Raw genomic sequence first — 57,671 nt, 5'->3', positions numbered from 1 at the left:
AATATCCGTCAACACCGTATTTTTTTGCATTGCTCTCCTGTTATAACTCTGCTGATCGGCATCAATGATATCGGTCTGATAATGAACACAGACCGGACGGATTCTCAGAAAGAACAGATGATGAGAGAGTTTGCCACTCATTACAATGAATTATTGAATCTGCTCACTGCAGATGCCAGGCAGGTAATCCTTATGGAACCCTTTATCTTTCCACATCCGGAAGAATATGAGACATGGATTCCCTATGTCCATACCATGTCTGATATTATCCGACAGCTCTCTGTCAGATTCAGACTTCCATTTCTGCCTCTGCATAACTATTTTAATAAGGAAGCAACTCAATCGGGATTTGATGCCATAACAACAGACGGGATTCATCTTACTTTGTATGGGCATAAGCTTCTGGCCGAGAAACTGTTCCCTCTCCTTCAAAGCATTGATAACAATCCCTGAACAGATAAACTATTGCGCATTTTCCCGGAACTTTGTATAATAAATCACTGTCCTCGCTCATATCTGCGGACTTATTATGGAAAGGAGTCTTCCTTATATTATGGAAACTACAATTAAACAGATTGAAGATATGTCTCTGAATGCCTGGCCATCTCACAAGATGGAATTATACGACGGCTGGATCCTGAGATTTTCTTATTTTTATACACACAGAACCAACAGCGTAGAACAGTTCGGCAATTCCACCCTCACCTGGCGGGAAAAAATCCCATACTGTGAAAGCGTATATAAGCGTCTGGGAACCCCCGCTGTATTTAAGATCAGTCCTCTTGTCTCTCCTGACTTTGATTATGTTCTGGAGAATCGGGGATATGCCATCCAGCATACCACCAATGTCATGGCAATGAGCATGAACGCCGCACGGCTGGATACTCCATATCCTGATGTAACATTCTACAATAACATTCCGTCTGAATGGATTGAAAGTCTGTTCAATCTAAAAAATACTATAAATCCGATTCACAGAAAAGTTGTACCATCCATGTATCAGGCAATCCTCAAAGAAACCATTTGCGCCTGCATCCGCATAGACGGGCAGATCATTGCAACAGGGCTTGGTATCCTGGACAGAGACTACATCGGTATTTACGCCATCCATGTCAAAGAAGAATACCGCAAACATGGCTATGCCCGTCAGATCTGCACAGGACTTCTGAAAGAAGGAATGAAAAAAGGTGCACAGAATGCATATCTTCAGGTTGTAGAGGGAAATGACAATGCCCGAGCATTATACAGATCACTTGGATTCCAGCAGCTTTATACTTACTGGTTCCGCGTACAGCCGGATGAAAATGGAAATTTCCCACCTGAGAAATAAAAAGAACTATCTGTAAAGCGTTTTCATTTTCTGCTTTTACAGATAGTTCTTAATTTTTATAGATTTTAACTTTTCTTTTTCGGGGAATCAGTTGATTCATTTAACATAGTTCGCGCCAACTATGTTGTATATCATTTTAATTTTAATATTCAAGTCTTATTCTGTATTTTATCTCTGACTCAATTATGTTACTGTTCACTCCGTTCACAGTAACGTAGCCAAAATTCATTCCAGATTGCCTGCGGCAATGGAATTTTGGCTTGTATGTCTCGGGATTTTGGAATATTCATGCCAAAACACCTCGCGGAATAGTGGTGTGTGAACAGTAACTCAATTATACTGTTTTGTTTTTCAGCACTGCAGGTGATGTATTTCCTACAACCATCGCTGTCAGAGGGCTGAAATACAGCAGACATGTTAATACACAGTAAATCGGGATCATGATTGCAAACTGTACCAGTCTTCCGGGCATGATCGCATAGAAATTATATCCAAGCATGATCACAAGTCCTGCTGTTGTAAGCACCAGAGAGCTGAGAACTGCAGTTACCACGATAGATACGCAAATACCAACTGTCTTTCCTGTTTTCTTTCTGTTTGCAAAGAATGGTTTTGCAAGAGCAGGAAGCACACCCCAGAGGATTGCTGCAACTGTGATAAACGGATTTACAGCATAGCCTTTCATAAAGCACCCGATAATATCTGCACATAATCCACAGACACCGCCTGCCACCGGTCCCAGCCACAGACCTGCAAGGATTGTACATACACTTCCCACAGAAATACGGTACGCACCAAGATCAATGACCAGAACTCGTGTGAGTACCAGATGCATGGCGATCAGAAGAGCCATGAACACCAATGTTTTTACGTTCCAATATTGTTTTTTCTGCATAATAAAAACACCTCCATAATGTGTTTAAAAAATAGAGTAGTTACATAAATAATAATCCCTCCACATTATGAGATGCTCTCATATGTAGCAACGGGTGCGGAAATTATATCGTAAGCAGCACGCTTTCTGCTTTTCGTTTCACGGCGACTCCCCAGCCTGTGAACACTTGACGCATAAAATCCTACTTCGCTATTATTTATTTATCGAAATTATAACACAATCCATAGAAATTGCAATATATTTTCCGTTATTATTTTCACAAATTTGAATGCTGTTTTTTGTTCATTCTATACGAATGGTCTGCTTTTTTTACTTAAGAATATTGCTGCAAACACTCGTAAGTCTATGAATAAAACAGCCGCATATACTAATACTATAACATTATGCAGCAGTCCGGCATCTTCAGCAATGAGAAATTACATGAATACAGATATTCCGTCCCGGTCTGCTATAATCATGGAGGTAAAAAAATGTCAGAAATATGCAAAAATAACTGCCAAAATCCTTATAATATATGTTATGATAATTACCTGAATACCAACGCCTGTACGGAATGTACCGGTCTGATATGCACTCCTGCCAAAGACAATGACGAATGGGAAAGCTACCGGAAAATTTTTGATTTTATCCCCGAACCGCCGGAAAGCAATATCCCTCCCTGTAAATAATTATTGCATACGGCAGGAATCATGTTCAAACGAATGATTTATCGGAGGTCCTGTCTGTATTATGAAAAAACTGCTTGCTGCATGTGTCTGTGCCGGCCTTAGCTTTTCTTTTGCCGGATGCAGCCCTGAAACCATACTGGAACAATTCACATCCACCGGAGACACATCCGTCCGGGAACTTACTTCTTCATCTGACACCACAACTGAAATCGAAACAAAAGACCGTATCTATATGGATGAACTTTCCGGTACCCTGCAGGATTTTTCAGGAAGCCAGCTTATTCTGAACACGGACAGTGCCTCCTATGTATTTAATGTTTCCAATGCCACTCTGGAATGTAAAGGCGGCATGATCACCGGCGATGAGATCAGTATCATTTACGAAGGTCAGCTTTCCGGTACTGACACAGGCAGTGTACATGTTCTGAAGGTTGTAGATGAATTTCATAAAAAAAACAAACTGAAAAAGCGCACTGCACATGGGCAGGTCATTTCCCTGACTTCCAATACCATCACAATAAAATCAAAGAAGGGAAAAACAGCCACCTATCCGATCACAGGAACAAAACAGTATTATCAGAATGGAATCAAAGCCGGTGACTGGGTTTACCTTACATTCAAGGGGAAATTCCCGGATACCTCCAATGATTCTTCCGCATCCTTAAATGCCAGTCACCTGAAAGTGCTGAGTATTTCAGATCTGAAAGATCTGGAAATACCGGATCCCACCCCAACTCCGGATCCAAAACTCACACAGACACCGGAGCAAATAGAAAATAAAGAAAAACAGCTGCTGGCAACTGTACAGGGAGTAAATCTGAATATCCTCCGGATTCTTCCTGCCGGAAGTGACACCTCCTTTAATCTGGATATGTCAGCAATCCCCGCTTACTTCAAGGGAGGAATTGCCCCGGGATCTCATGTTAATGTTACTTATATCGGAGATCTGGAAACAACATCCCTGGAAGAAGTCCGTATTATTGCTGTGACAGGTGAGGATCCTGATACCATTAATGACAAACATATTTCCTTTACAGTAACCGGCACGATCATTGGAAGTACTGCCAACACCATCACTGTACAGACAGATGACGGTGCCATAGATACCTTCCGTACAGAAAACGCGCAGGATCTCACTGCAGGCGGTATGGAATACGGCGACTATGTGTGTGTTACCTTCCATCCATCCAAATCAAAATCTTCTAATATTTATACAGCAATTAAGGTACAGGATGCGTAAATTGTTACTGTTCACTCCGTTCTCAGCAACACGCTTCGCGATGCAGGAAATATGAACCTCCTTGTGCAATGCCCAAGGAGTATCGTTTGCTTCACAAACTTAATTTATGCTAATCGCATAAATCCGCGCGGTATGTCTCGGGTTTTCTGTGACCTTCGCTCACACAAAACACCTCGCGGGATATCACCAGTGAACAGTAACCGTAAATTTCTTCTTGATTTCCGCTTCACCTTCCGCAAGCCAGCGGTATGCAGCATCCTGATCTCCCAGAATTTCTGCAAAGGACTGAACTTCATCCCGGATTCCTTTTCCATGAAGAACTCTGTAAGCCCCCGCATCACTTCCGGGGGCTGTTTTTATTCCCAGCCGGAATGCTTTTCTGATATTCTCTTCTGCAGATTCTATGATTGGTTTCAGAGTCTCATCATCATAACGTCCGTCTCCCAGAAGATTTCTCACTGTAACCAGAGTCGGAACCCAGACTGTGTCGCTCTCTGCCAGCATGGCAAGGCTTTCTTCATTCATATAGTTTCCATGTTCCAGACTGTCCACTCCGGCAGCCACTGCTGCCTGCACTCCGTAATCTCCGTTGGTATGGGACATGACAGCCATACCTTCTTCATGTGCAATATGTACCATTTCCTTTACCTCTGACCCATCCAGAGGTGTTCCGGTAATCGCTCCATGTTCATTAAAATCCAGAATCCCGGTAGTCATAATCTTAATAAAATCTGCCCCTGCCTGTTTCGCCTCCAAAACACGCTTATGAAATTCCACCATTGTGGCAAAACCATTTCCCACAATAGAACCATAATGCCCTTCTTTGTGAATGGCAAATATCGGAGTTCTGTAATCTATTCCATACTCTGGTGCAAGCTCTTTCGCTCTCGCAGAAACACCTAACGCATCACCACCATCACGTACAAAAGCAATTCCCCGTTTCTGGTATGCTTTCAGATGCTCTCTTATTATCTTGTCGTCCGGTCCATTTTTATGCATATCAACTGCATGGCGGTAATTTACGCCATCCATAATGATATGCGCATGACATTCTCCAAACATTTCCCGTTTCTCTTCCTTTTCTCTGCTGCTTTCCTAACTCAAAACACACAGTCAGACGGATAAACCCATCCGCTCCGCTATGTAGCTCTATACTCAATAACTGCTCCGCAAGTTTACTTAATCTTTTATCTACCGTTTTTTATTTCTCGAAAAAATTTCGGATTTCGTCTTCTGTTGCCTGCACAGAGCCCTGGACAAAGAATGGCTTTCCGCCGCCTCTTCCGTTTAATGCAGCATTCATTTCCTTTGTATACTGCCGTAAATCCCCGTCAATCTCGCCCATGGCATACTTATAGCTTCCATCCTCATTTCTGGAAAATACTGCACAGCAGCCCTCACAGGTATTCATCACTGCATCCGCAAGTTTACGTACAGAATCTGCTTCCAGACCTTCTTTGAAGATCAGGACACTTCCTGCACCTTCCCATTTCTTAGCCTCTGCCCTAAACATCTCTTCTTCCATGCGGGCAACCTGACCTTTCATACGGAAATTCTCATCCTGCAGACGCTGTACTGCATCTGCTGTTCTGTCCATCTTTGCAGAAAGCTTCATGGAAATCTGATGATTCTGCTCATTCACCATATTCAGATAATCCAGAACACGTTTACCGCAGATCATCTCCATACGGATGCCATCATGGAATTTCACTACAGAAAGAAGCTTCACCATTCCAATCTCACCTGTATGTGTCACATGAGTTCCACAACATGCACACACATCAACACCAGGGAAAGTCACGATACGAACCTGTCCTGTCAGTTCCTTCTTACTTCTGTAATCAATAGTCTTCAGTTCCTCAGCATCAGGATAAGTAATCTTAACTTCCTTATCCTCCCACACTCTCTCATTTACTTCCCGCTCAATTTCTGCAAGCTGCGCATCATCCAGCATACCATTCAAATCTACAGTGATCACATCGCTCCCCATATGGAAACCCACATTGTCATAACCATACTTCTCATGGATAATACCGCTGACCATATGCTCACCGGAATGCTGCTGCATCAGGTCAAAACGACGCGCCCAGTCAATCTTTCCTTCAACCTTCGCCCCCACTTCCAGAGCCTTATCAGTATAATGAAGTAATTCTCCATCTTTCTCATGAACCTCTGTCACCTTTGCATCACCCAGCGTTCCCACATCACTCGGCTGACCACCGCCCTCCGGATAAAAAGCACTCTCATCCACAATGACCGCATAACCTTTCTTTTGCTCTCTGCACTCTACTACGGTTGCGGTGAATTCTTTTTTATATACATCTTCATAGTATAAACGTCTTGTTTCTGTCATGATCTGTCTCTCCTTGTTAATCTGTCATATTGCCCCGCATTATCTTCCATATAAACATAAATGCTGTATTTCATTTCATTTCATTTCATTTCAATCAAGTATAGACCAAATCAGACAGGTTCGCAAGACCATCACTTAGAGATATTTTTATAAAAAATCCGCTAACCAACAGCCAACAACCAGCACAGAAAAATAGTTTGTTTTGTGTGCATTTGCAGGATACTTAGATATTCTTAGCCGGCAAAAATCTGCGTTATGAGAAAAATGACACACTGTCTGAGCCCCATGCGGCGAGTTTGTGGCATTTTTCTCATGCCTTTAGCAGATTTTTGGCAGCTTAGAATATCTTAGTGTCCGAAACCGCACACAAAACAAACTATTTTTCTGCGCGTCCCTTTTTTCTCAAAATTTCCAATATCTGAATCCATTCCCCCACCTCCTGCGTTATAATTAAATGAACAGGGAAAAGGAGACAGTAATGATCACAGAAAAGCAATATCTGGAATATCTGATTAAGCAATACCAGAACTTAATATATTCGATTTGCCTGAAATCTGTCGGTAATCCATTTGATGCCGAAGATCTCACTCAGGAAGTCTTTCTGTCTGCCTATAAGAACCTTTCCCGCTTTGATGGTAATTATGAGAAAGCCTGGTTAAGTAAGATCGCTGTCCGAAAGTGTCTGGATTATCTGAAAGCAGCCGGGCGGCGAAGTATTCCAACAGAAGACACCTACTTTTCCCAGATTCCGGACAGGCAATCCTCTCCCGAAGATGAATATATGAAAACTGCAGCCAACACTCACGTAGAAGCATTGTGTATGCAGTTGAAAAGTCCTTACAAAGAAGTCGCTTACGCGCATTTCTGCAAAGAATTATCAGTACCTGAGATTGCACAGCAGACAGGGAAAAATCCGAAAACAATTCAGACACAGCTCTATCGCGCAAGGGCAATGCTGAAAAAAATGCTTGAAAGGGGTGATTAGATGCATATTAATAAGAAGGATTTAATAGAATTTGACAACGGAAATATGAACACACAGGAAGTCATTGAGTTTCTGTCACATCTTGATCACTGCGATTTCTGTCTGGATCAGATGATGGAACAGGAAAACAACAGTACGGATACTGCTCCCTCCTATCTGATGGAACAGATTTTGGACAAAGCAGGCTCCGGTGAAGTGCAGCTTGCCCGGGCAGCAAATAAAGCATCCCGCAAAATCCAGCTGCTCCATTACAGTCTTCAGACTGCTGCCGGTGTGATGGTTGCCCTGTTGCTTTTATTCAGTATCCCAAATCTGGATTTCACTTCCTTATATCAGGATACTTCCTCTCAGACAGACAGAATATTACCCGAACATGAAAACGGCAGACTCTACCAGTTCACCAGAGAACTCGGACAGAACATTGGTGATGGCACCAGCTCTTTTATAAAATATGTCAGTGATTTTTCCAGCAAATTAATGAATGGAGGCAAATAAAAGTATGCAAAAACAAAAACGTGGATTCTGGCTTTTTATCTTCTCCCTGATCCCAGGCGCAGGAGAAATGTACATGGGATTCAAAAAACAGGGAATCAGTATTATGTTCTTATTCTGGGGTGTCTTTGCCATCGGAGCATGTACCGGAATGGACTGGCTTGTGTTCCTGATTCCGATCATATGGTTCTACAGTTTCTTTAATGTGCACAATCTGAAGTCTCTTTCTGAGGAAGAATTTTACTCCATAGAAGATTCCTATGTCCTTCATATGGATGAACTGGCAGGAGACATCAGTTCTCTGCTCAAACATCACGGAAAGATAACTGCGATTCTGCTGATTTTCCTTGGTGCTTCTATTCTATGGAACACTCTGGTAGATTTCCTCTATATGATCTTACCCGGATATCTGGCTGATGTTATCAGCAGATTCACATATCATCTGCCGCAGCTTGTGATTGCAGCTGCTATCATTTTTACAGGGATTTATATTCTCACCCGCAAGAAGGATGCACTGGATGAAGAACAGCCTGACAGCTTTACTGAGGAAGAACATTACTGGACACCTTATCGTCCGTATCAGCAGAATGTTCCGAATATGGAAACTGACGCGGTTAAAAATACCACAGACACAGTAAATCCTGATTGCTGTACAGATATCGATGTCACGGACACCGCAAACAACAAAAGCCCGGTATCTCTGAAAAAAGAGTCTGCCGCCGAAGTGTCTCAGGAGGATGCTTCATCACAAACAACAAATTCTGAATCATGACACAAAATGGGATTGTCACATCAAGGAATCTACCTTCATGTAACAATCCCATTCTCATTATCCTCACATGGATACCGAAACTTCTCCAAAGGACAATATTGTCTCCTGTCCATCTTCTTCCCGTACTTTCAGCCGTCCGTCCCTACATATCTCCAATGCAAATGCCTGTCTGGAAGAGTTTCCGTCTGTAATTGTGATCTGATGTCCCGGGATCATGTTATGTGTCACATAATCCGGAGATAATTTCAGATCTGCTGTTTCTTTTCTCAACTCGTTCACGATCATTGCAGTCAGTTTATTACGGTCAGTCTGTTCCGCATCTTCTTTTGTCTCATAAAGGGCTCCTGCTATACTTCTTAATTTCTGCGGCAGGTTCTCCTGGTCCAGATAGAGGTTCAATCCCATGCCAACTACCACAAACTCAATATTTCCACTCTCAAAATCTGTGACAGCCTCTGTGAGTATTCCACAGACTTTCTTTCCTTTATGAAACAGATCATTAACCCATTTAATATCAAGCTGGATTCCACAGAGCTGAGCAACTGCTCTGTAGACTGCCACTGCTGCCGCAGTTGTGATCAGCAGACTGTCATGTATGGTTCCCTGTGGCTTCAGGATCACACTCATGTAAAGACCTGTATCTGCAGGAGAATAGAATTCCCGGCCTCTGCGCCCCCTGCCTGCAGTCTGGCTCCTGGCAATGACAAATGCCCCATGTCCGGCCTCTCCCATCATAGCTTCTTTCTTGGCAGTCTGGTTCGTAGATTCCAGTTCATCATAAATATCTATCTTAACCTTCGGATCATCCAGAAACAGGCGGATTCCCTCCTGCGACAGACGGTTCGTATCCTTCGCAAGCATATATCCTTTATTCGGTCCTGCTTCTATATGATACCCTTCTTCCCGGAGCGACTTTACTGCCTTCCACACTGCTGCCCTGGTACATCCCAACTCACCGGCAATGCTCTCACCTGAAAGTATCTCCCCTTTATTCTTCTCCAGCATTTCCAAAAGACTTGATTTTACAGTCATAATTTCCCTTTCTTACTTTCTGTCCCATTATTTTCACGTTATCTCTTCTCTGATCATCTACTGCTAATCATATCATCTGGTATGCTTTTTGTCTAATGTTCTACCGGAAATATCTTATCACATAATTTTCCGGTGTTACTGTTCACTCCGTTCTCAGTAACATTTTCCGTACAGTAATCAATTGTCTGTCAGGATTGCCACAATCCCCGCATATAACACCATAAATCCCATAATTACTGCAACCATGTCAGCAGAATGAAAATCAATATTAAATATCATACCACCTGCAACCATCACTTCCAAGGTGACGATCAGCCCCAGGATTACTGCCATTGTCCTTGAAAATTTATGTCTTTCCTTTCTTCTCATTCTCTGTGTGGTATTTACTGCATTCATCATTTTACTCCTCCTTCATGTCAGACAGATAAAAATCGCCCTTATCCTCTGATCGATTATGTCCGAACATATTTTCCGAACATATATTCTCTTTCTTTTGATATATAATAACATACCCATTTCAAAAATGGAAGAGTTTTTAGAACATTTGTTTGCCGTTTTTTTCATTATAAATTTTTCCGGATTCTGAAACTTAAAATTAAGAAAGAATCCTGCTTGCAGGATTCTCCGCCTGCGACGGGTCGCTTCAGCGACATAATTCCTCCCCGTCGCAGTGCGATCCTGCCCGGAGGGCTTTTTTATGTTATAGGAACATTACGGAGTAATTTCCTATAACATAAAAAAAGACTGCCGTGCCACTCATCACCTGCCACGACAATCCTCTTATCTGATTTTAATGTTATATTTTTTACATAAACTGAGCAAACACAGATGCACCTACAACTGTCAGCAGACCTGCAACCGCAATCGCAAGGCTGCTCATGGCACCTTCTATTTCTCCCAGCTCCATTGCCTTTGCAGTACCGATAGCATGGGCAGAGGTTCCAAGTGCCAGGCCCTTAGCGATTGGTTCTTCAATACGCGCAAGTTTGATCACAGTCTCTGCGATCATATTTCCAAGAACACCGGTAATAATAATAACTGCAACTGTAATAGTCACAATACCTCCAAGTTCTTCAGAAACGCCCATTCCGATGGCAGTTGTAATAGACTTCGGAAGAAGTGTTACATACTGTTCATGACTCAGGCTGAACAGCTTTGCAAGGATCAGCACACTGACCAGACTGGCAAGCACACCGGAAACAATTCCAATGATTACAGCTTTCAGATTCTTTTTCAGAAGTTCCATCTGCTGATACAGCGGAACTGCCAGGCAGACCGTTGCAGGTGTGAGCAGGTAGCTGATATACTGACCGCTCTGATTATAGGTGTCATAATCAATATGCAGTAAACAAAGCACCGCTATTACTGCAATGATCGCAATCAGAAGTGGATTAAAAATTGCCATCTTAAATTTTCTTTTCAAAAGAAGTCCTGCCTCATATGCGATCAGACTGATCGCTGCACCAAAAAACAGGGAATTACTCATAAATTGTGTCATGATCTTTTCTGTCCTTTCTTTCTGTCCATACGAATAACTGCCTGTGTGACACGACCTGTCACAATCATTACCACAACTGTGGTAATCACTGTGATCAGAATGATCGGCACACATACCGGTTTCAGTATGCCCCAGGCTGTCAGCAATCCGACACCTGCCGGAATAAACATAACCGGCATGATCTCTATGAGAAATTCAGCTGCTTCTTTGACCTGTTCCAGCCTGATAATGTGTGTTCCCAGTGCGATCAGCATGATCACCAGTCCGTACACACTTGCAGGTACAGGAAGCGGGATCAGAACATGTAATGCCTCTCCCATTGCGGATATCAGTAAAATAATCCAGAATTGTCTTACGTATTTCATTTTCAGTCTCCTCTAATCCTTACTGAACGGCTACAGGCTTCATCATTCCAGTTACCTGATCTTCGTACTCCTGAGTTTCCTCGAGAGATGCTCGACCGGTTCTCTGGATCTTTGTCACGCCCGGATACTGTCCCGGGAAAGATTCCAGCATGATCCCATCGCCGTATATCTTTACTTTATCCCCATTTTCCAATACATCATCGGAAATTAATTTTCCTTTTTTATTGTAAATGCCCTCTGCCGGTATGTCTGCGCTGAAAATAGTTCCATTGTTCAGATCCACAAAAACTCCGGTCTTCAAAAATTCTCCTGTCTCGATATAGATTGCAGAAATAGCATTTGCTTCCTCTTTCTGCTCTTCCTCCCTGACCATCTGTGCCTGCTTTCCTACCATATTCCAGAAAGCACCTCCCATTACAGCAAAAATGGCGAGCAGAACAATCATACCGATGATAAACTTCCAGTCTCGTTCTTTTTTATTTTTCAAATATTCAACTCCTTTATATTGGTCTAACCAATCTCGGTTCATTACGTTTTTTAATTATAGCGTATTCATCACAAATTGCAAGGTTGTTTCTGCGTAAAAAAAAAGTTTTTACAGAATCCTGATTCTTTTCTGCAAAAACTTTTTCTTCTATATATTATACTGATATTATACTGTGGTAAGCAGTGCTTCCATCCAGACTTCTTTACGAAAAAGAATAAATACGATATACTTTACATAAATTATAAAGGCTTTATCCAAAGGATTATTGAAGTAGAGACTGTGCTGTTACACACCCCTTGGGTCAAAAAAAATGTGGGAAAGGGCACACCTACCAATAATTCTTCTCTCCCATATATCCGAAAATCGAACGCCATCGAAGTTTAGATGCACATACCAAAGTTCCTGTGTCTCCATCTTCCAGCTCTGTTTTATCTTCGCAGTCGCTCCAAATGATACAATCCTCTTTCAGAATTATATTGGAATCGAGTATTTCGCATGAATAGCGTTCGTCTGCCGGAAATAACTTTAAGTATTTTAATCCCTGAAATTCCATTTCAATCATTGAATCTTCTTCATACTGCCGTTGTATTATTACTCTCAGAATCCTGCGATCGTTTACAGGATACATATCCAGGTTTTCATTAACATATGCTCCGCTCAGATAATGCATCTCTTTGATACAGCTATCATGGAAAAACGACACTCTTTCCATAAATTCCTTCAGCGAATTCTCATCTGTAATCTCATTCCACTTGTGCATATTATCACCACTTTCATTACTGTGTATTTCTTCTTCCCTCCTGACCAATCTACTTTGTCTTCTGTTTACTTTTCAGGAATCATGGCAACCTTTTCCCACTGATAGGTTCCATTGTCAACTGTCATTACTGCCATGGTAATCTCCTGGTCGAAGCGTCTGGGGCCGCAGCTTCCCGGGTTTAGCCATAGGCGGCTGTCTATTATTTTTTCGAAATATTTATGGGTGTGTCCGAAGATGACTATCTGTGTATCTTTTAAGTCCCAGTCTACATCTTTTTTATTGTGAGTCATGAAAAATTTTACCCCTTCTATGGTAAAGTGTAAGGTTTTCGCCATTCCCTCTGCCCAATCTTTGTCGTTATTTCCTCGGACTACATAAATAGAACCCATCATACGCAGTGTATCCAGAATTTCCGGTTTGTTTACGTCACCTGCGTGGATAATACAGTCGCAACCCTTTAAAATTTCCAGTATTTCCGGCCTGAGCAGGCCATGGGTATCTGAAATAATCCCTATTTTCTTCATACACTATTTCCTCGCTAATCATTCTCTTATAGGCCGTTTTATAATTTCATCATTCTATGTTTAATTTTCATCAAACAATTCAATCTTTCCATATTCCCCATCATACCCCGGAATTCTCTTCACATTTCCGGTTCTTACATTTTCAATTCCTTCCGCAATCCGTTCTCCTGCACAGGATTTAATATCTTCTGACGGTACATTTCGCAGAATGTCGAATTCTGTCCCCAGTGTCTGAATCATCTGTTCAAAACACCCCTGCACTTTCTTACTTGCAGTGGAATAGCCCATACATGTAGAAATCACTTCCGGCAGAGGTACAAGGCTTTCATATTTCTTACCATCTTTTTTCACAAAACCTTCCGCTCTGTCTGCAAGCTGTTCTACTCTGTGATCTACGCCCATGGTCAGCTTCTTTCCGCAGACAGGGCAGATTCCTCCAAGCCGTTCTGCTTCCACCGGGCTTAATGATACACCGCATTTTCTGTGACCATCGAAATGATATTTCCCCTCTTCAGGAAAAAATTCTACTGTTCCTTCCAGCCCTTCGCCAGTCTGGATTGCCCGATAAAGTCCTTCATAGGAACAGTCAATATCCAACAGATTCGCCTCGCGCCCCAGCTTAGACGGGGAATGTGCATCTGAATTGGATACAAGCTGATAGCGGTCCAGTTTGGAAATTCTCCAGTTCATAGCCGGGTCAGAGGAAAGCCCTGTTTCCAGTGCATGTATATACGGTGCCAGTTCCTCGAAACATTCCTCTACAGAATCAAATCCTGATTTCGCACCTAATACAGAGAAATGCGGTGTCCAGATATGAGCCGGAATCAGAATTCCTTCCGGGCATACATCCAGCATCATTTCCAGAAGATCATGACTGTCCAGACCAAGAATCGGACGACCATCTGAGTGAATATTTCCGATTTTTTCCAGACGCTGTGCCATGGCATCTGCTGCCTCCAAACTGGGAAGCAGGATTACATTGTGTACTTTTCTGGTCTTTCCATTTTTCTTATAAATAGAACTGATTTCCCCGGAGACAACAAAACGTGTTCCTTCTCCCGGGAACTTCCGGCTTTCTTCTTTTACAAATGCATCTCTGAGGCGATACAGGCCGTTTCCCTCTGAAACAAATCTCTCCTTCAGTTCTTCTCTCCATACCGGATGCGTGAAATCACCTGTTCCAATCAGTGAAATTCCTTTCTTTCTCGCCCAGGAATCCAGATTTTCAGGCGTGCCCTCTTTGCTTGTCGCCATGGAAAATCTGGAATGAATGTGCAGATCAGCTATCATTTTCATTAACATTTATCCCCTTAAATTCACATCAAAGTATTTCTTTTCAAGAGTTATAAAATATCAACACCCAAAGATATATTTATAACTTCCATCCATTTTCTTTCAGCCACAACTTGTACGTCTCATACTCCGGCATTACTTTCCCGACCTCATCCCAGAATGCCTTCGAATGATTCATTTCCTTCAGATGGCAGAGTTCATGTACCACTACATAATCCAGCACTTCCGGAGGTGCCAGTATCAGTTTCCAGTTAAAGTTCAGATTCTTCTCACTGCTACAGCTTCCCCATCTTGTTTTCTGTTCTCTGATGGTGATATTGCGGTAAGAAACGCCCATGAGTCTGGCAAAATAAGAAACTCTTTTGGTAATCGTTTCTTTTGCTTTTCGTATATAGACATTTCGTTTCGCTTCGCTCAGATCTGCGCTCAGCGGCTTCTGTTCCCGGTATTCTTTTGTCCGTTCCAGACATCCCAGAACCCACTCCTGCTTCTGGTTTACAAATCTTTTGATCCTCGGCAGACCTGTACGGAGAGGTGCGCGAACGATTACATTTCCATCCCTGCGAACCTCCAGAGTCATGGTTTTTCTGGCACTTCTTATGACCTGATATTCGAATTCTCCGCAGGTGAATTTCTCCTGATTATTTTTTGTTTCGAATTCTCTCATCCATATATTCCTCCATCTCTGCTGCCAGAATATCCATCTTTTCCTGTGTTTCCGGCAATGCATAAGGAACCCTGTCCATGATCCTTTTCACATAATCATGTTCACGCATGATCTCATAGGTTTCCGGGAAATTGATGTCATAATACTGAGCAATATAGGAAATCCAGTAGTCCACTTTTGAAACTCTGTCTGAAGATAATACAGATTCCTTTGCCATACAGGACTCCCATACCTTTGGTGCGATTACTCCTTCACCAACACCCTTCTCATCCACTCCCAGAAGTGTTTCCATTGACTCTTCCAACTTTACCCTGCAATTATCCAGCTTGTCTGCATCTCGGATTAACTTTGCATGAAGCAGGGTTCTCTCGTCCGTAATTCCTTCCAGTTTGAAATCACTGTGCTTCTCAATCGCAGTGCAGATCAGACTGTCAAACCTGTCATCCTTCACAAATCTGCGGATCATTTTCTCCGGTCCGAACAGAAGCTGTGCACCATATGCTGCATGCTCCATGGTTCCCGGTTCAAAGCTGTCAAATCGTTTAATCTGTTCAAATCTTCCAATATCATGGAGCAATCCGATTACCTTCGCCAGCTGTACATCTTCCTCACCCAGCCCCATACGGCGGGCAATGTCCTCTGCTGCATCAACCACTCCATAAGTATGTACGATTTTCAGATGAATCTTATCATCCGCTCTGTCATATTCATCCAGATATACTTCAAAAGCAGCTTTCGCTACATCAAAGTCTCTTGTTAAGTCTAATAATTTATCCATTATTATTATAATCCCTTCTTTATTCCTGTTCGGACTACTTTATATTTTCTCAACCATTATTTTCTGCTTCCATACACCTTTTCTCACAATCATAAGATATACCTGAAACGATATGGAATCACAGTCATAAATGAAAGGTTCTTCTCTGTAGATCAGAGTCTGAACATTCTCTGCTTCCAATTCTTCTTTTCTTCGTTCAGCTTTTTCCATCAATTCATGTAGATATTTATTCTGTTTTCTGCCAAAATCTCTGTCCGGATAGACCGATGCTGCTTCCCTGATTTTTTCTCCCAGCAGAGTAATCACCGGTAAATGACTGCTCCTGCAAAGCATTCCGGCTATCTTTTTGGCATTTGATATATCCGGATTTTTTTCATAACGCCTGAGCATTTTTCCCAGTTTTTCATCTCCTGCTTCCGTTGCCAGTTCCTGCATAACTGCCAGTGCTTCCGCCGTTACCTCCCATGGATTGTCCACCGGAACAATATACTTCTCCGGTACTGCCGGATAAAAAAGATAGTTTAACGGCGGGAAATCACGCAGCATTGCCAGCTTTCCTTCATACTCAGTGCAATATTTTTCTCCCAGATACTCATATTTATCACGCAATATGGCAATCTGATACTCCATGACTCTCAAGTTTTCATATCCTTCCACCCAGAAATGTCCCAGCTCTCCATAATTATACAGATGAGTTTCCAGCAAAATATCTTCAAAAAATACAGTAAACACATTTCGCCCCTGATGAACCACCAGAATATACTCTGCTTCACATAAATCCCTGTCTGCCTTCTCTACAGAGCCCTCAAACTCACCTTCATAATCCCTGACATAATTTCCCGTCATCCTGGCATTTTTCAGAACCAGAAAACTCTCCACTGCATCATTCATCAGATAGATCAGTCGTAATTCTCCACTCTCCGTCTGTCCGGTAAAACCATCTGGAATATCCACAAATTCACACTGTTCCTGCTCCAGAAGCAGATTTAATTTTTCAAAATTGTCTTCCATTATATCTTCCATCCTTAACTCCTGCTGTTTCTGTACAATGTCTTTCGCCGATTCTGTTTAACACACTTGATAGAAGAATCCATTGCATCGTTTCATGGAATTACCGCAATGCAGAAGCAGGATACATTTGCACAATTTTACAGATATATTTTTATGATATCACTAATCATATTTTCTGCCAAATAGAAAAATTTTTCTATTCAATAAAGAAACTGATTTTACTTCTCTGTAATTGACATCCCAAACATAATATTTTACAATATAACAAAGAACAAAGAAACCAAGCAGTATGTATATTACAGAATAAACAAACATAAAATAGGAAGGAGGCATACACGAATGGCAACAGCAACAATCCCATTGAAAGGCAGCGCATCCATGGAATCAAAAAAAGTCAGTATTTCATCTAAACGCCAGATTACTATCCCGCAAAAATTTTTTACGCTTCTGGGTTTTAATACGGAAGCAGAATGTATCATGCGTGGAAACGAACTGGTTTTACGCCCCGTTAAAGAAAATACCAGTGGTGAATTTGCCGAACAGATTCTTGCCGATCTGATCAGACAGGGATATAGCGGTGAAGAATTACTTGAGAAATTTAAACAGACACAGCGAAAAATCCGTCCGGCAGTTGAAGCAATGCTTGCCGAAGCAGACCGGGTCGCAGAATCTAAATCAGGAGGATACTCCTTAGAGGATGTTTTCGGAACGGAGGATGAAAAATGACACAGGTACAGATCCTTCCACCTGCAGCAAAATTTCTGAAAAAACTTAAAGATAAAAAGCTGAAATCTCTGTACAAAGAAGCTATTGAAATGATATGTGAAGATTATTCCATCGGCGAAGAAAAGACAGGTGATCTGGCAGGAATGTACGGTTATGACATTTATTATAATAAAACTAATTATGAACTGGCATATCGGGTGAGACAGCTTGATGATTTGATAATCATCGTTATCATGGCCGGAACCAGAGAAAATTTTTACGAGGAGTTAAAACGTTATATACGCACTATATAACAGTACATATTTGTATCACAAGATAATCCCCCGGAAGTTAATCAGTACTTCCAGGGGATTATTCTATTGACAAAATTTATTCCTGCGCTCCCGTATCAGATGTCAGATATCTTTGCCATGTCTCATTGACATTCTGAATATAGCATTTTACAATAGAACAAAGAAACCAATCAGTATACATGATAAAAAACACTGAACAGAAAGGAGTCATTTCCATGGGACGATTTGTAAATTCGGGAAACAGCGCTTTTCAGGTTGCGCTGAATTCAGAAATCTATGTAGATAAAACCGGTTTACTGGCATATACAAATAAGGTTATGGACACCACTGCAAAATTCATATGCAACAGTCGCCCCCGTAGGTTCGGGAAATCCATCACTGCCGATATGCTCACCGCATATTACTGTAAAGGCTGTAGTTCCGAAGAAATGTTCTCATCTCTGGAAATCGGTCAGGCACCTGGTTTCACGAAATATCTGAATCAATATGATGTGATCCATCTGGATATTCAATGGTGTATGGAACCAGCCGGCGGTCCGGAGAATGTAGTTTCCTACATCACTGAAAAAACGATTCTGGAATTAAGAAATTATTACCCTGAAATTCTGCCTGACTCCATAAGCTCTCTGCCTGAGGCTCTGTCCTGCATTAACACTGCCACTGGTCAAAAGTTCGTAGTAATTATTGATGAATGGGATGTTTTAATCCGAGATGCCTCTACCGACCTGGTAGTCCAAGAGGAATACATCAACTTTCTCCGCGGTATGTTCAAAGGTTCTGAACCTACCAAATATATTCAACTGGCTTACCTCACCGGGATTCTTCCAATCAAAAAAATCAAAACACAGTCAGCTCTGAACAATTTTGCGGAGTTTACAATGACTGACGCCAGGATCTTTTCCAGATATATTGGCTTTACGGAGGAAGAAGTACGAATGCTCTGCGAAAAATACCACCGGGATTTCTCCAAAACCAAGCACTGGTATGACGGTTATCTGCTGGAGCAATATCAGGTATACAATCCTAAAGCAGTAGTAGAATTAATGATCTGGAATAAATTCCAAAGCTACTGGTCGGATACCGGAACCTACGAAGCAATTGTGCCTCTGATCAATATGGATTTTGACGGACTCAAAACTGCCATTATAGAAATGTTGTCCGGTAATTCCGTAGAAATCGATCCTACGACTTTCCAGAATGATATGGTGAACTTTACCTGCAGAGATGATATTCTTACCTGCCTGATCCATCTGGGATATCTGGGTTATGATCAGGACACTCATTCTGCATTTGTTCCAAACGAAGAAATCCGTCAGGAACTTGCCAAAGCTGTTAAACGAAAGAAATGGAATGAATTTCTGACATTCCAGCAGGAATCCTCAGAGTTGCTGGATGCCACTCTGGACATGGACACAGACACTGTGGCCAGATCCATTGAAAAAATACACAATGAATACGCTTCAGCTATTCAGTACAACAACGAAAACTCCCTCAGCAGCATTCTGTCCATCGGTTATCTCAGCACTATGCGGTATTATTTTAAACCTATACGTGAATTTCCTGCAGGCAGAGGTTTTGCAGATTTTGTCTACCTTCCAAAGCTAGAATATTCCAGAGATTACCCTGCACTTGTTGTTGAGTTAAAATGGAATCAAAATGCCCAAACCGCAATCCGGCAGATAAAAAACAGGCAGTACCCTGAGGCTGTTGCAAATTATACTGACAATATTTTACTTGTTGGAATTTCTTATGATAAGAAGCAAAAAACACATAATTGTGTAATCGAAAAATACTCTGAGAAATAATAAAGGGGCTGATTGTCCTTTACGGAGAACATCTTACCGATTATCTATACGAAAAAAGAAAAGCAGGAATGGGAAGCTCTTGTAAGCTAACCCATTCCCACTCTCTGTCTATTCCTTCGCCATTTGTATTATTACCAGAAGTTTCCTGATACTTCCAATCACTTTATATATGTCCATAATGATTTTCAGACAGTCATTCTTATAATATTTTTCTTCTCCCATGGAAACAATACCGCTTTCACATATATTCTATATTCAGCGCTTGAAAGTACCAGGAATAATAATTTTTTTCACGTACAAAATCTTTAAAATCGCTTCTTTGTTTCCATATCCTGATTGTATCACACAGACTCCCGAAATCGCATGCATTCACACAAACAACTATATTTCACTACATATTTAACCAATTTTTTCCAATCTTCCTCACAGACAAATTGCATCCCGTTATTTTTTATAGTATGATTATTGGAAATACAGTTCATTTTATCCATCTGGCATATCCGACAGATATTGTCACCGACATAAGAAACTACAACCACTTTAATCCAAAGGAGCTTAATCCAATTTTGAAACTTGCAATCTGCGAAGACAACCCTTCACATTATGAAATAATACATACTATTCTGCAAAAGTATCCTCCGGGAGCTTTTGAAATAACGCATTTCACATCCGGTGATGAATTTCTCCTGGCTGCTGCTGAAAATGGATGCCCTTATTCCATTGTACTGACAGATATTGATCTTGGTTCTGACACTGTAAATGGCATCTCACTTGCAGAAAAGATCAACCATATCAGCCCGGACACTCAGATTATTTTTATCAGCCAGTATCTACAATATGCTACCGCAGTATATGAGACAGAACATGCCTACTTTATCCATAAACAGCAGATGGAAAAGTATCTTCCTCTGGCTCTGAGAGCAGCGTGCCAGAAGCTCGAGAAACTGCATACACGATATCTGTATTTCTCCGGAAATTCACGCAATTATCAGGTGCTCTGCTCCGATATTCTTTATCTGGAACGAAATCTGAGGCAGACCACGATCTATACCAGAACAGGAACCTATACAACAAAAGAAAGACTGACAGCTCTTACAGAAAGAATGAAACCAGATTTCTGTCTCTGCCATAACAGCTTTGCCGTTAATCTTCATGCTGTACGTACTTACAGTCATAAGGGCATTATACTTTCTGATAATACAGAGATCCCTGTCAGCAGATCTTATTACCAGCAGTTTAAGGACGCGTTTGCTTTCATGATGCTTGCCGGTCACAGGGAGGTGCAGTAAATGAGCAGTCATATGATCAATTTATTTTTGTGTATTCTATCCAGCCTTTATCTGTGTTTTGGACTGTTTTACTTTTGCTGCAGGATCCTGCCCCGCAAATGCAAGATCTCACTTCCACTGCTTTTATGTCTGTCAGTATTTATGGCATTGTTATTTTGGTTCAAGCGTGAATCACAGCATAATGGAATTACAATCGTATTTCAGCTTACAACATTTCTTGTAACACTTTTTTTATTTCAGGCATCTTTTATGAAAAAATTAGCTGTTTATTTTATTTTCCAGCTGCTGATAATCTGTCCGGAAATTTTATGTACCAGTGTTTTCATTGCACTTCATAATCTTTTTATACCGACCAATACCTATACTCCGCACAACCTGATATCCAGCTGTTCACCTGCAGAATATTTCGTTATCGAACTCTCCAACATCCTGCTTGGCCTGTTTCTTCTCTGGAAAATATCAGAAATCCTGCGGCAGTGTATAGATTATTTGAAAATACTCACCTTTTTACAACTGTTACTGCCACTGATCGCTCCGGTTTTTCTCAATGTTATAATTTCCCTTCAGAAAAAACCCGAAGCAGTTCTGGCTCTGAGCATCATTTACTGGATCATATGCATCGGCAGTTATCTGTTGTTTCTGCGTGCAGTCCGTTCTTTAGCCCAACAGCACAGGGAATATTTACAGAAAAAAATGGAAATTGAGCTGATGAAAAAGCAGATAAATGATTCCGTTCAGTTAAGTAATGAATATGCCAGTCTCCGGAAATGGAATCACGATATTGAGAATCACATCATGTCTGTCATGTATTTGATGGATATGAAAAAATATGAGGAAGCAGAAACATATACCGCTTCTGTTCTGTCCCGGCTTAATTGCAGACCACAAGAAAAACAACCAGAGGAGGATTGCAGTCATGAAAAAGAACATTAAATTGATTCCTTTATTTCTCTTCCTCTTTGTATTCCAGTTGTTATATTTTCTGTCTACGATTTATACAGAAAAAATTGATCATATGTTTCTGATCCTGGCAGTGTTTATAATCCTTATCTGTATTCTTTTATACTGCGTGCTTTCTGATGTATTAAAGAAATCCAATACTGAAATGGAACTGGCTTTTCTTCAAAAGCAGAAACAATTAAAACAGGAACAGGATTACAGTCTTCAGATCCGCAGACAGGATACTCGGGATTTTCAGACCAAAACTGTACAGGAACTTCAGGATTTCCAGATACTTCTGGAACAGGGAAAATATGAACAGGCTGATACTGCGATCAGAAATCTGAATCAGACTTTTCAGAAGGATCGTTTTCATCCTTACTGTCAGAATAACCTGTTACAGGCAATCCTGGAAGGGAAACGGCTTCGTGCAGAACAGGAACATATCCAGGTATCCTATGAAATCCTTTTACCGGAAAAGATTTCCATTAATACGACTGACCTGAGCAGTATATTTTTTAATCTTCTGGACAACGCTATCGAAGCTTGTAGCTCTTCCGGCAATCCTGATCCTGAAATCCGGCTGTCTGCAAACATTTCCAACGGATTTCTTACCATATATATGCACAATACCAAGAACCCGTTACAGAGTTTTACACATAAGACTACGAAATCAGAACCGGGTTCTCATGGATATGGACTTTCTATTATTGAAGATATCTGCCAGAAATATAATGGCTCCTATCAGTGGATCGACCATAATAATACTTTTGATTCCATTGTCTTACTACAGATAAAAAATCTCTGAAAAAAGGAGGTGCTTTCCATGCCAGTTACTCCCACGATTGAAGTAGATGATACCCTGAAAGAACGAAGCTCTCATGGCTCCTTTGAGCTTCCCATAGAAACCTATACAGACAACTGCGAGATATTCCATTCTCTCTACAACCACTGGCATGACGAGATGGAACTGATTTATATTGAATCCGGCAGCGGACTGGTCCGTCTGAACAAAGAGATCCTCCGCGTCAAGGCCGGTGATCTGATCATTGTAAACCGTGGCGTTCTCCATGGCATAAAAACAGATCTGAAGAATATCCTTTATTTCCGGAGTATTGTTTTTGACCTGAACTTCCTGTCAGGCCCGGCGGGAGATTTATGTCAGGAACGTGTCATTTCCCTGTTGATGGATAATCAGGCGGAATTTACCCATATTATTTCCAGATCTGATGACAATTATGGGAATATCTGCCTGCTTTTTGACAGGATCCATTCCTGCCATAAAGAAAAAAAGCCATATTATTTCGTAAAATTAAAGGCTCTGTTCTTCAGCTTTTTCTACGAAATGCTCATGGGAAATTACATCACTCCCGCAGATAAGGATGAGAACAAAAGTCTTGCTTCTATTAAAAAGATCCTGGACTACATTAACCTCAATTATTCACAGCCGCTGACCGCAGCAGAGCTCACTGCTCTCTCTAATTACAGCGAATACTACTTTATGAAACTGTTCAAGCAATATACCGGTAAGACTCTGATTGCCTATATCAATGACCTGCGCATTGAGAAAGCCAAGCCTATGCTTCTGCACTCCGACTCCTCTGTCACAGAGATCGCACTGGAAGTAGGCTTCAACAACACCAGCTATTTCATCAAAAAGTTCCAGCAGGCAACCGGAATGTCTCCTCACAAATTTCGCAGAAACCTGTCATAAAATCGCAATTTTGTTGTATTTTTTTTAATAGACTGCTGATATAGTTATAGATGTCAGCAAGAGAACTTCTCTTCCTGATATAAATCAAAAACAATACACTATTCAAAACTAAAAAATAAGCAATCTAACTCATAAAAAAACACATATTCATTTCAGAAAGGGAGATTACGATGGAAACTTTAGAAAAACTCATCTACGACCTGTATAAGAAAAACGCACGTCAGTGCACAGACGAAGAAATCTACAATGCATTATTAATCTATACAAAGAACCAGCTCTTCGAAAGAGGCTATCAGGACGGAAAGAAGAAGATTTATTATATTTCCGCTGAATTCCTGATCGGTAAATTATTATCCAACAACCTGATCAACCTTGGAATCTACGATGATGTTGCTAAATTCTTAAAAGAAAACGGCAAAGAAATCGCTGCTATCGAAGAAGTTGAACCGGAACCATCTCTTGGTAACGGCGGTCTTGGACGTCTGGCAGCATGCTTCCTGGATTCTATCGCAACTCTGGGACTTCCGGGCGAAGGTATTGGTCTGAACTATCACCTCGGACTGTTCAAACAGCTCTTTGAGAACAGACTTCAGAAAGAAACTCCGAACCCATGGATTGAAAAACACAGCTGGCTCACACCTGCAGGTGTTTCCTATACTGTACCGTTCCGCGGATTCTCACTGAAATCTTCCCTGTACGATATCGACGTTGCAGGCTACAATAACAAATCCATTCATCTGCACTTATTTGACATCGATCTGGCAGACGAATCTATGGTTCACGATGGAATTTCCTTTAACAAAAAGGACATCCTTCACAACCTGACACTGTTCCTGTATCCGGATGACAGCGATGATGACGGACGTAAACTCCGTATCTTCCAGCAGTACTTCATGGTATCCAATGCTGCACAGTTCATTCTTGACGAGGCAACAAAGAAAGGCTGCAATCTGCATGACCTTGCAGACTACGCAGTGATCCAGATCAACGATACTCACCCAAGTATGATCATTCCTGAACTGATCCGTCTCCTGACAGAACGTGGAATCGCCTTTGATGAAGCTGCTGAAATCGTATCCAAAGTATGTGCTTACACAAACCATACCATCCTTGCAGAAGCTCTGGAAAAATGGCCAATGGACTACCTTCTTGATGTAGTTCCTCACCTTGTACCAATCATCGAAAAGCTGGATGAAAAGATCAAAGCAAAATATCCTCAGGAAAATGTAGCCATCATCGACAAGAACAACCTGGTTCACATGGCACATATGGATATCCACTATGGATTCTCCATCAACGGTGTTGCTGCCCTGCATACAGAAATCCTGAAAACAAGCGAACTGAAAGCTTTCTATGATATTTATCCGGAGAAATTCAACAACAAAACTAACGGTATCACATTCCGCCGCTGGTTAATGCACTGCAATCATCCGCTGACAGACTATATTACCTCTCTGATCGGTGATGAGTTTAAAAAAAATGCAACTGCTCTGGAAAATCTCCTGAAATATAAGGATGATGAGGCAGTTCTGAACAAGCTTCTTGAGATCAAAACAGAAGCTAAGAAAACCTGTAAAGAATTTATCCTCTCTAACACAGGTGTTGAAATTAATGAGAACAGCATCTATGATATCCAGATCAAACGTCTCCATGAGTACAAACGCCAGCAGTTAAATGCTCTGTACATCATCAGCAAATATCTGGAGATTAAGGGTGGAAAGAAACCTGCTCAGCCTGTAACCTTTATCTTCGGTGCAAAAGCAGCTCCTGCTTATGTGATCGCAAAGGATATCATTCATCTTCTGCTCACACTCCAGGATCTCATCAAAGATGATCCGGAAGTTGCACCATACATGAAGCTTGTTATGGTTGAAAACTACAATGTATCCGCAGCCGAAAAATTATTCCCTGCATGCGATATTTCTGAGCAGATCTCCCTGGCTTCCAAAGAGGCAAGTGGTACAGGTAACATGAAGTTCATGCTGAACGGTGCCGTTACTCTGGGAACTATGGATGGCGCTAATGTTGAGATCAGCGAACTGGTTGGTGAAGATAACATCTATATCTTCGGTGAATCCAGTGAGAAAGTTATCGAACATTACGAGAAAGCTGACTACTGCTCCAGAGATATTTATGAAAATGACAAACGCATCAAGGAATGTGTTGACTTCATTGTAAGTGAAAAGATGCTGGCACTTGGCCACAAAGAAAATCTCGAAAGACTGCACCACGAACTGGTAAGCAAAGACTGGTTCATGACATTGCTTGACTTCAACGATTATGTTGAGAAAAAAGATCAGGCACTGGCTGATTATGCAGACAGAAAAACATGGGCTAAGAAGATGCTGGTTAATATTGCAAAAGCCGGATTCTTCTCTTCTGACAGAACTATCGAGCAGTACAACAACGATATCTGGCACCTGACACCGGCAAAATAATCCAATAAAATTTATGATCATATAAATTCTGTAAAAAATTCAACAGCAGGCATTGTATATTCAATGGAATATACAGATGTCTGCTGTTTTATATTTATCAGGTCATAAAAATCTCTCACTATGTTAATTTTAATCAAATCAGACTATAACTACGGCAACCGAATTCGAGCAAAATATACCGCTTTATATATCCTTGTAATAAGCTGGAGATATAACATCCGCCTCCTTGCAGGAGCATCCGTTCTCGTAACTGTCACAGCAGTCACAGTTTGAACAGTACATATGGGTATCCGGAATATAGAACAATCCTCCATAAAGCGGTGAAGTACGGAGTTCTTTTGACTCTTTCTTGCTGTTGGCAAAATGGATTCCATTAGAGATTAGCATATTTTCAGGTTCATACTGAGAGAAATCAAAATAATGTCCCTGTGTTCCATGATGGGGCACCTTGATACACCAGTAATGTTCGTATAATGGCAATTTTCCATCATAGTTCTCTGCGATCATTTTCAGATGCTCAGGCTGTGCATCCCCGGTAAACAAAAGATTTAATTCTCCGTCTCTGGCATTCTGGAACACAATACTGATCTTATGCTTGAACTGCCGCAGATTTATCTGATTCTCATTCAGCCATGCCAGCAGTTTCTTAAAATCAGGAAGTGCTTTGATTCTGCGAAATTCACGTTCATACACATATGCCCGGATAATTTTCTGACGGACCTCCGGCTGTTCTGTCAGCTCAGATGCTGTTGAATCTGTTTCTTTTTCCACAGTTTCCGCTGGTTTATTGCCTTCAGCAGTCATAGACCATACGATCAGTCTCAGTTTCTCTGCAAATTCAAGCAGAACATCCATTACTTCTTTAAATTTCCCGTCTTCACAGATTCTGTTATAGACTTCGTCCGTCTCCTTCCGGATTACATCTGTATCCGGCCAGAGTGCCTGATATTTGTTTTCAAACAGTTTTCCCCTGCTTAACAGTTCCACGTTCTGTTTGTTCTCCAGAAGTGCATCCACCAGTGCAAACAGGCTGACCTGACGGCTTGGCAGTCCGGATTCTTTTAACAAATCTGCCAGAAGCAGCAGCACCAGTGTTCTGCTCATTTCTTTTTTTGAAAAAACATCGGGAAGATAAATTTTCCCAAAGTCAACAGAAATATCTTTTTTCTTCATCATATAAAGAAGCCCTGACAGATGATCCATATGAAAATGTGTCAGAAGCAGATTTTTACTCTTGATCGTAGACAGATCTGAGATGATCACATCAAATATTTCTCTTCTGGGGCGCCCCTCTATCCTGCTGTTATTTGTTCCGAAATCTACCAGCAGACTCTTCTTTCTGTCCCGGAGACAGAAGCAGTCTCCGAAACCTACATTATACATTCGTACCTTCATTCTTTTCCCTCTTGTTTACAATGGTTGATTTTATTTTAATATAGGGAAATTGGAAATGCAAGAGGGTGTTGTTTGTGTTATTATAGTGTCGTATGATTACTGGTTACTGTTCACATATCACTATTCCGCGAGGTGTTTTAGCATAAATATGCCAAAATCCCGAGACATACAAGCCAAAATCCCATTGCCGCAGGCAATCTGGAATGAATTTTGGCTGCGTTACTGAGAACAGAGTAAACAGTAACTCATCTGAAATAAAAGAACGTGTTTGAAAAATGTTTTTTGCAAGATGTGTGTCACAATTTGTGAGAATGATTTTTCAAATACACCTGAGGAAAAACAAATATAAAATATCAGCAGAATGGAGATAGAACACTTATGACAAAACAGGAATTGGCTCTCGAGGTCATTGAACGGTTAAAAAAGGAATATCCTGATGCAGACTGCACTCTGGATTATGATAATGCATGGAAATTACTGGTAAGTGTGCGTCTGGCTGCACAGTGTACAGATGCAAGAGTAAATGTAGTTGTACAGGATCTGTATGCAAAGTTTCCTACTGTAGAAGCTCTTGCAAATGCAGATGTTGCAGATATCGAAGCAATCGTACGTCCCTGTGGTCTGGGTAAGAGTAAAGCAAGAGATATCAGTGCCTGCATGAAAATCCTCCACGAACAGTATCATGACAATGTTCCCGGGGATTTTGATGCTCTGCTGAAGCTTCCCGGAGTTGGAAGAAAGAGTGCCAATCTGATTATGGGAGATGTATTCGGCAAACCGGCGATCGTGACAGATACCCATTGCATCCGTCTCTCCAACCGCATCGGTCTGGTCGATAATATGAAAGAACCTAAGAAAGTAGAAATGGCTTTATGGAAGATCATTCCGCCCGAAGAAGGCAATGATCTCTGCCACCGCCTGGTCAATCATGGCCGCGATGTCTGTACAGCACGCACTAAACCTTACTGTGACAGGTGCTGTCTGAATGATATCTGTGAAAAAAATGGTGTAGACAGCCAGGAATAATTACTTTATACACATATAACCAAAATAATCCATACCATTATACACATTATCCCAAAGAAAATCCCCATCTCTGTGTTTCTTTAACCAGAGCGTGTCTGAAAAAGGCTTTCTGCAAGATGTGCGTCACAATTTGTGGGATATTTTGCCCGGATGAGGGCGCCGTAGCGGGCTACGGCAACTGAATTCGGGTGAAATATCCCGCAAAGTGGGGCGTGCAGATTGCGGGAATGATTTTTCAGACACACTCTAGCTCAGCAGATGAGGACTTTCTTATTTGCCTAAATGTGCTCCTCAAGGCTTGCGAAGAAAAGTTCATAGAAATCGTCTTCCCCTGCAAGCTTCGGAGAGTTTTCACCTCCACCGTTGGTACTTCTTCGCATGGTAGCATAAAATTCTTCTCCGGCTGTGATCAGATCCATCTCATAAATCTGATATCCCAGTTCCCGACACTTCGCGCAGAAAGCGGCAAGTGGCTGTTCTGCCTTTCTGGTGTCCATCAGTTCCTGCCAGATGTTACGGTCTTTCAGCGCTTTTTCTCTTAATTCGTCTAACATTGCTCCGATTTCCATAATAACATTCCTCCTCTTTGTTTTCTGACCTTCATCAAATAACTATTCCATCGTTATCTGCTGAATTGTTACTTCATCAGTTCATAATAAAATATATACTGCTGCATCACGCCCCGACAGCCCTTATAACGTCTGTTTGGAAATCCCCGTTTATAATGGGCATCCAACGCCTGGCGGATGTGAGTATCTACAGGAAATGCATCCAGCTGATGCAATCCGAAAAGACAGATACAGTCAGCTACTTTCTCACCAACTCCATATAGTCCCAGCAGTTCTTTTCGTGCAGCTTTATAAGTCATATCATGCAGACTGTTAAGTGAAATATCTCCGAAACAGACTTTTCTGGCTGTGTCCAGCACATATTTTGCTCTGTATCCCAGATTACACTCCCGAAGCTGTTCTTCCGTTGCCAAAACCAGTGCCTCTGCAGTCGGAAACGCATAATATTCTGCACCTGTGCTGCTTGTTTTTCTTACTCCAAATTCCCGGCTGATATTTTCAATACACTTCTTTATTCTTGTAATATTATTCTGCTGAGAGATCAGGAATGAAATAATCATCTCCCACAGGTCCTGCTGCAGAATGCGGATTCCGCTTCCCATCTCTCCTGCTGCTGTCAGATATTTATCCCTTGGATTAATCATGTTTATATATTCACTGTAATCACAATCCAGATCAAAATACCGGATCCAGAAGAAAATGAAATCTTCTTCCGGACAAAAGAAATTGACAATTCCTCTCTCCTGAGTCAGTTCCAGATATTTATCTCCCGCAATCACCCGGTAACGATCATCACCGATCTGATCCATCCGAAAGCACTGCCCGGATCTGCAGATCTGCCCCAAGTCAAAATTATCCATTTCTATTGTCAGCATACTATATAACCCCTTATCCTTCTGTTACCAATGTTACTAATAACTCTTTTTTTTCTTGATGAATATATGAATGTATTATATACTATTCTAAGTATAAACGTAAAGCAGAAAGGGGTTCTTACCAATGAAATTTATATATCCTGCGGTTTTCCGCAAAAATGAAGAAGGCAGATATAAAGCATTTTTTCCGGATCTTGCCTGTTGTGAAGCTGAAGGCGACACTCTCGACGATGCGATTGATAATGCAAACGAGGCTGCTTATAACTGGATTTATGCAGAAGTAATGGAAGATGAAATGGATCTCCCTGCAATTTCCGATGAATCCGATCTGGATCTGCTGGAGGGAGATATTGTAAGAAATATTCAGGTCAACATCCGTATGTATGACGGATGGGATGAGTAACCACTACCCGCAACGACAAATTACAGAAATTCAGCTCCGTTATGTTACAATAAAACAAACATTAACGGAGCTTTTTTATTATTTAAATCTGCTCAGACGCACTTCGGTGTACTATCTGCAAAACGATTTTTTTCTCTCGTTTTGCACTTCAAAAAAGGAGGTTTTACTATGAACACAAAAAAGTTCAAAAAGTTCTTTGTGAGTATTGCACTCAGTGCTGTTCTCACGTTATCGTCCGCTTCCTCTGTATTCGCAGCCACAGCACAGCTGGTACCCGCTGAACAAACTGCGAAACTGACTCAAAGTAACGATTCTGATGCCCCTGCCATTGAATCATCTGATGCACAGAATGCCTGCGCTTCTCTTACCGCCCAGCCAGGGATCAGCCAGACAGCAGCTTCCGAGAATTCTGTAACTATTCAGTGGAACCCTGTTACCAATACTTCCAAATATGCTGTCAATATCAGCCCTTTAAGTTCCTCTTCTTATCGTTTTCTCGGCTATATTGGCAATACCCACAATAAAGCTAAGATCAATAAGCTAAAAGCAGGAACTGCTTACGTTATTAAAATCACAGCACTGAATTCATCCGGCATTGCGATTTCTTCCCGTACTGTGGGATGTACCACGCTTTATTCAAAGGTAAAGATTAAATCTTCCTATGCATCAACCGGCAGATATACCTTCAATATGCAGACTGTAAACCCTTCAAACTCCATTACAGGTTATAAGGTTGTATACCAGAGTTCTGCAGCCCACAAACTTATAACTAAATATTTTAATACCAGATATTCCTTTACCATTCCAATATCCGGCAATACATTTTATCAGGTGAAGATTTACCCTTACCTGGTTCTGGGAAATAAACGGTATGTAAGTTCAACCTCTACGGACAGATATATTTCCAATGTCATCACTCTTCAGAAAGCAGGCAACACAAACAGCTCCATGAGCGTAAAATGGAACAGAACTGCCGGTGCAGACAATTACAGTATTTACATAAAATATCCGGGAAGCAGTTCTTTCAAAAAAGTAAAAACAACAACTTCCAATTTCTTTACACTCACCGGAATGAAAAAGAATACCAAGTACGGCATTAAGGTAATTGCCAATAAAAAAGTGAAAAACAAAGTATGGCATTCTGATTCCAAAGCCTATAATATGTCCTTAGTCTGACCATAGTTATCCATAGCAATTGCATAAATCCGGCTACGTTATCAATGACGTAGCCAAAATTTTATATTGACTTTCCCATATCTGAGTGATACACTGATTGTAATTGAGACAAGGGGTGCTTGTGTAAACAGGCTGAGAGTAAGCTGTATCGCTTTAACCCATTACCTGATTTGGATAATGCCAACGTAGGGAAAGTTATAGTTCTTCCACACTGCAATATGCTTGTTGGCATATTGCAGTTTTCCTTTTACTCTGAACGGACATATCATATTATCTCCCCCCTGTTTTAATTGCGGACAAATAGTCAGGCAAATGATTTCACACGCCTGAAAGGCAATAAAATATTGCCACGACAGACCGGGGGCACCACTCTCTGTCACACCAATAGTTTACTTAAAAACTTACGAATATGCGCAGGTGCAAGTCCCTGCTGTATGCAGGAGGCGCAGTTCATTTAATATTGCTGTTTATCTATTACTATGTGCAGCAATTAAGAGCCCACAGTGCAGGGCAAGGAGGAAAAAATGACACAGTATACAACGCAGATGGACGCGGCACGTCAGGGAATCATCACACCACAGATGGAAATCGTAGCAGAAAAAGAACACTTTGACGTGGAAGAATTAAGAGAACTGATTGCAAAAGGACAGGTAATTATTCCCTGCAACAAAAATCACAAGAGCATCAGTCCGAGCGGTGTCGGTGCAAAGCTGACCACCAAGATCAATGTAAATTTAGGTGTTTCCAGAGACTGGAAAGACGTTGATATGGAATATGAAAAGGTACATTCAGCAGTAGAAATGGGTGCAGAAGCCATCATGGATCTCAGCTCCTACGGAGATACCAGAAGCTTCCGCCGCAAACTTACATCCGAATGTCCGGCAATGATCGGTACTGTTCCGATCTACGACGCAGTAGTATATTATCACAAAGCACTTGGCAAGATTACTTCTGAAGAGTGGATTGATATCGTACGTATGCATGCAGAAGACGGCGTGGATTTTATGACTATCCACTGCGGTATGAATCGTGCAACCGCAGCACGTTTCAAACAGAATAAACGTCTCATGAACATTGTTTCCAGAGGTGGTTCTATTATGTTCGCATGGATGGAAATGACAGGAAAAGAGAACCCGTTCTATGAACATTTTGATGAAATTCTTGATATCTGCAGAGAGTATGATATCACTTTAAGTCTGGGAGATGCATGTCGTCCCGGATGTATTGCAGATGCAACTGATACTGCACAGATTGAAGAGCTGATCACTCTCGGTGAGCTTACCAAACGTGCATGGGAAAAGGATGTTCAGGTTATGATCGAGGGACCCGGCCACATGCCGCTGAACCAGATTGCAGCTAATATGGAAATCCAGAAAACTCTTTGCCATGGCGCTCCTTTCTATGTACTTGGACCGCTTGTAACAGATGTTGCTCCCGGATATGACCACATTACTTCCGCAATCGGCGGTGCGATTGCTGCTTATTCAGGTGCTGCTTTCCTCTGCTATGTAACACCTGCAGAACATCTTCGTCTGCCAAATGCAGCTGATGTAAAAGAGGGAATTATCGCTGCCAAAATTGCTGCTCATGCTGCTGATATTGCCAAAGGAGTTCCCGGTGCCGCAGAATGGGATTATAAGATGAGCGAAGCGAGAAAACGTCTTGACTGGGAAGAAATGTTCAAACTCAGCATGGATCCTGAGAAAGCAAGACGCTACCGCGCAGAGGCCAAACCTGAGAAAGAAGACACCTGCAGTATGTGCGGAAACTTCTGTGCCGTAAAGAATACAAACCGTATTCTGGATGGTGAAATTGTTACTATTTTTGATGAATGATGCTTTTATAAAAGCCGTATTTCAACATGTTTGATTGTTGAAATACGGCTTTTTATTTACTATATCTTCATCATATCTGACATAATACATCCACCGGCTGAACCATGTTCCATAATCTCATTTAACTGTCCTGTTCCCGGATGTATCCCTCCTATGGCATATACAGGAATCTTTACTGCTTTACAGACATTCTCCAGAAATTCCAGTCCTCTGGGTGGAAGTCCTTTTTTACAGTCAGTTGTATAAATATGTCCTGCCGTAAGATAATCAGCTCCCAGACTTTCTGCTTTCAATGCATCTTCTACGGAGTGGACCGAACTTCCGATCTGCCGGAAACCTCCAAGCTTTCCCTCATATTTTTCCAACAGAAATATTGGCAGATGAATGTATGGATGATGCAGTTTTTCTGCTACGTTTACATAGGTATGTAATATGCAGGGAACCTGATATCTCTTACAGATTTCCAGTATCTGCTCTGCCAGACGAGAATATTCTTCCTCCGGCAGATCCTTTTCCCTCAGAATAACCGCCTTCGGATGAAGGCTGCATACACGCTCGATCTGTTCTGCAAAGGGACGTTGACACAGGGAGCGGTTGGTCACTGCAATTACATTTTCATAAGGATTTTTCTGCATTTTAGAGGTACACATAATCATTCATAACCGGCTGAAGATCATGATCCAAAAGTGCCTTATAGACTTCATCTACAGACCTTCCGTCTGAAATCTCAAACTGGTCATCTCCTTTATCTTCGATATCCTCCACATGACTTCCGATTCCTGTGCTGACTCCTGCTGAAATCTTTGTCGCAGCAATTCCAACCAGGTTATCGCGTACACGCTCACACTCTCTGGTAGATACCGTAATGCTTGCAAATGGCATGAACAGACGATAGGCGCAGACCACCTGAAGCAGCTGTGGTTCATGTACATCCATAGGATTAATACGGTCATTGTTGATGATCGGCCGAAGTCTCGGACATGAAAATGCAATCTCTGCATGAGGATATTTTCTCTGCAAAAGATATGCATGATATCCGGTGGCAAAAGCATCCTTACGGAAATCATCCAGTCCCAGAAGTGCAGCAAATCCTACTCCTCGCATACCACCCTTTAAAGCACGTTCCTGTGCGTTCAGACGATAAGGAAATATACGCTTGTGCCCTGCAAGATGCAGAGTTTCATACTTATCTGAATTATAAGTCTCCTGGAATACCGTTACATAATCAGCTCCGCATTCATGGAGATGTGCATACTCATCTGAATTCATAGGATAAACTTCAAGTCCGATTACTTTGAAATATTTCCGGGCAATCTTACATGCTTCTCCGATATATTTTACATCAGATTTTGCTCTGCTCTCTCCTGTGAGAATCAGAATTTCCTGCAGTCCTGTCTTTGCGATAGCAGCCATTTCCTTATCAATCTCTTCTGCATTCAGCTTTGCTCTGCGGATCTTATTATGGCAGTTAAATCCGCAGTAAATACAGTAATTCTCACAGTAATTTGCAATATAAACAGGGGTAAACATATACACACTGTTCCCAAAATGTTTCCTGGTTTCTTTCTGCGCAGCCTGTGCGATTTCCTCCAGAAGAGGCAATGCAGCCGGAGACAGCAGTGCCTGAAAATCCTCTGGTGTACGGTTATCATGAGCAAGTGCCCTGCGTACATCTGCCTCTGTATATTTATCATAATCGTAAGCATTCATGGCAGAAATAACCTGATCCATCACGTCTGATTCTTCCAGTACTTCCATTCCCGGAAGATATTTCATATGATCGATCCTGTTCTTTTTCATATCTTCCAGAATCACTTCATTGACAATACTTTCGTTGAAGTGTTCCCCATGTTCCATATTTTTTTCTGTTGTTTCCATTGATGTTTTCTCCTCTTTATTACCATTTGGCAACTTTCGTTTTCCTATAAATTAATACCTACTCCGCAGTTATAGCAATCCTCTAAAATAATGCATCTTAGAATGATTTTTTATTTATTACTCATGAAGAAAACCAGTCAGTGGAGAGGATGCGCTTGCACCTTTTTCCAGGGTTCTTCCCAGTCCGGCAAGGTATGCACTTCGTCCTGCTTCAATAGCTTTTTTAAATGCTTCAGCCATTATCTGCACATCACCTGCTGTAGCAATCGCAGTATTTGCCATAACTGCAGATGCCCCCATCTCCATGGCTTCACACGCCTGAGAAGGACGTCCGATTCCTGCATCTACAATGATCGGGAGCTCAATTTCGTCAATCAAAATCTGGATAAATTCCTTAGTGCACAGACCTTTATTAGAGCCGATCGGAGAACCCAGCGGCATGATGCAGGCAGCTCCGGCATTTACCAGATCTCTGGCTGCATTCAGATCCGGGTACATATAAGGCATTACTACAAATCCTTCTTTTGCAAGAATTTCTGTAGCTTTAACAGTTTCATAGTTATCCGGAAGCAGATATTTTGAATCATGGATCACTTCGATCTTTACGAAATCACCGCATCCGATTTCTCTGGAAAGTCTGGCAATACGAACTGCTTCTTCTGCATTTCTGGCACCTGAAGTATTGGGAAGAAGAGTAACATTTTTCGGAATATAGTCCAGAATATTTGCCAGTCCACCTTCATTGGCACGACGCAGAGCCAAAGTGATGATCTGCGCATCTGCCTTTTCAATACATGCTTTCACCAGATCCAGAGAAAATTTTCCGGATCCCAGAATAAAACGGGAAGTAAATTCATGACCTCCCAAAATCAGTTTGTCTTCATTATTTGTACTCATAATTTAAGTCCTTCTTTCGTATATTATAATGTGATATCAGGATATTCCTGTTTATCTTCCACCTCCCATGAAGCTGACTATTTCCAGTATGTCATTTTCATGTAAAACAGTAGTGCTGTACTCGGCTTTTGACAGAATTCTTTCATTTAATTCTACTGCGATCTGGCTGGGCACATAGCTGTTTTCCTCCAGATATTGCCCTATTGTAAGAGTATTCTGCAATTCTTTTGTTTTTCCATTAACAGTAATAAGCATACTTTCTCCTTTCCGGGAAAAGAAGGTCCGGCCTCTACAACATAAAAAAGAGTCCACAAAAGAATACACCCGCGGTGGTGCACCCCTTCATGAACTCTGTTCACTCTCATCTTTCCCAATATTCATCTGTTATAATGTAAATTTCCCTGTAAGCCCCCGGCTTTCTCTCGCTTATTACAGATTGATTACCGGACAGCTGAATTTCTTCAAATGCATGAGATAAATAAAAAGGAGATGCCAGTCATCTCCCTTTAAAATCATATCTTATAGGTTCCTACGTTGGCATTATCCAAATCAGGTATATGGGTCGAAGTTGATGACTTCCTCTCAGCCTGCGCTCACAAGCTCCCCTTTCTTTACATGGGTAAGTATAATCTTTTATCCCATGTGTGTCAAGACCATATTTCTACATCCTCAGTTTCTTATGAGACTCCCGCATCGTATCCTTCTTGCAGAAGATAAACAGTGCAGCCAATGTCAGAAAACTGATTCCGGCACAGATTACTGAAGGTACGGCAAACTGCACGATTCCAGTCCAAACCAATATCATCGGAATCAGTCCTGCAATTCCGGCCTGTACAAGATAAAACAGATATTCTTCCCTTTCCAGACGGTTTATTTTTGCGATCACAGGAACAGAAAACTGCACTGCCAATATCCCGAAAGGAATCACAAAATCCACAGACCAGCCCTTCCATCCGGTAAACCGGTCCCATAGGATTGCGATTACTGATATGAGCAAAAGCTGCCACATTTCATTCTTCAGAATATTCCTGCGTTTATAATATGCTACCATAACAACCAGCCATGCACAGGCACATCCTGCTCCTGCAAACCAGAACCAATTCAGTACATCTGCCATCATAAAATTAATCATTCCGCAAATTACCGCAATTGCCAGACACAGGAAGCTAAAAGTCTGGATAACCTTCTGATTTTCTTTTTTCTCAAGCCTATGCTTTTCTCCATATCCCGGAAATTCATTCTTTAATTCTCTGTGGGAAACATTCTCCTCTCCAAGCATCCGCTGGAAATTCCTCTGGATACTGTCATTCGGTATCTTGGAAGTAAATCCCAGTACCATCTCATCCCCATAAGAACAGGAACACATCTGCAAAGAATTGGTACTTGCAAAAATCCCAAAATGCTGAATATATTCTTTGTACTCCTCCGGCAAACGAATAATGCCGATATTAGAATAAACTGCCGTAATGCTCCTGCTTCCCAGATTGGCTCCGATCATCAGAAAATATATATCCCACCTCAATCCATCCAAAGAAATTTGTCATAGACTGAGACGGAAAATAATTTCTCAGATTCACCGGAATCATCAATGCTACCGGTCGTTTCTGCTGATTCTTTGGAATCTCTTCCCGAATAGAACACAACATCATTGCTGTCAGTAAAACAGTGATGGAAACTCCACAGGAGCGGGCTTTCCGGTGGATATCTCTTCTTTATCTCCATGTGTAATTTCCTCTGCATGCTCAATCTGCGGAAGATCTGCCTGTGGATGTGCCAGGATCAGATAATCCTGAACCAGTTCCTGCAGGAAATGCATGGCTCCGCAGGTGAATTACCTGGTTAATCAATCGTGGCGCTCATCCGTATTACTGTACATTTCACAGAATCTTGCGGCAAATGCCGGTGGTTCATCATGCACATATAAATGGGAAATATCACCAAATGCACTAATACGAAAACTTGCGATTCCTTCTCTTCGTTCTTCTGTATTGACAGTTGTCACTGAACTTGGTGCTGCGCAGAATCCATGCCACAGTACCATTGGAGAAGCACCGATCAGATGCGCAAGAAGCACACATTCCAGACCAAAATGGCAGAAGAATACCAGCGTATCTTCATTTGGTTTCTCCACTCTGTAATAATGTCCTTCACGTACATAACCATGTTCGGCAAGAAGCTTATCAAACTTTCCTGTTACATAGTCATAGTATCCTTTGGCATCCGACTGCTGAAGTCTCTCGTTTTCATACCAGTGATCATACTGGTAAAATCTCTCGTCCTGTGTCCAGTCCTGCGGAAGCCAGTCCCATAATCTCTTCTGCCTGTCAGTAACATCCGGGCGATCGATCAGAACATCAAATTCCCTCAGCCAGTCACACTCAACTGCTGTACGGTTCATTTTCTTCAATGTAAAAGAGGCTGTATCCTTTGCCCTTCCAAGAGGTGATACATAGAAATCCTTTACATCAAGTTTTGACAATCTTTCTGACAGATATTCTGCTTCTTTCCAGCCTTTTTCTGTAAGAGAATCAATGGAATAATCCGGATCTCCATGTCGCACGATCAATAATCTCATTCGTATTGTTCCTTTCTTTTGTCTCAGTTCTTCTATTATCTCAGATCAGATCGTATCCAAATAGTCTGGCATCTTCCATTCATAGATCTTATCTGAGTTTTTTTAATTTCCACATTCTTCTGTAACCGGAGGGATTGTTTCCTCATAAATATCGTTACTGTTCACTCCGTTCACAGTAACTAAATATCTTCTGATGTGGATAAGTTCTGCTTATCATATGACGCTTCTATTCTAACACCAAGTTCCGCTTTCTGCACTAAAAATTCTCTGCAGCCCTGTTCAGTTGCTGCAAAAGTCGGCCGGCTGTTTATTTATAGCCATTCCATAAAATACTGCACTTGCTATAACAAAAAAAGATGTGCAACTCTGACACATCCTTTTTTGTTCGCATTTTATTTACCTGCTTCAATTGCCTTCTGAAATCTCTGTGCGATTTCCAGCGGACGTGTGATCGCTCCGCCTACCACGATCGCCCATACACCTGTCTGTAGTGCTTTTACAGCCTGATCCGGATAATGAATCTTGCCTTCTCCGATAACCGGAATATCTGTATCTTTTGCAAGCCTCTCCATCAGTTCATAATCTGGTTCATCCTTTTTGGAAGTGTAATCAGTGTAACCGCTCATGGTTGTTCCAACAATATCCACACCACACTTCCATGCATTGATACCTTCTTCATAATTAGAAATATCTGCCATCAGGATAATATCCGGGTATTTCTCTTTGATCTGTGCGATAAACTCATTGACAGTTATGCCATCACCACGCCTGCGAAGTGTACAATCCAGAGCTACAACATCAGATCCTGCTGCTACCAGATCGTCTACTTCTTTCATGGTAGGTGTGATATATCCTTCATATCCGGGATACTGGATTTTCACCAGACCGATCACCGGAAGACCGGTTTCTTCTTTGATCGCTATGACATCGCGGATACTGCTTGTACGGATTGCAGGTGTGCCTGCCTGTTTTGCAGCGCGTGCCATCAGGTACATAATGGATTTCTCTTCTACATATAATGGTTCACCTTCTACCGCCTGACAGGAAATGATCATTTTTCCATGAATCGCATCTAAAATCGCTTTTTTAGTTATCATTTTTCTCCTTGATACAGAACTGCATTCCGGCAAAATGTCCATACTCTTATCTGTGCACATTCTGTCGGAAAGCTTTTCTTTTACACTACAGTACCTTAACAATATTCAACTCTTCGTCTGTCAACACAATATCTGCCCGTTTTCCGGGAGTAAGGGAACCCACTTCATTATAAATCCCAATACTTCTCGCCGGATTTGCTGTTGCTGCCAGAATCGCTTCTCTTTCCGGTACACCCATGGAAATAACACACTTCATACAATCAAAAAGGCAGGTTGCAGAACCGGCGATCGTTCCGTCTGCCAGAGTTGCCTTTCTGTCTTTCATGGTCACTTCCTGTCCGCCCAGTTCATACAGTCCGTTCTCCATACCTGTTGCCATCATGGAGTCACTGATAAGGACGACTCTGCTGTCTCCAAATAAACGAAAGGTATTGCGTACAGTTACAGGATGGATGTGGATTCCATCACCGATCATCTCTACCATACAGTCCTGATTGTCTGCTGCTGCACCGATCACACCGGGTTCTCTGTGTCCCATAGCGTTCATGGCATTATAAAGATGAGTTACATGAAGTGCTCCCTCTTTCATCGCTTCTGCTGCGCAGCCATAATCTGCTGCTGTATGTCCGATGGAAATAACCACTTCATTATGTAATTCTCTGATAAATTCCTCAGAGCCTTCCATATTCGGTGCAAGAGTTACCAGTTTGATCATTCCGCCCGCAGCTTCGTTACATGCTCTGAAAAATTCAATATCCGGTTTACGGATATAGCCTTCTACATGTGCTCCCTTTTTCGCAGGATCAAGGAAAGGTCCTTCCATATTGATACCCACAATACGTGCACAGGTTTCATCCTGTTCTACATCTTTTGCAGTCTGGAAAATCTTAAGTAATTCTTCTTTCGGAAGTGTCATGGATGTCGGGCAATAGGATGTGATTCCATGAGATTTTTCATACTGAAGGATTGTTCTTAACCCATCAACATCTGCATCTGAGAAATCATGTCTGACTGCACCATGGCTGTGGATATCTACCAGTCCGGGCAGAACCTTCAGTCCCGATGCATCCAGTTCCGTTTTATCGGTTACTTCATCTGCTGAAGCCACAATTCTGCCGTTCTCTACATACAGATCTGCGACTTTATAACTGCCATCTTCCTGAAAAACTTTTCCATTCTTTATAATCATCTGATTTTTGCCTCTTTTCTCGCTGAAGTGAATTATTAAGTATTTCCCTGACTTTACCTCTGTCAGGCAATTCCTTCCACTGATACTGTTGTTATCACACAAGAGCCGGTATTATAAAAGTCCTTTTTCTTTAATAAGGCTTAACGCATCTTCATCTGCCACTACGGTTACATCCTGATGAAGCTGAAGGATAGATGCAGGTACATTTGGTGTGATCGGTCCATACAGGGATTTGTACAAAGCGTCTGCCTTGGCACTTCCTGTTGCTACAAGAAGGATTTTCTTTGCTGCCATAATGCTCTTGATTCCCATGGTGTATGCCTGTTTCGGAACTTCATCCATGCTTTCAAAGAATCTTGCATTTGCCTTGATGGTGCTCTCTGTAAGGTCTACGCAGTGAGTTTCCTTCTCAAAAGCTTCTCCGGGTTCATTGAAACCAATATGTCCGTTTCCGCCGATTCCCAGAAGCTGGATATCGATTCCGCCTACACTGCGGATGATCTCATTGTAATCCGCACATGCTTTGTCACTGTTTTCTTCCAGTCCGTTTGGTACATAGGTTCTGTTTTTGTCAATGTTTACATGATCAAACAGATTTGTGTTCATGAAATAACGGTAGCTCTGGTCGTTGTCACCGGAAAGTCCTTTATACTCATCCAGGTTTACAGATGTGATCTGTGAGAAATCAAGGTCACCTTTGTTGTACCACTCGATAAGCTGTTTATATAGTCCGACCGGTGTAGAGCCTGTTGCCAGTCCAAGAACTGCGTTTGGTTTCATAATAATCTGGGCAGACATGATATTAGCTGCTTTTCTGCTTACGTCCTGATAATCTTTACCTACATAAATAATCATAGTTTTCTCCTTTTTTGCGTGTCATCTGACACTTCCGATTTATTATAAACTCATTATAATTCCTGTTGATTCTATTTTCAATGAATGTATTGTTTTTAGAATCTTCTTTCATTTTTTGTTATTTTGAGCCATTTTGCAGTTCGGTTTTTAAGGCTTTCCGAAATTACTTTCCTTGTTTATATTTTTCATGAAAATATTTACATTCTCCTTGTGAAACAAATTCTACAATGTTATAGTAATCTATATCAATTCCACCATACAGAAAGGATTCCATATGTCATTAAACAAACATAAAATTATTCCTTTAATTGAATCTTATTACCATACATTCACTCCGCTGGAAAGAACAATCGCCGATTTCTTTATTCATAATACTGAAGAGCAGGATTTTTCTTCCAGAAATATTTCCGGGCTTCTTTATGTATCTGAAGCTTCACTTTCACGTTTCGCCCAGAAATGTGGTTTTCACGGATACAGAGAATTTATTTATGAGTATAAGCAGAGACTGGCACCAGGTCCCGAAGAAAATATTCCGAATTTTGAAGTATCGGAATTTAATACTTATCAGGAACTTCTGAATAAATCTAACGCTCTGCTGGACAAAGCGCAGATCACACGGATCACAAATCTGCTGGTTTCCAAACCTCGTGTTTATGTTTACGGAAGAGGCAGTTCCGGTCTCGTAGCTCAGGAGATGAAGCTTCGTTTCATGCGTATCGGACTGAATATCGAAGCAGTTACAGACAGTCATATTATGAAGGTGAATTCTGTTATTCTGGATGAGAACTGTCTGGTCATCGGTATCAGTGTCAGCGGACAGACGGATGATATTATCTCTTCTCTGAAGGCTGCACATCAGCACGGAGCTTATACACTTCTTATGACCGCAAGACAGGACAAATCCTATCAGGACTTCTGCGATGAGACGCTCATCTTCGCAAGCATGGAACATCTGGAATATGGAAATATCATTTCCCCACAGTTTCCTATTCTGCTGGTTCTGGATGTACTTTATGCTCACTATCTGCAGATTGACAGGAGCAAAAAAGAAGCTCTGCATGAATATACGATACAGACACTTCAGCCATTTCTGATTAAATAATTCTGATATGCAGGAAACATTCCCGACACTATCCACTGCCAAAATAGCCATAGAAAATCCCTCTTAAGAAGATTTTGGTTATTTACCTTGTCTACTTAAGAGGGATTATTTTTATTTATTGTCTTTTACAAGACGGATCACATTCCATGATGCTTTATGCAGCATACTTGTCAATTCCCCATTGTCCATTGTTGTCTGCTGTGTTGTCTTTGGTTTTACATTTTCCTGTCCGAAAGCATTGACTACCTTCAGGTCATCGCTTTCAAGTACGATATGCTCAGCAACTCTGTAGCCTTCGAAGCTTCTTACATCTGTATTAAGAACAACATCCTCTTTCAGATTTCTGTTTACTGCAAAGACAGTAACTTCTTCTTTCTCTTCATTGTAAACAGCAACTGCTTCAATATCTGTGATGCTTCCGTGTCCGCTTGTCTCATGCTCAGTGGATGAGATTACCGGCTGGAGCGCAACACCACGTCCATATTTGGAAGCATGCATAAACGGATAGAAAATAGTCTGTTTCCAGGAACCGCCGCCATTAGGGTCAGTCATGATCGGAGCGATAACGTTGATGAGCTGTGCAAGGCATGCCACTTTCACTCTGTCTGAATGGCGGATCAGAACAATCAGCATCAGACCTACCAGCAGGGCATCCTCGAAGTTATAAATATCCTCAAGAAGCGGCGGCGCTATCTGCCACGGATGATTCTCTGTGATATCATTGTCAGCAGCATTTGAATGATACCATACATTCCACTCATCAAAGCTGAGGTACATATTCTTTTTGCTGCGTTTTTTCGCTTTTACATAATCGCAGGTTGCGATAATGGTGTGGATAAATTCGTCCATATCATCGGATTTTGCAAGGAAGTCATTGCTGTCGTCAGAACGGTTTCCATAGTATGTATGAAGGGATAAATAATCTACATAATCATAAGTGTGGCTCAGTACATGATCTTCCCAGAGTGCGAAGGTCGGCATATCTTTGTTGGAACTTCCGCATACAACGAACTCGATAGACGGATCGATGAGTTTCATTGCTTTGGCTGTTTCTTCTGCCAGTCTTCCGTACTCATCCATAGTCTTGTGACCGATCTGCCACGGACCGTCCATTTCGTTTCCGAGGCACCATGTTTTGAATCCGTATGGATCTTTCTGTCCGTGTTTGATACGGAGATCACTGTATTTGGTTCCGCCCGGATGGTTGCAGTATTCCAGAAGGTTGCAGGCATCTGTGATTCCTCTTGTTCCGAGATTGACTGCCATCATCACTTCTGAATTGGCTGCGTCTGCCCATTTCTTAAATTCATGAAGTCCTACTTCGTTCTTTTCCAGACTTTTCCATGCAAGTTCCAGTCTGTGAGGTCTTTCCTCAACCGGACCTACACTGTCTTCCCAGTAAAAGTTGGATACAAAGTTTCCGCCCGGATAACGTACGATCGGCACGTCCAGTTCTTTTACCAGATCAATAACATCTTTACGGAATCCGTCAGCATTGGAAAGCGGATGTCCCGGCTGATAAATTCCATCGTATACAGCTCTTCCCAGATGTTCAATAAAGGAACCGTAAATTCTTTTGTCGATTTTGGAAATGGAGAATGCTTTGTCCACTACCATTTTTGCCTGTTTTGCCATAATGTTTTTTGAACCTCCGTTCTTAAATTTAGTTTGAGAAATTAGTTTGTCGTTATATTATTTGAGCTGCCTCATAAGTAATGTCAAATGATCACCGGTTACAGTAACATTAATTTCAAAACTCAATGGGACAGCTCATTTTATATCATGTCAGCAAGTTACGATTTGAATATTTACAACTTTTGATCAACCCTTAACAGCACCGGATGTCATACCATCGATCAGGTATCTCTGGAAGATCAGGTAGATGATCAGGATTGGAAGAATACCGAACATGGAACCTGCGATCAGAAGGTTGTAGTTATTTCCATAAGGTGTCAGCAGTGTATTCAGACCGATCTGCAGTGTAAATTTACTTGTATCACGGAATACCAGCATCGGCCATAACATGTTGTTCCAGGAACCCATTGCACAGAGGATTGCCATGGATGCAAATGCCGGTTTGGTGATCGGCATCATAATCTTAACACTGATACCATACTCTGTGCATCCGTCGATTCTTCCTGCATCCAGAAGCTCTTTCGGAAGACTCTGCATGTACTGTTTAAAGAAGAAAATCGTCGACGCACCACATAGTCCGGGGAGAATAACACCGGCTCTTGTATTGATGATTCCAAGAGATGTAACTTCGTTATACAGAGGAAGCATCAGGATTTCAAAAGGAACACACATAGTTGCGATTACCAGGAAGAATAAAAATCCCTGAAGTTTAAATTTGTACATGGTCAGACCGTATGCGATGAAGTAGCATACCAGCAGTGTCAGAACTACTGTGATCAGTGTCAGGATCAGACTGTTTTTATACCACATGAAATATTTTCGGGAATCCTCATTTCCGGAAAACAGGTATTTGTAGTTATCCAGATGCATCTTGGAAAAATCAAGATTCAGGGACATACCTTTCATAACCACTTCACGGCCTTCCTGGAAGGAAGCGAAGAAACCTGCAAGAAGCGGGAATGCGATCAGCACACAGAGGATAGCGAAAAGCCCTGTGGATAATACAGACGCAACTTTATGATTTGATTCCATTGTCTTTGGCTGAGCTGCTGTTTTTGCCATATCACTTTTCCTCCTTCTTGAATGTTCCTGTTGCCACAAGCTGGACAACATTGATAGCCAGGGCAATGACCAGAAGCACCATACCTACAGCACACGCATAACCCATATCATTTTTCTCAATACCACGTTTATACAGATATCCTACGATAGTAAGACCAATGTTCTTCGGTGAGGAGTTACCATTCCACAACATGAAACTCTCAAGGAACATGGACAGACCGGCATATACGGAAATTGTAATAACATAGATGGTTGTCGGTTTCAGAAGCGGCAGTGTCACATACCAGAATTTCTGTTTTGCATTGGCACCGTCGATATCTGCTGATTCATAAAGAGATGTATCAATACTCTTTAAACCGGAAATAAAATACAGCATGTTAACACCTGTCCATCTCCACATACAGAGTAATAACAGAGCTATCCATCCGGTAGTCTTTGCTTTCAGCCATGGAATACTTGCATTTCCAAGCAAATGCATTAACTGGTTCATCTGTCCGTTATCACCTTCTGAGAACATCAATCGGAATAACATACCGGAAATAACTACAGATGTAAGTGCCGGAATGTACATGATCACTTTCCATACGCCTTTGGCTTTGGTAAGACGGCTTTCCATCAGTACTGCAAGCATCATTGGGATTGGAATCAGCAGGAGCAGTGTCAAAAGCATGTATTCCACACTGTTAAATACAGCCGTCTTGAAGAACTTATCGGAAGCCAGTTTCTGATAATGCTTCAGACCAACCCACTGAGAACCGCCAAACGAAATATCCTGAAAACTCATTACAATACCACTGATGAGTGGATATAACCAGAATACCAGAAGGCTGATAACAAACGGAAGTACGAATACGTAGGGTGCCACCTTCTGAGAATAGAGCATCTTTTTCACTTTATTCACAATGAATTCCTCCTCTTCTAAAAATAGCGGTAACTTTTCAGCATCTCACAGAATCATGATTTACTGAACAGTCACAGATAATTTCTTTTTTCTTATTACCATTATCCTGAAAAGAAATCAGACTCCACATCCTGTGAAAATCTCATTTCTCACCAGGATAACAGTAAAGGAGGTCAGGGAATGCGGTTCCCTGGCCTCCCATATCATTTCGGTCACTGCAGTAACCGTTCTTTATTCACTTGATCAGTGAACCATTATCATTTTATTATTCACACTCGAAATCAAGATAATCCTGTGCATCCTGAAGCGCTTCTTCTACATCCATGCCATCCTCTAATACATTGTTCAGAGTTGTTGTACACATATAGTCGTTCAGTGTCGGAGAGTTCTTTGTTGTATAAACAGTTCCGATTGCATCATTTTCAGCAAGTTCATTCAGCACTTCGTATGGTTTTACACGGAAGAATGTATTATATGTATTGGACTCATCATAAGCAAACGCTTCGTCAGACCATAATGCTGTGTTGCAGACATCAAATCCGAGTTCGTTCCAGATCAGGTTTTCACCTTCTTCAGAGCATTTAGCCCATGCAAGCCATTCAGCTGCAAGTTCAGGATCTTCACACTGATTTGTTACAACAGTACCTGTACCACCGATACCAACAGAGCATTTCTGTCCTTCTTCAAATACAGGGCATGTTGTGATATCATATTTGCCTTCCATCTCAGGCATGTAATCTTTGAAACGGCTCATGTACCACATAGCTTTCGGGAAAGAAGCAATCTTTCCATCCATGATATTGGAGAATCCGGCTTCAAGGTCAACATGTCCGTCTGTGGATACCATTGCGATTCCATCGTTTAACCAGTTCTGCTGCATTGTGAGCATTTCTTTTACAGAATCAAGCTGTACGTTTACAGTTCCGTCCGGGCCGCCTGTCCAGTCTTCACCGTTCTCAGCCATTGCAAGCCACATCCAGTCAACACCGCCTGTATCAACAGAAGTTAAGTATACTTCACCGTTGGAAGCTTCTTTTAACTCTTCACCAAGTTTGGTATAATCATCCCATGTCTTTACAGATTTGTAATCTAATCCGTAAGATTCAAGAAGATCTGCGTTCCAGTACATAACAGTTGCACCTACATGGAAAGGAACACCAAGTCTTGTTCCGTCAGCTTTTGAATAAACATCAAGTCTGGACTGTACCATTGTGTCTTCATATGGAGCAAGTGCATCATTCATGGAATACAGAGGACTGTCATCACCGGAATAGTTCGGGAACTGTCCGATTTCAATGTCGCAGAGGTCAGGAGCACCGGATCCTGCCTGTAAGGACATCATTAATTTGTTATGCATGTCAGAGTATGGATAAGTACTGAATGTCACCTGGATTTGTTTGTCCGGATTCTCTTCATTCCATTTCTCTACCATCTTGCCATAGAACTCGTTGTGCAGGTCTACGAATGACCACATCTCATACTTTGTTCCATCATCAGGACCTACGGTTGTTACTGCTGTAGGTTCTCCCTCAGCCGGTTCTTCACTCTCAGCAGCTTCCTCTGTTGTGTCTTCTTCTGCAAAGACATTCACTGCCATACTCATGCTGGACACTGCCATAGCTGCAGTCATAAGTAATGCGAACAATTTTCTTCTCTTCATAAAAAGTTCCTCCTTTTTTTGGTTTCCTTTCGCTCTTCCGGTTTCAATGATGCTATTGTACAAACCTCATAATCAATTCGTGTTTTTTTAAAATATATGTCCCGCTTTCTTGTTATGGTTATTTTGCACATTTATTTTATTTTTAGCTCCGGTTTATGTTGATATTATATAATTTTTGCCCGTAAATGTCAATATATTTTTGATTTATTTTTATTATTTTAGATTTTAGTAAAATAAATGTTTGATATTTATTAGTCAATCCGACCATATTTCTTCTATTTTCCTATGTTTTTTTCTCCGGTTTTATGATAAAATAAGTAATCAAAACGTATTTTTCTAAAAACACTTATTTAGCATTATATATCCGCAAATACATCCAAAAGGAGGTTTTTCACATGAAATCCTGTTCTATTTCCGATGGTCTTGCCATATTCAAGGCTCTCGGTTCCCCTGTCCGCGTACAGATCCTGCGTCTTATCCAGGAAAAAGAAGGACTGAATATTAAGCAAATTGCACAAAGCCTGAAACTTCCCGTTACAACCCTGTCCCCTCATCTTAATCTTTTGGCCGAAGCCGGGCTGATTGAATTCAGGGATGAGGCTCTTACGCACGGAACACAGAAATGCTGCTATTTTGCAAAAGACTGGGATCAGCTCCTGATAAATATGGCGCTTTCCGGTCCTGCTCTGCAGATCTACAGTGCGGAAATCGGTGTGGGACATTTTTCCGATTTCTCAGTAACTCCCACCTGTGGACTGGCAACCTCTACTTCTTTTGTAGGACAGCTAGATCAGCCACGATACTTCATACATCCAGGCAGCCGTCAGGCAAGAATTGTCTGGTTTACCACCGGATATCTGGAGTATATCCTGCCTAACTTCATCCCTGACCACAGCGTGATCGAAGAACTGACAGTTTCCTTTGAAATCAGCTCAGAAGCCCCTAAATTCTGTGATATATGGCCTTCTGATATTACTTTCTCCCTGAACGGCGTGATCCTTGGCACCTGGACCAGTCCCGGAGATTACGGAGACCGCAGAGGAAAATATAACCCTTCCTGGTGGTTTCCGTTTCTGAATCAATACGGTTTATTAAAAAAACTGACGATCACTCCTGAAGGCACCTTTCTGGACGCAGAAAAGCTGTCCGATGTTTCCACCGGACAGCTTGCACTCACTGATCAGTCTGTTATGAAATTGCGTTTTTCCGTTCTGCCGGGCGCTGAACATCCCGGTGGATGCACTCTTTTTGGTGCAGGCTTCGGAGATTATAACCAACATATACGGATCACCATCGGATATCGTCCTGAAAACATCTGAATTCTCCGCCTGACTTCAGATTGATATACTGCCCCGGATACTCCCACAACCATTTATGGCAGCAGATATTTCACGCCCCATATGGTTTCATTATTGTCACCCTTAGCGCTGAAGCACATCGTATCATTGCCTGCCTCATCGGTCATTTCCAGGACAACTCCTGTATAAGTATTTTCACCGAGAGTCACATCAATATATGGTGTGCCTTCTTCCTCTTCCCATGTGCCTTCCAGTTCTTCTCCGGTAACTGTTCTGTCTGCATTAAGCTGAATTCTCTGCGGTTTATGTACTTTGTCCGAAATATCCGTACCATGGTTTACCAGATAAAAAGTACCCTTGATTTCATCCTCGGAATATCCATCCTCTTTCAACGTCTCGCCGTCTGTGGCAAATGGCGCAGCAACCAGCCATCCGTCTTTTGTGCGGAACAACTGATGTACGCGAGGCTCATGAAGTTCTCCGGTTTTAGCAAAACGCTGATGATAGACCAGGTATAATTTACCATCTTCATCTTCAAATGCAGTCTGTCCGCCAGGTGCCATATAGGTCTGGGTAAGACTTGGGAATGTATAATTTCCCATCATTTTCAGCCCATGATCTTTATGCTCCACAAATAAATACATATCCTTCCCTGCTGCATCTGTATAAGTTCCGTCCACAGTGTCACAGCGGAAGAGTCGCATCTGATAACCTCCTTTTGCCTGCAGATTTCCATAGGACAAAAACAGATAATAGTATCCACTGGTCTCATCATACATAATATGCGGGCCTTCGATGGAGTTGTGATAACCACCGAGAAGTTTCTTACCATAATAGCTGTCCACATGATTTTCTTCGTCTGCTTCCGGATAAATCGGATAGCCGGTCTCTTCATCAATCTCAATCAGAAAAATACCGCCGGACCAGGATCCATAAACCATCCACATACGCCCGTCTTCATCATAAAAAACATCCGGATCAATACAGTTTGGCCAGTTATTGTTGTCATAAGACGCTGCTGTATATGGCCTCGGGTCTGTTCCCATCAGTTCTTCGATATTACTTTCCTTAACATCATGATAGCTATAACCAGAGTACAGGAATGTATCCTCATAGTGATACGGACCTTCAATGTCGTCTGCTGTTGCAAAACAGATATTGGATTTCACATAAGAAGATGTGGTACAGAAATACATCACATATTTTCCCATTTTTTTGTTATAGATGACATCCGGTGCCCACACGGAATAACCACCTTCCTCGTTCTTTCCTACATAAGTAAACGCTGCCGGATCGCCGTCTTCTTCTCCGTCAAAAAGATTGTCAAACAGCTTATTCTCTGCGTTGACCCCGGAAGAAAAACCGATCCAGTTTCTCAGATCTGCAGACTTCGCAGATTCCATATGGGAGCCAAAGATGTAGTAAGTGTCATTGTCTTTGATGACAGATGGATCATGTACAGAAACTCCGGCAGTGAATCCGCCTTTCTTAATCCGGCTCTCAATATCATCTGTGCCTGCTGTTTCTTTTTCGTTTGCCGCATCTGTTGTCTCTGCTGTGCCATCAGCAGCTTCCGCAGCATATATACTCTGTGATCCGAGAAGCATCATTCCTGTCAGCCCCAGAATTATTCCCCATTTTTTTCTCATACCAGTTCTCCTGTTTTCCAAATATTATCCCATCTCAGGTTACGTTAATCTTCGTAAGAAAATATCGGTGCGCCTGTTTTTTCATCCCAGCGGATTTTCATCAGCATGGCATGACGGTTTGGATTGTACAGCGGGTTTCCTTCAATCTCTGCTTCTGTTCTCGCATGATAAACCATGATCGGGTTTCCTTCTTCGTCTTCAGTAAAGGAATTATGCCCCGGTCCATAGATTCCTCTGGACTCATCTGTACGAAGAACCGGATAACGTTCTTTTGTCCAGGATTTCGGATCAAGAAGATCAGAATTTTCATCTGCTGTAAGCATTCCCATGCAATATGCAGCACCGGTCTCAGATGCAGAATAGGTAAGATAAATCCTGCCGTCATGATGAATAACTGCCGGTCCTTCATTCACCCAGAACCCAACTCTTTCCCAGTCATAATCCGGTGAAGTGAGAAGTACCTGGACGGTTTTCAGTTTATACGGAGTTTCCATTTCACCAATATAAAGGTTGGAAATCTGCTTGCCGACTCCTACCTTCTCAGCCCATACATAGTAATGTTTTCCCTTGTTTTCAAATACTGTTGCATCCAGAGAGAAAGCTTCAAAAGAAAATTCATCTGCATCCGCACGTCCCATCTTACCTTTCTCTGTCCAGACTCCTGTAAGCGGATCTGTATCTGCACATTCCAACACATATGGGCGGATTGCCCAGACATCATCTTTGTCCCCGCCTGCAAAATAAATATACCATTTACCATCCAGATAATGAAGCTCCGGCGCCCAGATATGTTCGCTCATGATTCCTTCTTTGTGTTTCTCCCAGACTGTCACTTCTTCCGCATCTTTCAGTCCTGCCAGAGTTTCGCTTCTTCTCAGCACAATCCGGTCATAGGCCGGTATGGATGCTGTAAAATAATAGTTTCCATCTGTGTGGCGGTAAACATATGGATCTGCTCTCTGCAGAATCCATGGCTCATTATACTTAAGTTCTTCACTCATTGTATGTCCCCCTGTTCGCTTTTTATTTTAGATTTATATAAATTATTTTTTATATATTTAAAATTGTACTGCATTTTTCAGAAAATATCAACTATATTTTTTTCTTTTCGTTGCACATTTTTTTCAGATTCGTTATAATTTACCGTAAACGTTACAAAATCATTTTTAACAGAAAGGGAAATCCGTTATGTTATATATTAAAAGTCTGGAGCAGGCGGTCCCTGTCTTCAAAGCTCTTGGTTCTGACATCCGCATACGGCTGATCCAGACTCTCCTTGAGCATCAGGAAATGAATATGAATGAACTGGCTTCCAGTCTGGGGATTACCAACGGTGCCCTGACCAGCCATGTAAAGAAACTCGAAGAATCCGGAATTCTCGCAATTCTTCCAGAGCATTCCGGCCACGGAAACCAGAAGGTCTGTCGCATTAATGTTGACAAGATCCTGGTTGATATTGCCTCTAACAATGACAGCCCGGCTGAGGATAGTTACTCTATTGACATTCCGATCGGCAACTACTTTAATTATTCTGTCTATCCAACCTGTGGGCTGTCTACTACCGATAATCTCATCGGTGAGGTAGATGATCCTCGTTATTTTGCTCATCCGAGCCATGTAGATGCAAAGATTTTATGGTTTGGACGGGGATTTATTGATTACCGCATTCCAAATATGCTACCTCCGGGACAGAAGATTGACCGGCTGACACTCTCCTTTGAAATCAGTTCAGAAGCTCCCGGAGTCAACAGTGACTGGCCTTCTGATATTTCCTTTTTCCTGAATAATACAAAGGTCGGAACCTGGACAAGCCCCGGAGATTTCGGTGATGTCCACGGTATGTTCACTCCCGACTGGTGGTTCCCGAACTGGAATCAGTATGGTCTTCTGAAAATGCTTGTCATTGACCGTCACGGTACTTTTATCGATGGATTAAAGATCTCTGATGTGAATACACAGCAGCTCACTTTTACCTCTCAGGATGATATGGTATTCCGTTTCCAGGTGGATGAACCATCTCAGAATATTGGCGGTCTGACACTCTTCGGAAAAGATTTCGGAAACTATAATCAGGATATTAATGTGAAAGTGCATTATACTCCAAATGTATAATTTTACAGAATATCTGAAAACAGCAAAAAGCAAGGAACCGATGTGTTTTGCCACATAGTTCCTTGCTTTTGTTTTATATTTCATCTGATTCTCCGGTTATTCTCCGCGCATCCAGACTCTCATCTGATTTTCTCCGCGGTTGCCCCATGTGTAATACGGCACTGCTGTCAGTGTTGTCAGCGTTCTCACCGGTGCAATATCACTGTACAGAGAATCTCCCACTGTTTCCAGCTTACGTGCTTTGATCTTAAGCAGGACGCAGCCTTCCAACAGGCCTTCTTTGCAGACTTCCTCTTCCATCTTTGCATCTTCAAAGATGTGGTAAGACTGAAGCAGGCCCGGATTGTCCACACCCTCGAAACAATAAACGATCGGCCCGCGCATAAATGCTACACAGCCGGCATCTTCCCTTACTTTAAGGTTTGCATAAATCTTGCGGATCTTCATCGGAAAAACAAGTTCTACTTCATCATTTTCCCACACTCTCTTAAGGATCAGATATCCTTTTTCCACATTTGCAGTGATATTCTTCTCTTTTCCATTTATACGTACCTGAACAGAACCCGGACGTACCCAGGATGGGATATGGATTCCCAGGATAGTCTCTTCCTCTGTTTTTCCGGTTATATGATAGATCACTCTGCCATCCCACGGATAGTTGCTTTCTACAGTTACATCCATCTTATCAAAGTGTGCTTCTGTGCCTGCCGGGATATGAGAATAAACTCCCTCTTCAGTCTCACTCCACAGATATTTGCCAAGAGACATCAGCAGACGCACTACATTAGGAGGACAACATGCACATGTATACCAGCCCGGACGCTCCGGCAGAACATGCTTATATCCATATAATTTTCCGCTGACTCCAGGTTCTGTTTCCAGTGGATTTACATAGAAAAATCTCTTTCCGTCAAGCTGCATTCCGCTGATGATTCCATTATAAAGTGCACGTTCCATCACATCTGCATAACGTCCATCCATCACATTATCAAGCATCTTTCTTGCAAAAAATACCAGTCCGATAGATGCGCAGGTTTCCGCATAAATAGTGTCATTCGGAAGATCATAATCAATGGTAAATGCCTCGCCGTCTACGGTACTGCCGATTCCTCCGGTGATATACATTCTCTTCTGAGTCATGTTTTCCCAGAGATCACAGCATGCCTGATAGAGTTTTTCATCTTTGTAAAGAGAAGCCAGTTCCGCCATGGCAGTATACATATAAACTGCACGGACACTGTGTCCTACTGCTTCTTTCTGCTCATAGACAGTAGCATGCACCTGGTTATATTCTCTGTTATGCACATCCATATCAAAGTGAACCCAGCCTCTTTTTTCCCTCTCTTTGACAAAGTAATCCGGATCTTTTCCACGCTGTTCAATGAAATATCTGGCAAGGTCTTTGTAATTTTCTTTTCCGGTTACTTCATAGAGACGCAGAAGTCCCAGCTCGATTTCCTGATGTCCCGGAATGCCCGGTTCTTTACCTTCTTCTGTTCCAAAACGTTTCCCGATATGTTCTGCCATGCGCTCCATTACATGAAGCAGACGGTCTTTTCCAGTCACCTCATAATAAGCCGCCGCTGCTTCCATCATATGTCCGGCACAGTATAATTCATGGCATTCCTGTAAGTTCTGCCAGCGGTGTTCCGGCTCTTTGATCGTGAAAAAAGTATTCAGATAACCGTCATCCTGCTGCGCTTTTTCAATGATTTCAATAACCTTATCTGCACGTTCTTCCAGTTCAGCATCCGGTCGGACTTCCAGTGCATACGCTACACCTTCCAGCCATTTGGCAACATCACTGTCCTGGAAAACCATTCCGTAAAATTCACCCTCTTCCAGTCCCGCTGCAATACGGAAGTTTGCCAATGCATGGCTCTTTTCCACTCCCGGAATCTCATCATTTAATATTTTCTCCTGATAAGGAATTACTGTATTCATTACCAGTTCCTGATATCCATGCCAGAATTTATCCGTTACTTTTACCTTATTCAGCAAACTGCTCTTTAAACCTTCCTTCATTTCTGCGCCTCCCATTTTGCCGGCAGATCCGGACATTTTCGCACCTTCTGTACAGCCCGCAGTTCCACAAAGCATCCGCAGAGCCTGCACATCCCACTCATTAATCGTTCACAGGAGCTGCATATGCCAAGCCTTTTCTCATAGGTCTGCTGATCTACTTTCAGCTCTTCATCCATACGCTGAATATAGCGTGACAGATCCTCATAAAAAGCTTCTTCATTCTTCTGTCCGGGCAAACATTTCCTGCACACACGCAGCTTCCTGTTCATACCTTAGTCTCCTTTTTGTTTCCATTATAAATGTTCACAGAAAATACCTGCCTGTTTTGTCAGAAGCGGCATTTTCTGTGAATTTGTAAAGTTTATTAATCTTCCATTTTATCTGTTTAAAAATACTGTAATTATCTTACTTCCAGATGGAGAACACTGCATTTAGGAATTGTAAATTTAATTCCCTCTGCTGTTTTTTCCACTTCGTTAAATTCTTTTACACGAACCTGATCCGGTGTTTCGAAGGTATTCATTTCGTGCATTTCACCGTGTACAATCTCACCTTTAACTTCATTTACCTGGTAATCTGTAAGGATAGTTCTGATTTCATAATCTTTATCCAGAGACAGGTTTGTCAGTGTGATATGTACAGCTCCGTCTTCTGCTACAGATACGGATTCTGTCAGGTTCGGTACCTGCCATTCGTCTTCCACACCAATAGTTTCTGTTTCAATAGAACTGTCTACAAGCATTGCATCCTGATGATATTTGTACATATCAAATACATGATAGGTTGGTGTCAGGATCATATCAGCACCATCTGTAAGGATAACGGACTGAAGAACATTTACGATCTGCGCAAGGTTTGCCATCTTTACTCTGTCACTATGTTTGTTAAAGATATTTAAAGTGATACCTGCGATCAGGGCATCTCTCATTGTGTTCTGCTGATACAGGAATCCCGGGTTTGTTCCTGGTTCTACTGTGTACCATGCACCCCATTCATCAACGATCATGCCGATTTTTTTCTCTGGGTCATATTCGTCCATGATATGTCCGTGACGCTCGATCAGAGTTTCCATAAAGAGCGCTTTATTCAGACTCTTATACCATACCTTATCATTAAAATCTGTAGCACTTCCCTTGATCTCCCATCCTTCCGGATGTACATAATAATGAAGAGAAAGACCATCCATATTTCCGTGAAGTTCTTTCAGACAATGATTATGTGTAGTCTTTAATACTTCTGAAGTCCACTCATAATCATCTACATTTGCACCGCAACAGATTTTATGGATAGGATGATCAGGATGATAATTGCGGACATAAGTCTGATAACGGCGGTATTCATTTGCATAGAAGTCAGGATTCATATTTCCGCCACATCCCCAGTTTTCATTTCCAACTCCAAAGAAATCCAGTTTCCATGGTTTCTCATGTCCGTTTTTCTTACGGAGATCAGCCATTGGGGAAACACCTTCGAATGTGATATATTCTACCCATTCAGACATTTCCTGAACTGTTCCGCTTCCCAGGTTACCATTAACATAAGCTTCGCAGCCAAGCTGCTCACAGAGTTCAAAAAATTCATGTGTACCAAAGCTGTTATCCTCTACCACACCGCCCCAGTGTGTGTTAATCATTTTTTTACGTGTTTCCTTTGGTCCGATACCGTCTTTCCAGTGGTATTCATCTGCGAAACATCCGCCCGGCCAGCGAAGTACCGGAATCCTGATATGCTTCAGTGCTTCTACTACGTCTGTACGCATTCCGTTCTTGTTCGGAATCGGGGAATCCTCACCTACATAGATTCCTTCGTAGATACATCTTCCCAGATGCTCTGAGAAATGCCCATAGATCTCTTTGTTGATTTTGCTCTGTTTCTTTGATGGATTAATTACAAGCTTAGTCATTTTTACCTCCATAGTTTATGATTTCAGGTTTTTATTTTACCTTTTTCTAAAATAATATACTTTATTTTGCTTTTTCATTATACACAACTTCTGTCTGATATTCAATATATTTTCTGCAAAATTGCTATGATAATTTTGTATAAGAGTTACTGTTCACATACCACTATCCCGCGAGGTGTTTTGGCATGAATATGCCAAAA

At 41.7% G+C, this 57,671-nt stretch carries 57 protein-coding genes, 3 pseudogenes and 3 riboswitches (1 of these 63 running past the window's edge); of the genes and pseudogenes, 23 read left to right on the top strand and 37 right to left on the bottom strand.

Annotated features, from left to right (window positions below):
• Positions 1–453, top strand: partial view of an SGNH/GDSL hydrolase family protein gene (locus tag LJE11_RS04430; RefSeq protein WP_055199843.1) — the 3' portion only. The gene continues 246 nt to the left of window position 1, outside the view; only the last 453 of its 699 coding nucleotides appear in the window; its start codon lies off the left edge, out of view; it ends in the stop codon at positions 451–453.
• Between the two features lie 100 nt (positions 454–553).
• Complete coding sequence (locus LJE11_RS04425; RefSeq protein WP_227295596.1) at positions 554–1,330, top strand: GNAT family N-acetyltransferase; 777 nt, start codon at positions 554–556, stop codon at positions 1,328–1,330.
• A 334-nt stretch (positions 1,331–1,664) separates the two neighbouring features.
• Here the strand turns inward: LJE11_RS04425 and LJE11_RS04420 are convergent, their stop codons facing one another.
• Positions 1,665–2,225, bottom strand: coding sequence for a folate family ECF transporter S component (locus LJE11_RS04420; RefSeq protein ID WP_118614251.1), 561 nt, complete (start codon positions 2,223–2,225; stop codon positions 1,665–1,667).
• An 86-nt stretch (positions 2,226–2,311) separates the two neighbouring features.
• Positions 2,312–2,416, bottom strand: a riboswitch (THF riboswitch).
• A gap of 279 nt (positions 2,417–2,695) precedes the next feature.
• On the opposite strand from LJE11_RS04420, the gene LJE11_RS04415 reads away from it, so the two are divergent.
• Complete coding sequence (locus tag LJE11_RS04415) at positions 2,696–2,893, top strand: hypothetical protein (RefSeq protein ID WP_008707013.1); 198 nt, start codon at positions 2,696–2,698, stop codon at positions 2,891–2,893.
• A gap of 61 nt (positions 2,894–2,954) precedes the next feature.
• Complete coding sequence (locus LJE11_RS04410) at positions 2,955–4,133, top strand: hypothetical protein (RefSeq protein WP_118573992.1); 1,179 nt, start codon at positions 2,955–2,957, stop codon at positions 4,131–4,133.
• A gap of 183 nt (positions 4,134–4,316) precedes the next feature.
• On the opposite strand, the gene LJE11_RS04405 is transcribed toward LJE11_RS04410, so the two are convergent.
• Together LJE11_RS04405 and LJE11_RS04400 are read right to left on the bottom strand one after the other, a co-directional pair.
• Complete coding sequence (locus LJE11_RS04405; protein WP_118614253.1) at positions 4,317–5,195, bottom strand: amidohydrolase family protein; 879 nt, start codon at positions 5,193–5,195, stop codon at positions 4,317–4,319.
• Between the two features lie 139 nt (positions 5,196–5,334).
• The gene (locus LJE11_RS04400; RefSeq protein ID WP_227295594.1) at positions 5,335–6,486 is read right to left on the bottom strand and encodes an alanyl-tRNA editing protein; all 1,152 of its coding nucleotides are present in this window, start codon (positions 6,484–6,486) and stop codon (positions 5,335–5,337) included.
• A 478-nt stretch (positions 6,487–6,964) separates the two neighbouring features.
• On the opposite strand from LJE11_RS04400, the gene LJE11_RS04395 reads away from it, so the two are divergent.
• Genes LJE11_RS04395 through LJE11_RS04385 form a run of 3 tightly spaced genes read left to right on the top strand, consistent with a single transcriptional unit; the run spans position 6,965 to position 8,735 of the window.
• Complete coding sequence (locus LJE11_RS04395) at positions 6,965–7,471, top strand: RNA polymerase sigma factor (RefSeq protein WP_118614068.1); 507 nt, start codon at positions 6,965–6,967, stop codon at positions 7,469–7,471.
• Positions 7,472–7,966, top strand: a complete 495-nt coding sequence (locus LJE11_RS04390) for a hypothetical protein (protein WP_008707022.1) — start codon at positions 7,472–7,474, stop codon at positions 7,964–7,966. It abuts the gene before it with no gap.
• Between the two features lie 4 nt (positions 7,967–7,970).
• Positions 7,971–8,735, top strand: coding sequence for a hypothetical protein (locus LJE11_RS04385; RefSeq protein ID WP_118614070.1), 765 nt, complete (start codon positions 7,971–7,973; stop codon positions 8,733–8,735).
• A gap of 63 nt (positions 8,736–8,798) precedes the next feature.
• Here LJE11_RS04385 and LJE11_RS04380 read toward each other — a convergent pair whose 3' ends face one another.
• The 11 genes and pseudogenes from LJE11_RS04380 to LJE11_RS04330 form a co-directional block, all read right to left on the bottom strand.
• Positions 8,799–9,767, bottom strand: coding sequence for a biotin--[acetyl-CoA-carboxylase] ligase (locus LJE11_RS04380; protein WP_118614072.1), 969 nt, complete (start codon positions 9,765–9,767; stop codon positions 8,799–8,801).
• A gap of 177 nt (positions 9,768–9,944) precedes the next feature.
• Positions 9,945–10,166: a hypothetical protein gene (locus LJE11_RS04375; RefSeq protein ID WP_118614074.1), complete on the bottom strand. Its 222-nt coding sequence runs from the start codon at positions 10,164–10,166 to the stop codon at positions 9,945–9,947.
• A gap of 406 nt (positions 10,167–10,572) precedes the next feature.
• Positions 10,573–11,265: an LrgB family protein gene (locus tag LJE11_RS04370; RefSeq protein WP_022380929.1), complete on the bottom strand. Its 693-nt coding sequence runs from the start codon at positions 11,263–11,265 to the stop codon at positions 10,573–10,575.
• The gene (locus tag LJE11_RS04365; RefSeq protein WP_020993269.1) at positions 11,262–11,630 is read right to left on the bottom strand and encodes a CidA/LrgA family protein; all 369 of its coding nucleotides are present in this window, start codon (positions 11,628–11,630) and stop codon (positions 11,262–11,264) included. Before LJE11_RS04365 ends, LJE11_RS04370 begins: the two co-directional genes overlap by 4 nt.
• A gap of 19 nt (positions 11,631–11,649) precedes the next feature.
• Positions 11,650–12,117 (bottom strand): hypothetical protein, encoded by a 468-nt coding sequence (locus LJE11_RS04360; protein ID WP_020993270.1) that lies wholly within the window; start codon positions 12,115–12,117, stop codon positions 11,650–11,652.
• 328 nt (positions 12,118–12,445) lie between these two features.
• A complete protein-coding gene (locus LJE11_RS04355; RefSeq protein WP_008707032.1) occupies positions 12,446–12,877 on the bottom strand; it encodes a hypothetical protein in 432 nt (143 codons plus the stop codon).
• A 65-nt stretch (positions 12,878–12,942) separates the two neighbouring features.
• A complete protein-coding gene (locus LJE11_RS04350; RefSeq protein WP_161233258.1) occupies positions 12,943–13,401 on the bottom strand; it encodes a metallophosphoesterase family protein in 459 nt (152 codons plus the stop codon).
• A gap of 69 nt (positions 13,402–13,470) precedes the next feature.
• Positions 13,471–14,697: pseudogene (locus LJE11_RS04345) on the bottom strand (endonuclease Q family protein); the annotation flags it as partial.
• A gap of 76 nt (positions 14,698–14,773) precedes the next feature.
• Positions 14,774–15,361, bottom strand: a complete 588-nt coding sequence (locus LJE11_RS04340) for a M48 family metallopeptidase (protein WP_161233260.1) — start codon at positions 15,359–15,361, stop codon at positions 14,774–14,776.
• On the bottom strand, positions 15,336–16,139 hold the full coding sequence (locus LJE11_RS04335) for an HD domain-containing protein (RefSeq protein ID WP_227295593.1): 804 nt from the start codon (positions 16,137–16,139) through the stop codon (positions 15,336–15,338). The genes LJE11_RS04340 and LJE11_RS04335 overlap by 26 nt, the downstream gene beginning before the upstream one ends.
• 39 nt (positions 16,140–16,178) lie before the next feature.
• On the bottom strand, positions 16,179–17,162 hold the full coding sequence (locus LJE11_RS04330) for a DUF3878 family protein (RefSeq protein ID WP_161233262.1): 984 nt from the start codon (positions 17,160–17,162) through the stop codon (positions 16,179–16,181).
• A 327-nt stretch (positions 17,163–17,489) separates the two neighbouring features.
• Here LJE11_RS04330 and LJE11_RS04325 point away from each other — a divergent pair, with 327 nt between their 5' ends.
• From LJE11_RS04325 to LJE11_RS04290, 8 genes are all read left to right on the top strand, one after another.
• Positions 17,490–17,876: an AbrB family transcriptional regulator gene (locus tag LJE11_RS04325; protein ID WP_044996646.1), complete on the top strand. Its 387-nt coding sequence runs from the start codon at positions 17,490–17,492 to the stop codon at positions 17,874–17,876.
• A complete protein-coding gene (locus LJE11_RS04320) occupies positions 17,873–18,169 on the top strand; it encodes a type II toxin-antitoxin system RelE/ParE family toxin (protein ID WP_008707048.1) in 297 nt (98 codons plus the stop codon). Before LJE11_RS04325 ends, LJE11_RS04320 begins: the two co-directional genes overlap by 4 nt.
• 215 nt (positions 18,170–18,384) lie before the next feature.
• Positions 18,385–19,974, top strand: a complete 1,590-nt coding sequence (locus LJE11_RS04315) for an AAA family ATPase (protein ID WP_161233263.1) — start codon at positions 18,385–18,387, stop codon at positions 19,972–19,974.
• 566 nt (positions 19,975–20,540) lie between these two features.
• The gene (locus LJE11_RS04310; protein WP_161233264.1) at positions 20,541–21,263 is read left to right on the top strand and encodes a LytR/AlgR family response regulator transcription factor; all 723 of its coding nucleotides are present in this window, start codon (positions 20,541–20,543) and stop codon (positions 21,261–21,263) included.
• Entirely contained in the window at positions 21,264–22,196 is a 933-nt protein-coding gene (locus LJE11_RS04305) for a hypothetical protein (protein WP_227295592.1), read from the top strand.
• A complete protein-coding gene (locus LJE11_RS04300; RefSeq protein WP_173706338.1) occupies positions 22,180–23,010 on the top strand; it encodes a sensor histidine kinase in 831 nt (276 codons plus the stop codon). Before LJE11_RS04305 ends, LJE11_RS04300 begins: the two co-directional genes overlap by 17 nt.
• Before the next feature lie 18 nt (positions 23,011–23,028).
• A complete protein-coding gene (locus LJE11_RS04295) occupies positions 23,029–23,916 on the top strand; it encodes an AraC family transcriptional regulator (protein WP_020993272.1) in 888 nt (295 codons plus the stop codon).
• 170 nt (positions 23,917–24,086) lie between these two features.
• A complete protein-coding gene (locus LJE11_RS04290; RefSeq protein ID WP_118338973.1) occupies positions 24,087–26,354 on the top strand; it encodes a glycogen/starch/alpha-glucan phosphorylase in 2,268 nt (755 codons plus the stop codon).
• Positions 26,355–26,537: 183 nt separating this feature from the next.
• Here the strand turns inward: LJE11_RS04290 and LJE11_RS04285 are convergent, their stop codons facing one another.
• On the bottom strand, positions 26,538–27,749 hold the full coding sequence (locus LJE11_RS04285; protein ID WP_118569150.1) for an MBL fold metallo-hydrolase: 1,212 nt from the start codon (positions 27,747–27,749) through the stop codon (positions 26,538–26,540).
• 378 nt (positions 27,750–28,127) lie between these two features.
• Here LJE11_RS04285 and LJE11_RS04280 point away from each other — a divergent pair, with 378 nt between their 5' ends.
• Positions 28,128–28,775, top strand: coding sequence for an endonuclease III domain-containing protein (locus LJE11_RS04280; RefSeq protein ID WP_025579857.1), 648 nt, complete (start codon positions 28,128–28,130; stop codon positions 28,773–28,775).
• Positions 28,776–28,855: 80 nt separating this feature from the next.
• Here the strand turns inward: LJE11_RS04280 and LJE11_RS20245 are convergent.
• Positions 28,856–28,954, bottom strand: a pseudogene (locus LJE11_RS20245) (DUF6783 domain-containing protein); the annotation flags it as partial.
• On the opposite strand from LJE11_RS20245, the pseudogene LJE11_RS20240 reads away from it, so the two are divergent.
• Positions 28,913–29,317, top strand: a pseudogene (locus LJE11_RS20240) (DUF6783 domain-containing protein). The pseudogenes LJE11_RS20245 and LJE11_RS20240 sit on opposite strands and share 42 nt — an antisense overlap.
• A 95-nt stretch (positions 29,318–29,412) precedes the next feature.
• Here LJE11_RS20240 and LJE11_RS04270 read toward each other — a convergent pair.
• Entirely contained in the window at positions 29,413–30,219 is an 807-nt protein-coding gene (locus LJE11_RS04270; RefSeq protein WP_055053335.1) for a DNA-3-methyladenine glycosylase family protein, read from the bottom strand.
• A 124-nt stretch (positions 30,220–30,343) separates the two neighbouring features.
• On the opposite strand from LJE11_RS04270, the gene LJE11_RS04265 reads away from it, so the two are divergent.
• The 3 genes from LJE11_RS04265 to thiC all read left to right on the top strand — a co-directional run bounded on the left by LJE11_RS04265 (position 30,344) and on the right by thiC (position 33,633).
• Positions 30,344–30,622: a type II toxin-antitoxin system HicB family antitoxin gene (locus LJE11_RS04265; RefSeq protein ID WP_008707065.1), complete on the top strand. Its 279-nt coding sequence runs from the start codon at positions 30,344–30,346 to the stop codon at positions 30,620–30,622.
• Between the two features lie 168 nt (positions 30,623–30,790).
• On the top strand, positions 30,791–31,798 hold the full coding sequence (locus LJE11_RS04260; RefSeq protein ID WP_119253087.1) for a fibronectin type III domain-containing protein: 1,008 nt from the start codon (positions 30,791–30,793) through the stop codon (positions 31,796–31,798).
• A gap of 101 nt (positions 31,799–31,899) precedes the next feature.
• Positions 31,900–32,008: riboswitch (TPP riboswitch) on the top strand.
• Positions 32,009–32,322: 314 nt separating this feature from the next.
• Positions 32,323–33,633, top strand: coding sequence for a phosphomethylpyrimidine synthase ThiC (gene thiC / locus LJE11_RS04255; protein ID WP_008707069.1), 1,311 nt, complete (start codon positions 32,323–32,325; stop codon positions 33,631–33,633).
• 59 nt (positions 33,634–33,692) lie between these two features.
• Here thiC and LJE11_RS04250 read toward each other — a convergent pair whose 3' ends face one another.
• The 11 genes from LJE11_RS04250 to nagB form a co-directional block, all read right to left on the bottom strand.
• Entirely contained in the window at positions 33,693–34,268 is a 576-nt protein-coding gene (locus tag LJE11_RS04250; protein WP_020993274.1) for a thiamine phosphate synthase, read from the bottom strand.
• Position 34,269: 1 nt separating this feature from the next.
• The gene (gene thiH / locus LJE11_RS04245) at positions 34,270–35,511 is read right to left on the bottom strand and encodes a 2-iminoacetate synthase ThiH (RefSeq protein ID WP_173701071.1); all 1,242 of its coding nucleotides are present in this window, start codon (positions 35,509–35,511) and stop codon (positions 34,270–34,272) included.
• A 117-nt stretch (positions 35,512–35,628) separates the two neighbouring features.
• Positions 35,629–36,408, bottom strand: a complete 780-nt coding sequence (locus LJE11_RS04240) for a thiazole synthase (protein WP_008707074.1) — start codon at positions 36,406–36,408, stop codon at positions 35,629–35,631.
• A gap of 51 nt (positions 36,409–36,459) precedes the next feature.
• The gene (thiS, locus tag LJE11_RS04235; RefSeq protein ID WP_008707075.1) at positions 36,460–36,663 is read right to left on the bottom strand and encodes a sulfur carrier protein ThiS; all 204 of its coding nucleotides are present in this window, start codon (positions 36,661–36,663) and stop codon (positions 36,460–36,462) included.
• A gap of 253 nt (positions 36,664–36,916) precedes the next feature.
• Positions 36,917–37,025, bottom strand: a riboswitch (TPP riboswitch).
• Between the two features lie 44 nt (positions 37,026–37,069).
• Positions 37,070–37,930: a DUF6320 domain-containing protein gene (locus LJE11_RS04230; RefSeq protein ID WP_227295591.1), complete on the bottom strand. Its 861-nt coding sequence runs from the start codon at positions 37,928–37,930 to the stop codon at positions 37,070–37,072.
• Positions 37,857–38,054 carry a hypothetical protein gene (locus tag LJE11_RS20735; protein ID WP_368253024.1) on the bottom strand — a complete coding sequence of 66 codons (198 nt, stop codon included), beginning with the start codon at positions 38,052–38,054 and terminating at the stop codon, positions 37,857–37,859. The genes LJE11_RS04230 and LJE11_RS20735 overlap by 74 nt, the downstream gene beginning before the upstream one ends.
• 8 nt (positions 38,055–38,062) lie before the next feature.
• Positions 38,063–38,224 carry a hypothetical protein gene (locus tag LJE11_RS04225; RefSeq protein ID WP_226839509.1) on the bottom strand — a complete coding sequence of 54 codons (162 nt, stop codon included), beginning with the start codon at positions 38,222–38,224 and terminating at the stop codon, positions 38,063–38,065.
• Between the two features lie 27 nt (positions 38,225–38,251).
• A complete protein-coding gene (locus tag LJE11_RS04220; RefSeq protein ID WP_055057683.1) occupies positions 38,252–38,983 on the bottom strand; it encodes a histidine phosphatase family protein in 732 nt (243 codons plus the stop codon).
• Between the two features lie 392 nt (positions 38,984–39,375).
• Positions 39,376–40,080 carry an N-acetylmannosamine-6-phosphate 2-epimerase gene (locus LJE11_RS04215; protein WP_255655356.1) on the bottom strand — a complete coding sequence of 235 codons (705 nt, stop codon included), beginning with the start codon at positions 40,078–40,080 and terminating at the stop codon, positions 39,376–39,378.
• Between the two features lie 85 nt (positions 40,081–40,165).
• Positions 40,166–41,269: an N-acetylglucosamine-6-phosphate deacetylase gene (gene nagA / locus LJE11_RS04210; protein ID WP_227295590.1), complete on the bottom strand. Its 1,104-nt coding sequence runs from the start codon at positions 41,267–41,269 to the stop codon at positions 40,166–40,168.
• 111 nt (positions 41,270–41,380) lie between these two features.
• Positions 41,381–42,124, bottom strand: coding sequence for a glucosamine-6-phosphate deaminase (gene nagB / locus LJE11_RS04205; RefSeq protein ID WP_227295589.1), 744 nt, complete (start codon positions 42,122–42,124; stop codon positions 41,381–41,383).
• A 274-nt stretch (positions 42,125–42,398) separates the two neighbouring features.
• Between nagB and LJE11_RS04200 the strand changes: the two genes are divergently transcribed.
• Entirely contained in the window at positions 42,399–43,226 is an 828-nt protein-coding gene (locus LJE11_RS04200) for a MurR/RpiR family transcriptional regulator (protein ID WP_055060142.1), read from the top strand.
• A 111-nt stretch (positions 43,227–43,337) separates the two neighbouring features.
• On the opposite strand, the gene arfA is transcribed toward LJE11_RS04200, so the two are convergent.
• From arfA to LJE11_RS04180, 4 genes are all read right to left on the bottom strand, one after another.
• The gene (gene arfA, locus LJE11_RS04195; protein WP_227295588.1) at positions 43,338–44,861 is read right to left on the bottom strand and encodes an arabinosylfuranosidase ArfA; all 1,524 of its coding nucleotides are present in this window, start codon (positions 44,859–44,861) and stop codon (positions 43,338–43,340) included.
• Between the two features lie 186 nt (positions 44,862–45,047).
• A complete protein-coding gene (locus tag LJE11_RS04190; protein ID WP_172678313.1) occupies positions 45,048–45,923 on the bottom strand; it encodes a carbohydrate ABC transporter permease in 876 nt (291 codons plus the stop codon).
• 1 nt (position 45,924) lies between these two features.
• The gene (locus LJE11_RS04185; RefSeq protein WP_330593985.1) at positions 45,925–46,824 is read right to left on the bottom strand and encodes a carbohydrate ABC transporter permease; all 900 of its coding nucleotides are present in this window, start codon (positions 46,822–46,824) and stop codon (positions 45,925–45,927) included.
• A gap of 265 nt (positions 46,825–47,089) precedes the next feature.
• Positions 47,090–48,484: an ABC transporter substrate-binding protein gene (locus LJE11_RS04180; protein ID WP_227295587.1), complete on the bottom strand. Its 1,395-nt coding sequence runs from the start codon at positions 48,482–48,484 to the stop codon at positions 47,090–47,092.
• Positions 48,485–48,879: 395 nt separating this feature from the next.
• Here LJE11_RS04180 and LJE11_RS04175 point away from each other — a divergent pair, with 395 nt between their 5' ends.
• Positions 48,880–49,803: an ArsR/SmtB family transcription factor gene (locus LJE11_RS04175; RefSeq protein ID WP_227295585.1), complete on the top strand. Its 924-nt coding sequence runs from the start codon at positions 48,880–48,882 to the stop codon at positions 49,801–49,803.
• Positions 49,804–49,856: 53 nt separating this feature from the next.
• Here the strand turns inward: LJE11_RS04175 and LJE11_RS04170 are convergent, their stop codons facing one another.
• Positions 49,857–51,431 carry a glycoside hydrolase family 43 protein gene (locus LJE11_RS04170; RefSeq protein ID WP_119245702.1) on the bottom strand — a complete coding sequence of 525 codons (1,575 nt, stop codon included), beginning with the start codon at positions 51,429–51,431 and terminating at the stop codon, positions 49,857–49,859.
• A gap of 44 nt (positions 51,432–51,475) precedes the next feature.
• Positions 51,476–52,432, bottom strand: a complete 957-nt coding sequence (locus tag LJE11_RS04165; RefSeq protein WP_118576232.1) for a glycoside hydrolase family 43 protein — start codon at positions 52,430–52,432, stop codon at positions 51,476–51,478.
• A gap of 187 nt (positions 52,433–52,619) precedes the next feature.
• Here LJE11_RS04165 and LJE11_RS04160 point away from each other — a divergent pair, with 187 nt between their 5' ends.
• Entirely contained in the window at positions 52,620–53,543 is a 924-nt protein-coding gene (locus tag LJE11_RS04160; protein ID WP_022380673.1) for an ArsR/SmtB family transcription factor, read from the top strand.
• Between the two features lie 96 nt (positions 53,544–53,639).
• Here LJE11_RS04160 and LJE11_RS04155 read toward each other — a convergent pair whose 3' ends face one another.
• The 3 genes from LJE11_RS04155 to LJE11_RS04145 all read right to left on the bottom strand — a co-directional run bounded on the left by LJE11_RS04155 (position 53,640) and on the right by LJE11_RS04145 (position 57,471).
• On the bottom strand, positions 53,640–55,568 hold the full coding sequence (locus tag LJE11_RS04155; RefSeq protein WP_227295583.1) for a glycoside hydrolase family 127 protein: 1,929 nt from the start codon (positions 55,566–55,568) through the stop codon (positions 53,640–53,642).
• A complete protein-coding gene (locus LJE11_RS04150) occupies positions 55,565–55,837 on the bottom strand; it encodes a DUF6171 family protein (protein WP_055199878.1) in 273 nt (90 codons plus the stop codon). Before LJE11_RS04150 ends, LJE11_RS04155 begins: the two co-directional genes overlap by 4 nt.
• Positions 55,838–55,968: 131 nt before the next feature.
• Positions 55,969–57,471, bottom strand: a complete 1,503-nt coding sequence (locus tag LJE11_RS04145; protein ID WP_227295581.1) for an alpha-N-arabinofuranosidase — start codon at positions 57,469–57,471, stop codon at positions 55,969–55,971.
• Between the last annotated feature and the right edge of the window lie 200 nt (positions 57,472–57,671).

Source organism: Blautia sp. DFI.1.216, assembly GCF_020594215.1.
Lineage (GTDB): Bacteria > Bacillota > Clostridia > Lachnospirales > Lachnospiraceae > Blautia_A > Blautia_A wexlerae.
Note: the sequence above shows the minus strand (reverse complement) of the source record. Positions and strands in the feature narration are given on the sequence as shown.

Bases quoted from the DNA above. Each gene is read 5' to 3' on its own strand.
- LJE11_RS04425 (WP_227295596.1), top strand. From the start codon at position 554: ATGGAAACTACAATTAAACAGATTGAAGATATGTCTCTGAATGCCTGG.
- LJE11_RS04420 (WP_118614251.1), bottom strand. From the start codon at position 2,225: ATGCAGAAAAAACAATATTGGAACGTAAAAACATTGGTGTTCATGGCT.
- LJE11_RS04415 (WP_008707013.1), top strand. From the start codon at position 2,696: ATGTCAGAAATATGCAAAAATAACTGCCAAAATCCTTATAATATATGT.
- LJE11_RS04410 (WP_118573992.1), top strand. From the start codon at position 2,955: ATGAAAAAACTGCTTGCTGCATGTGTCTGTGCCGGCCTTAGCTTTTCT.
- LJE11_RS04405 (WP_118614253.1), bottom strand. From the start codon at position 5,195: ATGTTTGGAGAATGTCATGCGCATATCATTATGGATGGCGTAAATTAC.
- LJE11_RS04400 (WP_227295594.1), bottom strand. From the start codon at position 6,486: ATGACAGAAACAAGACGTTTATACTATGAAGATGTATATAAAAAAGAA.
- LJE11_RS04395 (WP_118614068.1), top strand. From the start codon at position 6,965: ATGATCACAGAAAAGCAATATCTGGAATATCTGATTAAGCAATACCAG.
- LJE11_RS04390 (WP_008707022.1), top strand. From the start codon at position 7,472: ATGCATATTAATAAGAAGGATTTAATAGAATTTGACAACGGAAATATG.
- LJE11_RS04385 (WP_118614070.1), top strand. From the start codon at position 7,971: ATGCAAAAACAAAAACGTGGATTCTGGCTTTTTATCTTCTCCCTGATC.
- LJE11_RS04380 (WP_118614072.1), bottom strand. From the start codon at position 9,767: ATGACTGTAAAATCAAGTCTTTTGGAAATGCTGGAGAAGAATAAAGGG.
- LJE11_RS04375 (WP_118614074.1), bottom strand. From the start codon at position 10,166: ATGATGAATGCAGTAAATACCACACAGAGAATGAGAAGAAAGGAAAGA.
- LJE11_RS04370 (WP_022380929.1), bottom strand. From the start codon at position 11,265: ATGACACAATTTATGAGTAATTCCCTGTTTTTTGGTGCAGCGATCAGT.
- LJE11_RS04365 (WP_020993269.1), bottom strand. From the start codon at position 11,630: ATGAAATACGTAAGACAATTCTGGATTATTTTACTGATATCCGCAATG.
- LJE11_RS04355 (WP_008707032.1), bottom strand. From the start codon at position 12,877: ATGCACAAGTGGAATGAGATTACAGATGAGAATTCGCTGAAGGAATTT.
- LJE11_RS04350 (WP_161233258.1), bottom strand. From the start codon at position 13,401: ATGAAGAAAATAGGGATTATTTCAGATACCCATGGCCTGCTCAGGCCG.
- LJE11_RS04340 (WP_161233260.1), bottom strand. From the start codon at position 15,361: ATGAGAGAATTCGAAACAAAAAATAATCAGGAGAAATTCACCTGCGGA.
- LJE11_RS04335 (WP_227295593.1), bottom strand. From the start codon at position 16,139: ATGGATAAATTATTAGACTTAACAAGAGACTTTGATGTAGCGAAAGCT.
- LJE11_RS04330 (WP_161233262.1), bottom strand. From the start codon at position 17,162: ATGGAAGATATAATGGAAGACAATTTTGAAAAATTAAATCTGCTTCTG.
- LJE11_RS04325 (WP_044996646.1), top strand. From the start codon at position 17,490: ATGGCAACAGCAACAATCCCATTGAAAGGCAGCGCATCCATGGAATCA.
- LJE11_RS04320 (WP_008707048.1), top strand. From the start codon at position 17,873: ATGACACAGGTACAGATCCTTCCACCTGCAGCAAAATTTCTGAAAAAA.
- LJE11_RS04315 (WP_161233263.1), top strand. From the start codon at position 18,385: ATGGGACGATTTGTAAATTCGGGAAACAGCGCTTTTCAGGTTGCGCTG.
- LJE11_RS04305 (WP_227295592.1), top strand. From the start codon at position 21,264: ATGAGCAGTCATATGATCAATTTATTTTTGTGTATTCTATCCAGCCTT.
- LJE11_RS04300 (WP_173706338.1), top strand. From the start codon at position 22,180: ATGAAAAAGAACATTAAATTGATTCCTTTATTTCTCTTCCTCTTTGTA.
- LJE11_RS04295 (WP_020993272.1), top strand. From the start codon at position 23,029: ATGCCAGTTACTCCCACGATTGAAGTAGATGATACCCTGAAAGAACGA.
- LJE11_RS04290 (WP_118338973.1), top strand. From the start codon at position 24,087: ATGGAAACTTTAGAAAAACTCATCTACGACCTGTATAAGAAAAACGCA.
- LJE11_RS04285 (WP_118569150.1), bottom strand. From the start codon at position 27,749: ATGAAGGTACGAATGTATAATGTAGGTTTCGGAGACTGCTTCTGTCTC.
- LJE11_RS04280 (WP_025579857.1), top strand. From the start codon at position 28,128: ATGACAAAACAGGAATTGGCTCTCGAGGTCATTGAACGGTTAAAAAAG.
- LJE11_RS04270 (WP_055053335.1), bottom strand. From the start codon at position 30,219: ATGCTGACAATAGAAATGGATAATTTTGACTTGGGGCAGATCTGCAGA.
- LJE11_RS04265 (WP_008707065.1), top strand. From the start codon at position 30,344: ATGAAATTTATATATCCTGCGGTTTTCCGCAAAAATGAAGAAGGCAGA.
- LJE11_RS04260 (WP_119253087.1), top strand. From the start codon at position 30,791: ATGAACACAAAAAAGTTCAAAAAGTTCTTTGTGAGTATTGCACTCAGT.
- thiC (WP_008707069.1), top strand. From the start codon at position 32,323: ATGACACAGTATACAACGCAGATGGACGCGGCACGTCAGGGAATCATC.
- LJE11_RS04250 (WP_020993274.1), bottom strand. From the start codon at position 34,268: ATGCAGAAAAATCCTTATGAAAATGTAATTGCAGTGACCAACCGCTCC.
- thiH (WP_173701071.1), bottom strand. From the start codon at position 35,511: ATGGAAACAACAGAAAAAAATATGGAACATGGGGAACACTTCAACGAA.
- LJE11_RS04240 (WP_008707074.1), bottom strand. From the start codon at position 36,408: ATGAGTACAAATAATGAAGACAAACTGATTTTGGGAGGTCATGAATTT.
- thiS (WP_008707075.1), bottom strand. From the start codon at position 36,663: ATGCTTATTACTGTTAATGGAAAAACAAAAGAATTGCAGAATACTCTT.
- LJE11_RS20735 (WP_368253024.1), bottom strand. From the start codon at position 38,054: ATGTTGTGTTCTATTCGGGAAGAGATTCCAAAGAATCAGCAGAAACGA.
- LJE11_RS04225 (WP_226839509.1), bottom strand. From the start codon at position 38,224: ATGCATTTCCTGCAGGAACTGGTTCAGGATTATCTGATCCTGGCACAT.
- LJE11_RS04220 (WP_055057683.1), bottom strand. From the start codon at position 38,983: ATGAGATTATTGATCGTGCGACATGGAGATCCGGATTATTCCATTGAT.
- LJE11_RS04215 (WP_255655356.1), bottom strand. From the start codon at position 40,080: ATGATAACTAAAAAAGCGATTTTAGATGCGATTCATGGAAAAATGATC.
- nagA (WP_227295590.1), bottom strand. From the start codon at position 41,269: ATGATTATAAAGAATGGAAAAGTTTTTCAGGAAGATGGCAGTTATAAA.
- nagB (WP_227295589.1), bottom strand. From the start codon at position 42,124: ATGATTATTTATGTAGGTAAAGATTATCAGGACGTAAGCAGAAAAGCA.
- LJE11_RS04200 (WP_055060142.1), top strand. From the start codon at position 42,399: ATGTCATTAAACAAACATAAAATTATTCCTTTAATTGAATCTTATTAC.
- arfA (WP_227295588.1), bottom strand. From the start codon at position 44,861: ATGGCAAAACAGGCAAAAATGGTAGTGGACAAAGCATTCTCCATTTCC.
- LJE11_RS04190 (WP_172678313.1), bottom strand. From the start codon at position 45,923: ATGGCAAAAACAGCAGCTCAGCCAAAGACAATGGAATCAAATCATAAA.
- LJE11_RS04180 (WP_227295587.1), bottom strand. From the start codon at position 48,484: ATGAAGAGAAGAAAATTGTTCGCATTACTTATGACTGCAGCTATGGCA.
- LJE11_RS04175 (WP_227295585.1), top strand. From the start codon at position 48,880: ATGAAATCCTGTTCTATTTCCGATGGTCTTGCCATATTCAAGGCTCTC.
- LJE11_RS04170 (WP_119245702.1), bottom strand. From the start codon at position 51,431: ATGAGAAAAAAATGGGGAATAATTCTGGGGCTGACAGGAATGATGCTT.
- LJE11_RS04165 (WP_118576232.1), bottom strand. From the start codon at position 52,432: ATGAGTGAAGAACTTAAGTATAATGAGCCATGGATTCTGCAGAGAGCA.
- LJE11_RS04160 (WP_022380673.1), top strand. From the start codon at position 52,620: ATGTTATATATTAAAAGTCTGGAGCAGGCGGTCCCTGTCTTCAAAGCT.
- LJE11_RS04155 (WP_227295583.1), bottom strand. From the start codon at position 55,568: ATGAAGGAAGGTTTAAAGAGCAGTTTGCTGAATAAGGTAAAAGTAACG.
- LJE11_RS04150 (WP_055199878.1), bottom strand. From the start codon at position 55,837: ATGAACAGGAAGCTGCGTGTGTGCAGGAAATGTTTGCCCGGACAGAAG.
- LJE11_RS04145 (WP_227295581.1), bottom strand. From the start codon at position 57,471: ATGACTAAGCTTGTAATTAATCCATCAAAGAAACAGAGCAAAATCAAC.